The 41,858-nt window shown below is 72.8% G+C and carries 49 protein-coding genes (1 of these 49 running past the window's edge); 24 read left to right on the top strand and 25 right to left on the bottom strand.

Annotation, left to right across the window (positions count from 1 at the left end; genetic code table 11):
- Positions 1-744: 744 nt before the first annotated feature.
- The 7 genes from NX801_RS16435 to NX801_RS16405 all read right to left on the bottom strand — a co-directional run bounded on the left by NX801_RS16435 (position 745) and on the right by NX801_RS16405 (position 8,593).
- The gene (locus NX801_RS16435) at positions 745-1,461 is read right to left on the bottom strand and encodes a hypothetical protein (RefSeq protein ID WP_258788457.1); all 717 of its coding nucleotides are present in this window, start codon (positions 1,459-1,461) and stop codon (positions 745-747) included.
- Positions 1,461-2,561, bottom strand: a complete 1,101-nt coding sequence (locus NX801_RS16430; protein WP_258788456.1) for a hypothetical protein — start codon at positions 2,559-2,561, stop codon at positions 1,461-1,463. The genes NX801_RS16435 and NX801_RS16430 overlap by 1 nt, the downstream gene beginning before the upstream one ends.
- Positions 2,562-2,841: 280 nt before the next feature.
- A complete protein-coding gene (locus tag NX801_RS16425; protein WP_258788455.1) occupies positions 2,842-4,029 on the bottom strand; it encodes a hypothetical protein in 1,188 nt (395 codons plus the stop codon).
- Between the two features lie 88 nt (positions 4,030-4,117).
- Positions 4,118-5,038, bottom strand: a complete 921-nt coding sequence (locus tag NX801_RS16420) for a phage tail family protein (RefSeq protein WP_258788454.1) — start codon at positions 5,036-5,038, stop codon at positions 4,118-4,120.
- Positions 5,039-5,225: 187 nt separating this feature from the next.
- Entirely contained in the window at positions 5,226-6,494 is a 1,269-nt protein-coding gene (locus NX801_RS16415) for a phage tail tape measure protein (RefSeq protein WP_258788453.1), read from the bottom strand.
- A complete protein-coding gene (locus NX801_RS16410) occupies positions 6,491-7,693 on the bottom strand; it encodes a phage tail protein (RefSeq protein WP_258788452.1) in 1,203 nt (400 codons plus the stop codon). The genes NX801_RS16415 and NX801_RS16410 overlap by 4 nt, the downstream gene beginning before the upstream one ends.
- A 30-nt stretch (positions 7,694-7,723) precedes the next feature.
- On the bottom strand, positions 7,724-8,593 hold the full coding sequence (locus NX801_RS16405; RefSeq protein WP_258788451.1) for a hypothetical protein: 870 nt from the start codon (positions 8,591-8,593) through the stop codon (positions 7,724-7,726).
- A gap of 103 nt (positions 8,594-8,696) precedes the next feature.
- On the opposite strand from NX801_RS16405, the gene NX801_RS16400 reads away from it, so the two are divergent.
- Both NX801_RS16400 and NX801_RS16395 read left to right on the top strand, forming a co-directional pair.
- Positions 8,697-9,119: a DUF3592 domain-containing protein gene (locus NX801_RS16400; protein ID WP_258788450.1), complete on the top strand. Its 423-nt coding sequence runs from the start codon at positions 8,697-8,699 to the stop codon at positions 9,117-9,119.
- A 237-nt stretch (positions 9,120-9,356) separates the two neighbouring features.
- Positions 9,357-9,533 (top strand): DUF3592 domain-containing protein, encoded by a 177-nt coding sequence (locus NX801_RS16395; RefSeq protein WP_258788449.1) that lies wholly within the window; start codon positions 9,357-9,359, stop codon positions 9,531-9,533.
- Between the two features lie 181 nt (positions 9,534-9,714).
- On the opposite strand, the gene NX801_RS16390 is transcribed toward NX801_RS16395, so the two are convergent.
- From NX801_RS16390 to NX801_RS30780, 7 genes are all read right to left on the bottom strand, one after another.
- Positions 9,715-9,909: a hypothetical protein gene (locus NX801_RS16390; protein WP_258788448.1), complete on the bottom strand. Its 195-nt coding sequence runs from the start codon at positions 9,907-9,909 to the stop codon at positions 9,715-9,717.
- 432 nt (positions 9,910-10,341) lie between these two features.
- Entirely contained in the window at positions 10,342-10,653 is a 312-nt protein-coding gene (locus NX801_RS16385; protein WP_258788447.1) for a hypothetical protein, read from the bottom strand.
- Positions 10,654-10,769: 116 nt separating this feature from the next.
- Positions 10,770-11,060 (bottom strand): hypothetical protein, encoded by a 291-nt coding sequence (locus NX801_RS16380; RefSeq protein WP_258788446.1) that lies wholly within the window; start codon positions 11,058-11,060, stop codon positions 10,770-10,772.
- 118 nt (positions 11,061-11,178) lie between these two features.
- Positions 11,179-11,784, bottom strand: a complete 606-nt coding sequence (locus NX801_RS16375; protein WP_258788445.1) for a phage tail tube protein — start codon at positions 11,782-11,784, stop codon at positions 11,179-11,181.
- Positions 11,785-12,048: 264 nt separating this feature from the next.
- Positions 12,049-12,456, bottom strand: a complete 408-nt coding sequence (locus NX801_RS16370; protein ID WP_258788444.1) for a hypothetical protein — start codon at positions 12,454-12,456, stop codon at positions 12,049-12,051.
- 451 nt (positions 12,457-12,907) lie between these two features.
- Positions 12,908-13,090 (bottom strand): helix-turn-helix domain-containing protein, encoded by a 183-nt coding sequence (locus NX801_RS16365; protein ID WP_258788477.1) that lies wholly within the window; start codon positions 13,088-13,090, stop codon positions 12,908-12,910.
- On the bottom strand, positions 13,090-14,214 hold the full coding sequence (locus NX801_RS30780; RefSeq protein WP_309505850.1) for a hypothetical protein: 1,125 nt from the start codon (positions 14,212-14,214) through the stop codon (positions 13,090-13,092). The genes NX801_RS16365 and NX801_RS30780 overlap by 1 nt, the downstream gene beginning before the upstream one ends.
- A 221-nt stretch (positions 14,215-14,435) precedes the next feature.
- On the opposite strand from NX801_RS30780, the gene NX801_RS16355 reads away from it, so the two are divergent.
- The 5 genes from NX801_RS16355 to tuf all read left to right on the top strand — a co-directional run bounded on the left by NX801_RS16355 (position 14,436) and on the right by tuf (position 19,629).
- The gene (locus NX801_RS16355) at positions 14,436-14,879 is read left to right on the top strand and encodes a helix-turn-helix transcriptional regulator (RefSeq protein WP_258788443.1); all 444 of its coding nucleotides are present in this window, start codon (positions 14,436-14,438) and stop codon (positions 14,877-14,879) included.
- Between the two features lie 398 nt (positions 14,880-15,277).
- Positions 15,278-15,649: a 30S ribosomal protein S12 gene (rpsL, locus tag NX801_RS16350; RefSeq protein WP_003948652.1), complete on the top strand. Its 372-nt coding sequence runs from the start codon at positions 15,278-15,280 to the stop codon at positions 15,647-15,649.
- 2 nt (positions 15,650-15,651) lie between these two features.
- Positions 15,652-16,122: a 30S ribosomal protein S7 gene (gene rpsG / locus NX801_RS16345; RefSeq protein WP_003956472.1), complete on the top strand. Its 471-nt coding sequence runs from the start codon at positions 15,652-15,654 to the stop codon at positions 16,120-16,122.
- A gap of 39 nt (positions 16,123-16,161) precedes the next feature.
- On the top strand, positions 16,162-18,288 hold the full coding sequence (gene fusA, locus NX801_RS16340) for an elongation factor G (RefSeq protein ID WP_258788442.1): 2,127 nt from the start codon (positions 16,162-16,164) through the stop codon (positions 18,286-18,288).
- Positions 18,289-18,435: 147 nt separating this feature from the next.
- Entirely contained in the window at positions 18,436-19,629 is a 1,194-nt protein-coding gene (gene tuf / locus NX801_RS16335) for an elongation factor Tu (protein ID WP_258788441.1), read from the top strand.
- A gap of 196 nt (positions 19,630-19,825) precedes the next feature.
- On the opposite strand, the gene NX801_RS16330 is transcribed toward tuf, so the two are convergent.
- From NX801_RS16330 to NX801_RS16310, 5 genes are all read right to left on the bottom strand, one after another.
- Positions 19,826-20,740 carry a hypothetical protein gene (locus NX801_RS16330; RefSeq protein WP_258788440.1) on the bottom strand — a complete coding sequence of 305 codons (915 nt, stop codon included), beginning with the start codon at positions 20,738-20,740 and terminating at the stop codon, positions 19,826-19,828.
- Between the two features lie 69 nt (positions 20,741-20,809).
- Positions 20,810-21,082, bottom strand: a complete 273-nt coding sequence (locus NX801_RS16325) for a hypothetical protein (RefSeq protein ID WP_258788439.1) — start codon at positions 21,080-21,082, stop codon at positions 20,810-20,812.
- Positions 21,058-21,240, bottom strand: a complete 183-nt coding sequence (locus NX801_RS16320) for a hypothetical protein (protein WP_258788438.1) — start codon at positions 21,238-21,240, stop codon at positions 21,058-21,060. Before NX801_RS16320 ends, NX801_RS16325 begins: the two co-directional genes overlap by 25 nt.
- A complete protein-coding gene (locus tag NX801_RS16315) occupies positions 21,221-22,297 on the bottom strand; it encodes a helix-turn-helix domain-containing protein (protein WP_428986158.1) in 1,077 nt (358 codons plus the stop codon). Before NX801_RS16315 ends, NX801_RS16320 begins: the two co-directional genes overlap by 20 nt.
- 232 nt (positions 22,298-22,529) lie before the next feature.
- Entirely contained in the window at positions 22,530-23,093 is a 564-nt protein-coding gene (locus tag NX801_RS16310; protein ID WP_258788436.1) for an ATP-binding protein, read from the bottom strand.
- 177 nt (positions 23,094-23,270) lie between these two features.
- Here NX801_RS16310 and NX801_RS16305 point away from each other — a divergent pair, with 177 nt between their 5' ends.
- Together NX801_RS16305 and NX801_RS16300 are read left to right on the top strand one after the other, a co-directional pair.
- Positions 23,271-24,161: a helix-turn-helix domain-containing protein gene (locus tag NX801_RS16305; RefSeq protein ID WP_258788435.1), complete on the top strand. Its 891-nt coding sequence runs from the start codon at positions 23,271-23,273 to the stop codon at positions 24,159-24,161.
- The gene (locus NX801_RS16300; protein WP_258788434.1) at positions 24,158-24,367 is read left to right on the top strand and encodes a DUF397 domain-containing protein; all 210 of its coding nucleotides are present in this window, start codon (positions 24,158-24,160) and stop codon (positions 24,365-24,367) included. Before NX801_RS16305 ends, NX801_RS16300 begins: the two co-directional genes overlap by 4 nt.
- Before the next feature lie 90 nt (positions 24,368-24,457).
- Here the strand turns inward: NX801_RS16300 and NX801_RS16295 are convergent, their stop codons facing one another.
- Positions 24,458-25,000 (bottom strand): hypothetical protein, encoded by a 543-nt coding sequence (locus tag NX801_RS16295; protein WP_258788433.1) that lies wholly within the window; start codon positions 24,998-25,000, stop codon positions 24,458-24,460.
- A 245-nt stretch (positions 25,001-25,245) separates the two neighbouring features.
- Between NX801_RS16295 and NX801_RS16290 the strand changes: the two genes are divergently transcribed.
- The 3 genes from NX801_RS16290 to NX801_RS16280 all read left to right on the top strand — a co-directional run bounded on the left by NX801_RS16290 (position 25,246) and on the right by NX801_RS16280 (position 27,612).
- On the top strand, positions 25,246-26,232 hold the full coding sequence (locus tag NX801_RS16290) for a hypothetical protein (RefSeq protein ID WP_258788432.1): 987 nt from the start codon (positions 25,246-25,248) through the stop codon (positions 26,230-26,232).
- A gap of 204 nt (positions 26,233-26,436) precedes the next feature.
- A complete protein-coding gene (locus NX801_RS16285; protein ID WP_258788431.1) occupies positions 26,437-27,036 on the top strand; it encodes an HAD family acid phosphatase in 600 nt (199 codons plus the stop codon).
- Positions 27,037-27,189: 153 nt separating this feature from the next.
- Entirely contained in the window at positions 27,190-27,612 is a 423-nt protein-coding gene (locus NX801_RS16280; RefSeq protein ID WP_258788430.1) for a hypothetical protein, read from the top strand.
- Here the strand turns inward: NX801_RS16280 and NX801_RS16275 are convergent.
- The 4 genes from NX801_RS16275 to NX801_RS16260 form a co-directional block, all read right to left on the bottom strand.
- Entirely contained in the window at positions 27,594-28,790 is a 1,197-nt protein-coding gene (locus tag NX801_RS16275; RefSeq protein ID WP_258788429.1) for a PP2C family protein-serine/threonine phosphatase, read from the bottom strand. The two genes, NX801_RS16280 and NX801_RS16275, sit on opposite strands and share 19 nt — an antisense overlap.
- Before the next feature lie 198 nt (positions 28,791-28,988).
- Positions 28,989-29,231 (bottom strand): hypothetical protein, encoded by a 243-nt coding sequence (locus NX801_RS16270; protein WP_258788428.1) that lies wholly within the window; start codon positions 29,229-29,231, stop codon positions 28,989-28,991.
- An 18-nt stretch (positions 29,232-29,249) separates the two neighbouring features.
- Positions 29,250-29,534 (bottom strand): hypothetical protein, encoded by a 285-nt coding sequence (locus NX801_RS16265; protein ID WP_258788427.1) that lies wholly within the window; start codon positions 29,532-29,534, stop codon positions 29,250-29,252.
- Positions 29,535-29,702: 168 nt separating this feature from the next.
- Complete coding sequence (locus tag NX801_RS16260; RefSeq protein WP_258788476.1) at positions 29,703-31,610, bottom strand: PIG-L family deacetylase; 1,908 nt, start codon at positions 31,608-31,610, stop codon at positions 29,703-29,705.
- A gap of 781 nt (positions 31,611-32,391) precedes the next feature.
- Between NX801_RS16260 and NX801_RS16255 the strand changes: the two genes are divergently transcribed.
- The 3 genes from NX801_RS16255 to NX801_RS16245 all read left to right on the top strand — a co-directional run bounded on the left by NX801_RS16255 (position 32,392) and on the right by NX801_RS16245 (position 35,066).
- Positions 32,392-33,243, top strand: coding sequence for a YhjD/YihY/BrkB family envelope integrity protein (locus tag NX801_RS16255; protein ID WP_258788426.1), 852 nt, complete (start codon positions 32,392-32,394; stop codon positions 33,241-33,243).
- A gap of 177 nt (positions 33,244-33,420) precedes the next feature.
- Entirely contained in the window at positions 33,421-34,047 is a 627-nt protein-coding gene (locus tag NX801_RS16250) for a TetR/AcrR family transcriptional regulator (protein ID WP_258788425.1), read from the top strand.
- A complete protein-coding gene (locus NX801_RS16245) occupies positions 34,044-35,066 on the top strand; it encodes an alpha/beta fold hydrolase (RefSeq protein WP_258788424.1) in 1,023 nt (340 codons plus the stop codon). The genes NX801_RS16250 and NX801_RS16245 overlap by 4 nt, the downstream gene beginning before the upstream one ends.
- A 171-nt stretch (positions 35,067-35,237) precedes the next feature.
- Here the strand turns inward: NX801_RS16245 and NX801_RS16240 are convergent, their stop codons facing one another.
- Entirely contained in the window at positions 35,238-36,341 is a 1,104-nt protein-coding gene (locus tag NX801_RS16240) for an FAD-dependent monooxygenase (RefSeq protein ID WP_258788423.1), read from the bottom strand.
- A 228-nt stretch (positions 36,342-36,569) separates the two neighbouring features.
- Between NX801_RS16240 and NX801_RS16235 the strand changes: the two genes are divergently transcribed.
- The 9 genes from NX801_RS16235 to rpsC form a co-directional block, all read left to right on the top strand.
- Positions 36,570-37,556, top strand: a complete 987-nt coding sequence (locus tag NX801_RS16235) for a TetR/AcrR family transcriptional regulator C-terminal domain-containing protein (RefSeq protein ID WP_258788422.1) — start codon at positions 36,570-36,572, stop codon at positions 37,554-37,556.
- Positions 37,557-38,077: 521 nt separating this feature from the next.
- Positions 38,078-38,386, top strand: coding sequence for a 30S ribosomal protein S10 (rpsJ, locus tag NX801_RS16230; RefSeq protein ID WP_003948644.1), 309 nt, complete (start codon positions 38,078-38,080; stop codon positions 38,384-38,386).
- A 13-nt stretch (positions 38,387-38,399) separates the two neighbouring features.
- Positions 38,400-39,044, top strand: coding sequence for a 50S ribosomal protein L3 (gene rplC / locus NX801_RS16225; protein WP_258788421.1), 645 nt, complete (start codon positions 38,400-38,402; stop codon positions 39,042-39,044).
- A gap of 8 nt (positions 39,045-39,052) precedes the next feature.
- A complete protein-coding gene (gene rplD / locus NX801_RS16220) occupies positions 39,053-39,703 on the top strand; it encodes a 50S ribosomal protein L4 (RefSeq protein ID WP_258788420.1) in 651 nt (216 codons plus the stop codon).
- The gene (gene rplW, locus NX801_RS16215; RefSeq protein ID WP_258788419.1) at positions 39,703-40,026 is read left to right on the top strand and encodes a 50S ribosomal protein L23; all 324 of its coding nucleotides are present in this window, start codon (positions 39,703-39,705) and stop codon (positions 40,024-40,026) included. The genes rplD and rplW overlap by 1 nt, the downstream gene beginning before the upstream one ends.
- A 41-nt stretch (positions 40,027-40,067) precedes the next feature.
- On the top strand, positions 40,068-40,904 hold the full coding sequence (gene rplB / locus NX801_RS16210) for a 50S ribosomal protein L2 (protein WP_258788418.1): 837 nt from the start codon (positions 40,068-40,070) through the stop codon (positions 40,902-40,904).
- Positions 40,905-40,916: 12 nt separating this feature from the next.
- Entirely contained in the window at positions 40,917-41,198 is a 282-nt protein-coding gene (rpsS, locus tag NX801_RS16205; RefSeq protein WP_007384069.1) for a 30S ribosomal protein S19, read from the top strand.
- A gap of 42 nt (positions 41,199-41,240) precedes the next feature.
- Complete coding sequence (gene rplV / locus NX801_RS16200; protein WP_009327087.1) at positions 41,241-41,588, top strand: 50S ribosomal protein L22; 348 nt, start codon at positions 41,241-41,243, stop codon at positions 41,586-41,588.
- Positions 41,588-41,858: the 5' portion of a 30S ribosomal protein S3 gene (gene rpsC, locus NX801_RS16195; RefSeq protein WP_258788417.1), read on the top strand. It continues 560 nt past the right edge of the window; 271 of the gene's 831 nt are visible here — the first part of the coding sequence; its start codon is at positions 41,588-41,590; its stop codon lies beyond the right edge, outside the window. The genes rplV and rpsC overlap by 1 nt, the downstream gene beginning before the upstream one ends.

The following is a 41,858-nucleotide window of genomic DNA, read 5'->3' as shown; positions in this document are numbered from 1 at the left end:
CCCCGCCCCCCCCGGCGGGGCGGGGGGGGGGCGGGGGGGGCGGCGGCGGCGCGGGGGGCGGGGGGCCGGCCGGCCCCGCGGGGGGGGGGGGGGGGGGGGGGGGGGGGGGGGGGGGGGGGGGGGGGCGGGGGGGGGGGGGGGGGGGGGGGGGGGGGGGGGGGTGGGGGGGGGGGGGGGCGGGGGGGGGGGGGGGGGCGGGGGGGGCGGGGGGGGGGGGGGGGGGGCCCGGGGGGGGGGGGGGGGGGCCGGGGGGCCCGGGGGGGGGCGGGGGGGGGGGCGGGGCGGGGCCGGGGGCAGAGGAGTGCAGGGGGGGGGCCAGGACCGGGGGGGGCCGGGGGGTCGGGGGGTGGGGGGGGGTTGCCAGGTGGCGCAGAGGGTGGCGTAGGCGGTGCGGCGGGACTCGAAGTCCGCGAGGGCGGCGGCGACCGCCCGCCCGACCGCGGTCGGGTCCGGCCGGACCGGGCCCTCGCCCTCGGCGGGCTGGAGCACCACGGTGCCGGTGCCGCGCAGGACGGCGCCCGACGCGCCCTCCTCGGCGAGTTGGGCGGTGACGAAGACCGACGGGTAGGCGCCGGTGGCCGGGTCCGGTTCGAGGCCGCCGCCGAGGGCGGTGTCGTAGACGCGGACGTCCACGGTGTGGCGGCCCTCGGTGAGCCGGGCGCGGCCCGCGTAGTCGATGGCCACGCCCCAGGGCTGGGCCGGATCGGTGGACATGGAGACTCCTCGGTCAGGGGGGCGGGACGGTCAGCTCTGGGTGCCGTACATCATCGCGGGCTGGGCGTAGACGGTGCCGGAGGCGCTGGTCAGCTGGACCTGGAGCTCCACCTTCAGCAGGCTGCCGAAGCGGCCGTTGAGGTCGTCGGTGACCTTGGCGGTGTGGTCGAAGGTGGTTCCGGCGGCGACGACCGGCCCCCACGCGGTGCCGTCGACCAGCACCCGCACCTGGCCGGTGGCCCCGCTGGACACCCTGCTGTACACGTAGAGCCGCAGCCGGGGCTGCCAGAGCGGATTGAACGACTGGGCGACGGTGGTCCAGGTGGTCGCGGACGTCTGGGGCCAGTGCGCCGAGTTCAGCGACTGCGGCGGCAGCATCGTCAGCCAGGGGCGGGCCAGCCCGCCGGCGGAAATGTCGTCGGAGAGCACCTCATGGCCCTGGATGTCGAACATCCGCAGCACCTGCGGGGCGGCGCCGGAGCCGTTGCCGTTGTAGAGCGCCAGCGCGTACTCGCCGGTCTGCCGGCGCAGTGCCATGCCGTACTCCTCGCCGCTCCACGAGCCGACGCGCAGCACGGCCGTCCCGCCGGGGGCCTTGACGGCCAGCGAACCGCCGTCGGTGATCTCGACCGAACCACCACTGATCCGGTTGAGTGCCGGACGGGTGTTGACGGCGGTGGAGAGCTGCTGGATACGGCGTTCCATGGCGATGAGCCGGTCGATGATGTCCTCGGGCAACTGGGGCATCAGGCAACCTCCAGGTAGAGCTCGGCGGTGTCGGGACGGCCGCGTTCCGCGGGCTGGACCTTGCAGCCGATGATCCGGTAGCGGACGTCCAGCCCCTCGGGGAACCACTCGTCGGTGATCCGCACGCGGGCGGTGCGGCCGAGCAGCGCGGGCGGCACGACGCCGTCCAGCCGGACGGTGATCTCCGGGATGACGACCGCCCCGCGGGCCTCGGCCAGCTCGGTGGCGGCGAGCGAGTCCAGGGCGGCCCGGTCGCCCACCTCGTTGTGGTCCGAGGAGAGGTCGACGCGCGGCCAGCCGGCGGCCAGCAGATCGCCGGCCACCTTCTCGGCCGAGTACAGCGGCCGGGACTCCTCGGCCTGGTTGTTGTTGACGGAGGCCCCCCGGGCCCGTGCGGTGGTGCCGCCCCGGGTGGCGTCGCGGGGGAAGGCGTACGAGAGGATCGCGCCCGGCCGGTCGAGCAGCAGATCGGTCGCCCCGGTACGGACACGGGGGCTCCCCAGCCGGAGCCGGCGGACCCGCTCGCCGGTGACCGGGTCCCGGTAGACGGCGATGTGGTGCTCGAACCCGTCGGTCGGCGCGGCGAGTTGTTCCAGCGCCTCGGAGTACGGGGTCTCGTCGCCGTCCCGCCAGGACGCCTTCCGGAGCACCCCGGAGGTCTCGGAGCCGTAGTCCACGCGGATGTCCCCGCCCGGCGCCGACTGGAGCTCCCGCCACAGTTCACGGGCCACCTCCAGCTGGTCGGTGGCGGGGTAGGAGAGATCCTTCCGGATCCGGCGCCGGGCGGCGTACGAGTCGAAGGTGGCGGCCTGGATGCCCAGGGTCAGCACGCCGCGCTCGCTGCTCGCCAGGGTGCTGGTCCAGATGATCCCGCCCCACCAGAGGTCGCCGCCGCGCTCCAGGTAGACGGCGGTGCGGCCCTCGGCCACCCGCCGCACCCGGGCGGCGATGGCGGCGTCCGGGATCGGCACCGTTCCGGAGAGGGAGCCCGGCTTGCCGATGAAGTCGTCGAGCGTCACGTCCCGCAGCGGGAGGATGTCGAGGGTCTGATCGGTGAGCAGGTCGCAGAAGATCGCCCGGTAGGGCGTGTCGAGTGTCATGGGTGGGCCTCACGGTCCGGTGGTCTCGGGGACTTCGGGCGGCAGCGTGCCGGCGGGAGCGGACGGCAGCGGTACGGATGGGGACGAACAGAGCAGCGGTGCCGACGGGGGCGGACGGCAGCGGTGCCGAGGGGAGGGCAGGCCACAGCAGCACCGACAGGGCGGGCCACAGCGGTACCGACGGGGCGGGCCGCAGCAGCACCGTCGGGGCGGGCCGCAGCAGCACCGACGGGGCGGGCGGCTCCCGGGCATGCCCGGGAGCACGCTGCCCGGCGCGCGGTCACGTGCTGGCGTCGACGCGGATGAAGGTGTTGGTGAACGTCGCCTTGACCTGGGTGGTGTTGGCCCCCGCCCGGTACATCCCGGTGATGGTGTGGGCGCCCGGGGTGAGGCCGTAGAGGCGGGTGGTGGTGGAGGCGGAAGCGGCGTTGAGGCCCGTGCTGGTCACCGCCGCCTGATCGTTCGCCTCCCACACCACGGTGGAACCCCTGGTGATCCGGAAGGTCATCCAGCCGGCGACGGAGGCGCTGGACGTCTGCATCCGGGCGCCAAGGGTGATGAGCACGACGCCGGACGGGGGAACGGTGAAGGTGAGGCTGTTCGCCGCGTTGGCGGCCCGGTCCGTCAGCGTGGCCGTGTAGGTGGTCGAGGTCGTGTAGCCGTCGTCGAAGGTGCCGGCGAGGGTCGGCACCGGGACGACCGGTGTCCAGGCGGTGCCGTTCCAGCGCTGGAGGGCGCCGCCGGCGTCCCGGTACTGGCCGGTGTAGCTCGCCGTGCTGACCGCGCCGGACGGGGCGATGCCGCCGAGGGCGTACGGGTACGGGACCCACGCCGAGCCGTCCCAGCGCTGGAGGGCGCCGCCGGCGTCCTGGTACTGCCCCGGGTAGGCGCCCGGCGGGTTGGCGCTGCCCTCGGCCGGCAGGATGCCACCGAGTCCGACGACCACCGAACGCAGGTCGGTCACCGCGGAGTTCCAGTTGATGCCGCCGTTGCCGGCACCGGCTCCGGCCGGCACCGAGACCGTGTAGAGCGGCAGGCTCAGCGGCGGTACCGCCGGGGCCGCGGGGGTCGCCGCCGGGGTGCCCGGGACGATCTCCACCACGGCCTCGTGGCGGTTGGAGGAGTCGTAGAGGCTGTCGTAGACGCGGACGACGACCAGGTCGACCCGGCCGTACTGGCCGTCCCCGGCGTCGAAGGTGAGCGCCTCCGGGGTGGTCAGGGTCACCGGGTAGACGCCCTGGCCGCTCTGGCCCTGGATCACCCCCCGGCCCTCCGCGACGGTGGCGGACATCGCGGAGGTGCCCTCCAGCCGGAAGCCGGTGAGCCGGGAGCGGCCGTCGGACGAGCCGGGCAGGACTCCGGTACGCGCCTCCAGCGCGGTGCGCGGGGTCGTCGCGCCGACCTGGGTCAGTCGGGTGTCCTCGCGGGTCTGGCCGGTCTCGGCCACCCAGCTGCTACGCAGGTTCATGGCAAAACTCCGTTCAAGGGCGGGGGCGGGGGTGAGGCGGGGCGAAGGGGGCCGGCGGACGGGAGCCGGGCGCCGGGAGAGGGGCGGGTCACCACTCCGCGTCGCGCCAGCGGACGGTCATCTGCGCCTCGTCGCCGGCTCGTTCGGGGCGGAAGGACAGTTCCGAGACCCCTGGTTCGAGGGCGAACAGTTCCTCGGGGCCGGAGTCGGCCGCCGCGGTGTGCCGGCGGGCCGCCGAGCCGTTCAGGGTGACCGTGCCGGCGGCGGTGTCCACCGTCAGCTCGTCGTTGGCGGCCAGGTCGATGGCGTACCGGAGCCTGCGCCGGGTCGCCCGGTCGGTGACGGTCGGGGTGGAGCAGGGTCCCCGGAAGACGATCACCGGGTGGGCCGGGGCGGAGCCGGTGTTGTCGGCCAGGGTGTCCCCGGTGCTCCTGGCCCGGCCCCAGTCGAGCGGCCAGGTCAGCGGCCAGGCCAGGCCGGGCTCCGGCTCGGGTGCGCCGGTGACGGCCGTCCGCTCGGCGACCGCGTACCGGCGCGGGTCGGCGGCCAGCCACTGGACGGCGGCCTTGCCCGTGCCCTGGGTGGCGAACAGCCGGTCGGCGGGAAGCACCCGCTGGCTGACCCGGGCGCGTACGGCCAGGGTCTCGCCGTGCAGCCGGACGGCGAGCCAGCGCTCCCGGTCGGTGAGCGCGAGGGCCTGGCGGAGCGCTCGTACGGCGTCCGGGACGGCACCGTCCCCGGGCAGCAGCCAGACGGTGCCGGCCACCTTGCGCGGCTTGGCGTACCGGGCGCCCGGCCAGGCGCCGTGCGAGGTGGGGCGGTCGGCGTCGGAGGAGTCGTATTCGGGGAGGTCCTCCCAGCCGGTCAGGCCGGACCGGTCGACGGCGAACGGGGTGCCGGGGCCGATGAGGAGGCCGGCCCACTGCACCTGCCCGTCCTGGGTGATGAGGGAGCCGGGCGGAAGGTCGGCGGTGTGGTCGGTGGTGAAGTCGGCGGTGGTCTCGGCCATGGGGCCGTCACCTCACTCTCGTGGGTACTCGAAAGGCCGTGGGGGCGGTTCGCGGGACGGCCGGCCCCGGCGTGCCCGGGCCGGGAGTCCCGGGCGCGCGGGTCCGGTCGGGGCGCGCGATCAGGGATTCCGCAGCCCGGGGCGTCCTGCGGCTTCGGGCGTCCCGCGGCTTCGGGAACGCCTCGCCTCAGGAACCCGGCAGCGCGGTCGCGGTCGCGGTGGCCAGGAAGAGCAGGTCCTCGGCGGTCGAGCGGGGGCCCGCGCCCGCTTCCTCGCGGAACTCCGCCAGCCGGGCCGGCGGCGCCGGAGCGGCCGGGGCGAGCACCCGGCGGTGGTCCAGCTCGGAGAGCGGCAGGATCCGTGGCGCCCGGTCCGGGGCGCCGGGGAGGACGACACCGCCCTCGGCGAGCATCGGGAGCTTGTCGAAGTGGACGCCGAACTTCTTGCCCAGCACGGAGAAGCTCAGCTCGTTGAGCCCGTCGATGAGCCAGTTGGCGAAGGCGATCAGCGCGTTGACCGGCCCCTTGACGACACCCAGCACGATCTGGAGGCCGCTTTCGACGAAGCGCCCGATCGCGCCGAGCGTCCCGGACACCGCGGTCCGCACCCGGCTGAAGAAGCCGGGCACGGACGAGGTGATCCAGCGGACGACCGGGCGCACCGCGTCGCGCAGCCCGGTCCAGACGCGGGCGGTGATCCCGCGCAGCGCGTCGCCGGCGGCGGAGACGGTGGAGCGGATCCGCGTCAGCCCGCCGACGGCGGCGCCGATCCCCCGGAGCACGCCGGTGATCACGGTCCGCCAGCCCCCGGCGGACGCGGCGACGGTGCTCCCCAGGGCCCGCAGGACCGGTCCGAGGAAGGCGAGGACGGACCGGAAGCCCGCGAGGGCCTGGCTCATGACCTGGGCGATGATCCGCTGCCCGGTCCTGGAGTTGACGGCGAGCTCGACGAGGTACGCCGCCACCGGGACGAGGATCCCGATCAGGAAGCCGACCGGGTTGGCCCGCATGGCGGTGTTGATCCCGGTCATGGCGACGGAGCCGACGGTCAGGGCCGTACCGAACGGGCCTAGCAGCCCGGAGAGGAGCCCGCCGACGTCGATGAGCGGCGCGAACAGGGCGAGCAGTCCGCCGACGCCGGAGCCCAGCCGCGCCGCGGCGGTCCTGGCGCGGGCCGCCCCGGTCCCGGTCCCGCGCACCCCGGCGCCGGCGCCCGGTCCGCCGACCCGGGTCACCGCCCCGGCCGTGCCCGCCGCGGGGGCGGCGAGCCGCCGTACGGAGGTGGCCGAGGCCCGGATGCCGGCCGCGATCCGGTCGGCGGCGCCAGCGGCCCGGCGGATGGCGCCGGTGGCCGTACGGAAGGCCGCCGCCGAGCCGGTGGCGTGCTGCCGGGCGGTGCGCAGCACCGGGGTGCCCCGGGCGAACGGGCCCCGGGGCAGGGCCGCGGCCGCGCTCATCCGCGTGCCTTCGCGAGGTACATCAACGCGTCGGCGGTGGCCTGGGGGTCACTGGAGCGGGCGGCGTGGTAGTGCTCGATGTGGAATCCGGCGCCGCCCGTGCCCAGGCGTTCCCGCTGCTGGAGCAGCCGGGCCCGCCGGGCGGTGAGCGCCAGCAGCCGGTCCAGCTTGGAGAGCGGCAGGACGGCCTCGGCCTCGCCCGCCTCGGCCAGGATCGCCGGTACGCCACCCCGGCGCGGCTGGACGACACCGCCGGCGGCGAGCTGGGGAATGGTCGGCAGGTTGACGCCGAAGGTCTTGCCACCGACCAGCGGGACCCAGCCGGGCACGCTCACCCGGATGCCGTTGAGCCGGCCGATCATCGAGTTGATGAGCCCGATGACGCCGTTGATGGGGGTCCGGACGGCGTTCTTGATGCCGTCGAAGGCGCGGGAGGCGATGCCCGAGAGCCCGTTCCAGATGCTCGCCATCTTGTCCTTGACGGCGCTGAAAGCCCTCGGGACAGCGGACTTGATCCAGTCGATCACCGGGGTGATGACGGCCTTGACGCCGCGCCAGACGGCGGAGACCACCGACTTGATGGCGTTCATCACCGTGGTGATGATCTGCTTCCAGACGTTGACATAGGTACGTACGACGGTGGCGACGGCCTTCACCACGGTGGAGATGGCGGTCCGGATGCCGTTCCAGACCGTCTTGATCAGCGAGCCGGCCTGCTTCATGATCGGGCCGATCGCCCGCATGACCGAACCGACCACCGAGCGGATGGCGTTGAACGCGGTCCGCATGACGTTCTGCAGGGTCTTCGAGCGGGTCGCCATCTCGACGACCTTCTCGATGAGCGGCATGAACAGTTCCAGCAGCCGGGCGAGGAAGTTGCCCTTCATCGACTTGTTGAGCCGGTCCTGCCCCTTGGCGGCCTTCTCGGCGCCGGACTGGAACTTTCCCAGCCGGGTCCCTGCCGTCTGGCCGGTCTTTCCCGCCCTGGTCAGCGAGCGTTCGACCTGGTCGGCGGCGGTCCGCAGGCTCTTGAGCCCGCCGCCGGCGCCCTGGGCGGATGTGCCGAGCGTACGCAGCCGGCCGGACGCCTGCCCGCCCGCGTCCCCGATCCGGTTCAGCGGGGCGGCAGCACCGGAGGCGGCCGTCCGGAGGCCGCCCAGCGCGGTGGAGGCCTTCTTCATCGAACTGACGAGACTCATCCCGCACCTCCTTTCTCACGTTCGGGACGGTCAGTTGGTGCCGACGGCCGAGGCGACCCCGCGCGCGGCGTCGGCGAGCTGCCGGAAGCCCTCCCGGAGACCGTCGGTGGCCCGGGTGAGGTTGCCCGCCGCCGACGCGGTGCTGTTCATGGCGGCGGCGTTCGGCAGTGCGTTCGGCCGGTACCGGTCGGAGGCGTTGTTGAGCCGGTTGACCGCCGCGGTGAGATTTCTGATGGGGGTCACCGAAGGAAGACCCGTCAACGCTCTCTTCAGCTTCTCGATGGCCGCGGCGGACTTGGATATCTGGCGGGCGGACGGCAGCGCGCGCACCGCGGTGTTGAATTCGGTCACCTCGGGCCGGAGGCCCTGGAGGGCCCGGTTCAAGGCGTCCAAGGACGCCGTGTCGGCGTTCGCGACGCTGACGAGCGGTGGGGTTTCCACCTCGGCCCGCGGCCGGAACGACGGGATACCCCGCTCGTTCAGCGTCAGAATCCGGCCCTGGCTCGTACTGTTCGGGTCCCGGCGCAGCGCGACGGCCTTCCACAGTTTCTCCAGGCCGAAGTTGAACAGCTTTCCCAGGTCAAGCAGCTTTCCCAGCAGCAGGGTGCCGACCGCCGCGATGGCCAGATACAGGGCGTTCTGCCACTGCGGCTCCTTCACTGCGGCGACCAGATCCTTCAGGCCGAGTGCTTCGAAGAAGGATTCCCAGGCGGACTTGTTCTCCTTGTCGGGGCCCTTCTTGATGGCCTCCAGGACCTTTTTCGTCTGTTCCGAGAGTTCGGCGTTGGTGACCGTATTATCGGCCTTTGCGTGCGTATTAAGCGTCGTTTTGACGGAAGCGACTTCCGTCTTTATCTCCGTAATCCTTCTCAGGACTTCTTCGTCGTTCTGTGCCATCATCGCCTCGCGCTATCGGGGGGTTGACGCTCTCTCTTTTGATCTGCTACTTTCTCTCGGTTCGGTCGGGCGGGTGGTTTTTGTCAAAAGGCCGGGGGTGGGGGCGGTGATTTTTCTGTTCTGGCTGGGTGTGGCCATGGCGGTGCTGGGAGCGGTTTTTCTGGTCGGCTGCACGGGCAACCTGCTGGAATTCCGCAGGCTGCGGCTGCTGGAGCGGCGAGGTGTCCAGGGGGAGGCGGTGGCCCGCTATCAGAACTGGATGAACGGCAAGTACCGGGTCTGCTACGAGGTCCGGTTGCCCGAAGGGCGGCGCCGGTCCCAGTTCTACGAGTTCTCGACCGCCCGGCCCGAGCCCATGGGCACGGTGGTGCCCGTCGTCTACGACGAGCGGAAGCCGAGCCGCGCCCGGACCGGAACGCTCGACGCGATCGACCCGTCCGGAGAGGGCCGGGTGGTGGCCGGCGCGGGCGGCTTCGGCGCGGTGGCGCTGGTCCTCGGCCTGGTGATCGCCATTGTCTTCGCGCCCTGAGCGCCCTGAGCGCCTTGAGCTCCCCGGGTGCCCTGAGCGCCATGGCGGGCCGGAGGTCCGGGCGGCCGGTCCCGGCCCGGGGCCGGCCGCGTCAGGGGGTGCCGTGTCCCGCCGCCCGTGCGATCGGCCCGCGACCGGGGTGCTGCCACGGCCCGCCGGCGCCGGGGCGAACCATCGGGAGCGGCGGCGTGACGAGCCGGACGGCGGCGAGGGTGTCCGCGCCAGTGCGGGACTCCGGTGGCCGTCGGCGAGATGTGCCCGGTGGTCTATGACCCGGAGAGGCCGAGCCGGGCGGTGATCGGCGTCATGGGGGAGAGCTTCGACTCCCGGGGCGCGCTCAAGGAGGTGGGGCGCCTGCTCGCGCTGGGACTGCCGGTCCTGGCCCTGGGGGTGCTGCTCATGGCGCTCGCGTGAGGGGGTGCGGCCGGCCGGTGGGGGTGGGCCGGTCCAGGCGGCCGGACCGGTGGGACGGACCGGTGGGACGGGCGAGCGGCGGGCCCCCGGGGCCCGGGGGCCGGGGCGGCGTCCGACGGCGGGGCGTCAGGAGCCTTGCGTCAAGGGCGTGTGCCGGGAGCCGGGCGTCAGGGCCCGAGTGTCAGGAACGGCGGCGCAGTTCGGCGAGTGCGTCGTTCCAGCCGGACCGGTAGGCCGCGTTCTCGCAGGCCGTGAACTCGTCCCGCAGCGCGGACAGCAGGGCGGGCCTGTCGAGCGGGGGGCGGGTGTCGAGCAGGGCGCTGATGCGGTCGTCGAGCGGGCCGCGCGGCTGGTTTCCCCCGTTTTGGAACGTCATGGTGCCCTGCCTTCCGATTGCTTGCCGGCCCGGCGGCAGGTGTGTCACACCTCCCGCACAACCGACTCTATCGAACAAACGTGCGATCAAGTGTCGGGCGATCATCTCGCGTTGTCGAGCGCGATACCCGCCATATGGGGTGTCACCTGGGGTTCCGCCGCGGAAGTGAGGCGTTGTCAGAGGGGCGCGGTACGGTCCGGCGGGCGGCTCATGCCGGTAATTCCGGGCGGACGGGCGGGGCGGACGGGCCGTACCGGGGTCACGCCGGAAGCCCGCCCGGCCCGCCGTACCCCTGGCTCCGGTGGTGGGCCGGGCCTCCGGAAGGGCGCGGGGGGCGCGATCGGGCCGGTACGTCATGGGGTGACGGTGGCTGAAACCGATCGCCCCGCGACGCCTTCCGGGCCGTGCCCCGGCAGGCCACGGCGGCCGGGCTCAGCCGAAGAACCTCGCGAGCGCCGCCGGGGACGGCCCGGACGCGTCGTCCGCCGTGCCCGGCGGGTGCTCCGTCTCGCCGGGCAGGTCCGCCTCATCGGGCCCGTCCGGGACGCCCGGGCGCGGCACCGGCTGCGGGGGCTCCGGCTGGTCGCCCTCGTCCCCGGTGTTGACGCAGGCGAACATCCAGTTCGCGGCGGCCAGATGGTCCACGGCCGCCGCGAGCAGATGATCGGTCACCGACCAGTCCGCGGCCTCCCCGTGCAGCTCCCGGTGGGTGGCGCTGTCCGCCGGCAGATGCTTGAGCAGCACCGCGAGCCGGCGGCTGGTGAGCCCGCCCCGGTGCCAGTCGAGCAGGTCGGTGCCGTAATAGCGGAGCAGGTCCGCCTCAAGGGCCTCGGCGTGTTCGTCGACGAACGCGGCGAGGCTCAGCCTTCCCCCAGGCCGAGCCCGGTCTCCTTGCCGTACGCCTCCAGGATGGCGGCGATGTCCTGCATGGTGATGTCGTGCTCCGCGAAGCGGCTGAACTGCTGCTCGCCCATCAGCAGGGCGAGCAGCCCGTCCACGTCGTTGTCGTCCAGGGTGCGCAGCGCCCTGGCGGTGGCGCGGCTCAGCTCGGTGGGCAGGGTGAAGCTCTCCCCGTCCAGTTCGAAGGACCAGGTGCGGCCGAGCGCCTCCAGGCGCTGGGCGCGGGCGGCGTTGACGTCGAAACGAGCCATGTGGCCAGTGCTCCTTGTGCTGCCGGACGATGCCGGCGGTCGGGGTGGGGGGACGGTTGCTGTTTCTGGGAGTGGAGGCCGGGGAGAGGAGGGGGCGTCCCTCCCCTCCCCGGGTCTCTCAGGCGGCGTAGGCGGTGTCCTTCATGACGAAGCTCGCCAGCGGCTTGCCCTCGCCCTTCGACATGGCGGTGAAGGTGATGCCGAGCTGGGCCGCGGACTTGCGGGCCAGCTTGATGTCGTCGGAGGCGGTGACCTGGCCGCGCGGGATGAAGAAGCGGTACTTCACCGCCGTGGTGCCGCCGGCCTTGATGTCGGTGAACTCCAGGCCGAGGGCGCGCACGTCCGCGTACGGGCGCTCGGCGATGTCGTACCGGTAGACATCGGTGGCCGGCGCGGCCTCCGCCTTCACCTCGCCGCCGCCCATGAAGAACGGCAGGGTGTCCTCGTTGAACTGGAGCAGCGAGAACTTCAGCGTCAGGTCCCGGTCCGAGTAGAGGAAGTGGACCGGGCTGACCGCCTGCCAGGAGTCGACCGGCTCCAGCTTGTCCTTCTTGGCGAAGGTGACGCCGTCGGCGGAGGTGAAGCCGAGGTCCTTCCAGCCGCCCTTCGTCCAGTCGCCGGCGGAGTCGTCGGTGAAGGCGGCCGGCGCGGCGGTGTCCGCCGCCGCGACATAGAGCCGGCCGGTGCCGGCGACGCGGATCTCGGACGAGTTGGTACCTGCCATGGTGGGTCTCTCCTTGATGAGGGGGACGGTGCCGATCCGGGCGGTACGGGGGTGAGCCCGGTCCCGGTACGGCGAAGGCCCCGCCGGGACGGCGGGGCCTCGATCGGTGGCCGGCGCGCGGGGCGCCGGGCGGGGCCATGCGCGGTGGGGCCGGGCAGGGCTCCGGTGAGGGTTCCGGTGGGGCTTGTGCCGAGCCGCTGCCGGCTCCGGCGGGGCGCCTGCCGGGCTCCGGCGGAGCTCCGGCGGGAGGGGGCCCGGCGCCCGTCAGAAGACGTCGAGCGAGAGCCGGATCACGCACACATAGCGGTTGGCGGCGCGGTAGAGGTAGTCGGGGAGCCAGCGGGGGCCGTCCTGCTCCTCGGCGTCGGCGACGAGGTTGGTGCCCCAGCGCGTGCCGATGGCGGCGAGCAGCGCCCGGCGGGCCGCGTTGGCCAGGGTGTGGGCGCCGGTCTTGTCCGGCCCGTACACCTCCAGCTCGATGAGCGGCATGTCGACGTGCAGGTCCCCGGTCCAGGCGCCGCCGCGCCGGTTCACCAGGACGGCCCGCTGGGTCCCGTCGAAGCCCGGCGGCGCGGCGGCGGCCACCGTGGCGCCGGCGAGGGCGGGCTCGGCCTTGAGGGCGTCGACGACCAGCGCCTCGACGTCGGGAAAGGCACTCGGCGGTGTGGTCATGACGGTTCACCTCGGTGGGTGGTGGTGGGTGGGCGCCGGCCGGACGGCCCCCGCGGGGAGGGGAACGGGGGCGCGGAGGCCGCCCGACGGCGAACGGCGGAGTGCGGCCCGTCGGTCACGCGGGCACAGCTCCGCCGCTGCGTTCACTGTGACAGCAATCGTGCGCGCACGCAACTAGCGTTTTCCCGAGAGGCGCTCCGCCCTGGCCGCCCCCGCCGCATCGCCCCGTCTCGCCCTGGTTCACCGGCCCCGCCCGCCCCTGCCGTCGCACCGGTGCGCACCGCCCGCCCGGGCGGCAGGCGACCGGGCGCCCGGGCGGCGGGTGACCGCGGTGCACGACGGGGGCGGGCGGGGTGGCGGGGACAGGCACGCGAAAGCGCCCCACGTCCAGGGCTGGACACGGGGCGCCGGGTGGCGGGGGCGGGAGAGGTGAAGGGGGGTGCCTGGGGTGTCAGGGGCGGCGCCGGGCCGCGCGCTCGGCCGCGAAGACGTCCTCCAGCCGGTAGAGGAGGGCGCGGCCCCGCCGCCCGGCCGGCCGCAGATGACCCAACTGCACCCACTTGCGGATGGTGGCGGGCACGACCCCGGTCTCGGCGGCGGCGAGTTCACCGGTGATCAACGTGTCCCCGGCGATCACCGGACCTCCCCCTCCGGAGTGTGCGCGGCCCCGGGGGCGGAGGCCCGCCCGGCCGCCGCGTCGTGCGCACCCCCGGCGGCCCGTGCGGTCTCCATCGGCTCCGTCGCCCGCGTGGTCTCCAGGGCCGTCGCGGCGTCGGGATCCGTCCGGCCGGCGCTGTGCCGGGCACCGTCCCGGCCCCGCCGCGACCCGCCGGTCCGTGCCCCGGCCGTCGCGTCGTGCGCACCGGCGGCGCGGACCGGGGTTCGTACGCCCCGGCCCCCGTCCGCCGGCCCGGTCTCGTCCATCGAGGCGTCGATCTCCGTCCGGTCGCCGCCCGACACCCGGGTCAACGCCGCCCACTCGGCCTCGGGCCAGACGTGCCGGTACGCCGGATCCGTACCGCAGTCGCAGCCGGCGTCCCCGCAGCGGCAGGCCGGGTTCACGCAGAGCACCGCCCGGCGGGCCGGGAAGGCGCGCAGCGACACCGAGTCGCACCACGGGCACCGACCGCCCAGCCGGACCATCGACTCCGTGTCGCCCAGCACCCGGCCGCAGCGGCGGGCCATCCGCCGGGCCTCGTCCCGGACGTGCGCGGCGAGCACCGGATGCCCGGCGATCTCGTCCAGCAGTCCGGCCAGCCGGGCCAGCCGCAGCGGTACCCGGGCGTGGCGCGGGCGGCCGAGGCCGAGCTTCTCGTGGACCGCCTCGTCCAGCTCGACCACCCCGTCGGTGATGTCCCGGATGGCGTCCGACACGTACAGCCGCAGCGGAGCGGTCGAGGGGCCGGGCACATCGAGGCCGTGCCGCTGCCGCATGAGCAACGCCTCCCGCCGTTCCGTCCGGACGCGCTCGTCGGCCTCCGGGGACGGCGCCCGGCGCTCGCCGGTACGGGAGGCGGGGGAGGGGCGGCCCGGCGCCAGCTCGGTCAGCAGCTCGGGGAACTGCCGGATCAGCGCCTCGATCCAGAGGGCGGCGTCCCGGACCAGACGCTCCGGAGCGGAGGCGGAGGCGGAGGCGGAGACGGGCGCCGGGGCCTGGGTCGGGGCCGGGACGGGCGGCGACACCGGTGCGCTCGGCGGGGGAGAGGGGATCGGGGTGCTCGGGGCGCTCGGAGTGCTCGGTGGGGTCTGGCCAGTCACGGTGCCTCCCGGCTGTTCAGTGGGTGGTACGGCTCCGGCGCCGGCCTCCGGGCCGGGGTCGTACGGCTCTGCACCCTGGCATGTTGCGATCGAGCGCGCAACTTACAAACCGGGATCCCCCTTGGCCCTTTGTGAAACTCGTACCGATCCGTCATGTGCGGGTAGGTAATTCCGTGCGCGCAAGCGCGCTAGAGTGGGACCGCTTTGGAGGGAGGCGCCCCATGACCGCCAGCGACCTGGACCGGTTCGCCGCCTGGATCGAGGACCTGATCCGTCGTCGCGGCTACGACATCGACAGCCCCCGGGGTGGAGGAAAGTCCCGGCTCGCCGACGAGGCGGGCGTCCACCGCGCCGCCATCACCCGGCTGCTTCAGCGGCAGAGCATGCCGGACCTGGAGACCACCCGGCGGCTCGCCCGGGTGCTGGGCGTGCCGGTGCGGGACATGCTCATCCGCTCCGGCCGGCTCACCGAGGAGGACCTGCCGCTGCCCCCGCTGCCGGGGGCCGCTCCGGCCGGACCGGGCGAACGACGGCTCACCCTGGAGGAGGCCGCCGACGCGCTCGGCGTCCCGGCCGACCGGCGCGAGATGTTCCTGCGGGTGGCCGGCCAGTTCCTCCCGCCCCCGGACGCCGGCCCCCGGGGCGGCGGGCCCGCCGGCGACTGACCCCGTGCCGAAGTCCTGCGCACCGGAGTTTCGCGTGCCGGTGCTCCGGGTGCCGTGGTCCCGGGTGCGGGAGCCCCGGTTCGCGCCCTCCCGTCACCCCTCCCGCCCCGCCCGTACCCGCTCCGCGGGGCGTTCTCCGAGGTCGGGCGGGGCGCCGGGGGTGCGGGCATTTGTTTTGACCGGAGTCGATGCGGTAGGTACGCTCAGACCTTGTGCCTGGGGTGTGCCTGGGCTCGTGTGCGTGTCCTCAACCGCATGGCGAGTCCGCCGACGGCCACCGTGATCTGCGCCCCTTCCCGCTTCCGGCGGAAGTCCGCAGCATTCGACACACCCGACCGCGTGGGTCGGTGACGTTCCAGGTTAGCTTCACTACACGGCACACAGAAACCGGAGAAGTAGTGCCTACGATCCAGCAGCTGGTCCGGAAGGGCCGGCAGGACAAGGTCGAGAAGAACAAGACGCCCGCACTCGAGGGTTCCCCTCAGCGCCGCGGCGTCTGCACGCGTGTGTTCACGACCACCCCGAAGAAGCCGAACTCGGCCCTGCGTAAGGTCGCGCGTGTGCGTCTGACCTCTGGCATCGAGGTCACGGCCTACATCCCGGGTGAGGGACACAACCTGCAGGAGCACTCGATCGTGCTCGTGCGTGGTGGCCGTGTGAAGGACCTGCCGGGTGTTCGCTACAAGATCATCCGCGGCTCGCTCGACACCCAGGGTGTCAAGAACCGCAAGCAGGCCCGCAGCCGCTACGGCGCCAAGAAGGAGAAGTAAGAATGCCTCGTAAGGGCCCCGCCCCGAAGCGCCCGGTCATCATCGACCCGGTCTACGGTTCTCCTCTTGTCACCTCGCTGATCAACAAGATCCTGCTCAACGGCAAGCGCTCCACCGCCGAGCGGATCGTGTACGGCGCCATGGAAGGCCTCCGCGAGAAGACCGGCAACGACCCGGTCATCACGCTGAAGCGCGCGCTTGAGAACGTCAAGCCCGCCCTCGAGGTCAAGTCCCGCCGTGTCGGTGGCGCCACCTACCAGGTGCCGATCGAGGTCAAGCCCGGTCGCGCCTCCACCCTCGCGCTGCGCTGGCTCGTGGGCTACTCCCGCGCCCGCCGTGAGAAGACCATGACCGAGCGCCTCATGAACGAGCTGCTGGACGCCTCGAACGGCCTCGGCGCCTCGGTCAAGAAGCGCGAGGACACGCACAAGATGGCCGAGTCCAACAAGGCCTTCGCGCACTACCGCTGGTAGTCGCACCCCACATCGAGACCGAGAGAAGACTGAAGCCTTATGGCTACCACTTCGCTTGACCTGGCCAAGGTCCGCAACATCGGGATCATGGCCCACATCGACGCGGGCAAGACGACCACCACCGAGCGGATCCTGTTCTACACCGGTGTCTCGTACAAGATCGGTGAAGTCCACGACGGCGCTGCCACCATGGACTGGATGGAGCAGGAGCAGGAGCGCGGCATCACGATCACGTCTGCCGCGACGACCTGCCACTGGCCGCTGGAAGACGTTGACCACACCATCAACATCATCGACACCCCGGGGCACGTCGACTTCACCGTCGAGGTGGAGCGTTCGCTCCGCGTGCTCGACGGTGCCGTGACGGTGTTCGACGGCGTCGCCGGTGTTGAGCCGCAGTCCGAGACCGTCTGGCGTCAGGCGGACCGCTACGGCGTTCCGCGTATCTGCTTCGTCAACAAGCTCGACCGCACCGGCGCCGAGTTCCACCGCTGCGTCGACATGATCGTGGACCGCCTGGGCGCGACCCCGATCGTCATGCAGCTGCCGATCGGTGCCGAGGCCGACTTCAAGGGCGTCATCGACCTCGTCCGCATGAAGGCCCTGGTGTGGTCCGCCGAGGCCACCAAGGGCGAGATGTACGACACCGTCGACATCCCGGCCACGCACACCGAGGCCGCCGACGAGTGGCGCGGCAAGCTGCTGGAGACGGTGGCGGAGAACGACGAAGAGATCATGGAGCTGTACCTCGAGGGCCAGGAGCCTTCCGAGGAGCAGCTGTACGCCGCGATCCGTCGTATCACCATCGCCTCCGGCAAGGGCGGCGAGACCACGGTCACCCCGGTGTTCTGCGGTACCGCGTTCAAGAACAAGGGCGTCCAGCCCCTGCTCGACGCGGTCGTGCGCTACCTCCCCTCCCCGCTCGACGTCGAGGCCATCGAGGGCCACGACGTCAAGGACGCGGAGCAGGTCGTCAAGCGCAAGCCGTCCGACACCGAGCCGCTGTCGGCCCTCGCGTTCAAGATCGCGAGCGACCCGCACCTCGGCAAGCTCACCTTCATCCGGGTCTACTCGGGTCGCCTGGACGCCGGCACCGCGGTGCTGAACTCCGTCAAGGGCAAGAAGGAGCGCATCGGCAAGATCTACCGCATGCACGCCAACAAGCGTGAGGAGATCGACTCGGTGGGCGCCGGCGACATCGTCGCCGTCATGGGCCTGAAGCAGACCACCACCGGTGAGACGCTGTGCGACGACAAGAACCCGGTCATCCTGGAGTCCATGGACTTCCCGGCGCCGGTGATCCAGGTCGCCATCGAGCCCAAGTCCAAGGGTGACCAGGAGAAGCTGGGTGTCGCCATCCAGCGTCTCGCGGAGGAGGACCCCTCCTTCCAGGTTCACTCGGACGAGGAGACCGGCCAGACCATCATCGGTGGTATGGGCGAGCTCCACCTCGACGTCCTCGTCGACCGCATGCGGCGCGAGTTCAAGGTCGAGGCGAACGTCGGCAAGCCGCAGGTCGCGTACCGCGAGACGATCCGCAAGGCCGTCGAGCGCGTGGACTACACCCACAAGAAGCAGACCGGTGGTACCGGTCAGTTCGCCAAGGTGCAGATCGCGATCGAGCCGATCGAGGGCGGCGACGCCTCGTACGAGTTCGTGAACAAGGTCACCGGTGGCCGCATCCCCAAGGAGTACATCCCCTCGGTGGACGCGGGTGCGCAGGAGGCCATGCAGTTCGGCATCCTGGCCGGCTACGAGATGACGGGCGTCCGCGTCACGCTTCTCGACGGTGCCTACCACGAGGTCGACTCCTCCGAGCTCGCCTTCAAGATCGCCGGTTCGCAGGCGTTCAAGGAGGCCGCGCGGAAGGCTTCGCCGGTCATCCTCGAGCCGATGATGTCGGTCGAGGTCACCACGCCCGAGGACTACATGGGCGAGGTCATCGGTGACATCAACTCCCGCCGTGGCCAGATCCAGGCCATGGAGGAGCGCAGCGGCGCCCGCGTCGTGAAGGGCCTCGTGCCGCTCTCGGAGATGTTCGGCTACGTCGGAGACCTCCGCAGCAAGACCTCGGGTCGCGCAAGCTACTCGATGCAGTTCGACTCCTACGCCGAGGTTCCGCGGAACGTCGCCGAGGAGATCATCGCGAAGGCCAAGGGCGAGTAACTCACCCGAGTTCACGCTTTAGGCTTGATACCAGCCGCCGGGGCCCGGCCCCACCCGAGGCAGGGGTCCCCGGCGGCTGGCACCCCAGCAAAGATCACCTGGCGCCGATGAGTAAGGCGTACAGAACCACTCCACAGGAGGACCCCAGTGGCGAAGGCGAAGTTCGAGCGGACTAAGCCGCACGTCAACATCGGCACCATCGGTCACATCGACCACGGTAAGACGACCCTCACGGCCGCCATTACCAAGGTGCTGCACGACGCGTACCCCGAGCTGAACGAGGCCTCGGCGTTCGACCAGATCGACAAGGCTCCCGAGGAGCGCCAGCGCGGTATCACCATCTCCATCGCGCACGTCGAGTACCAGACCGAGTCGCGTCACTACGCCCACGTCGACTGCCCCGGTCACGCGGACTACATCAAGAACATGATCACCGGTGCGGCGCAGATGGACGGCGCCATCCTGGTGGTCGCCGCCACCGACGGCCCGATGCCGCAGACCAAGGAGCACGTGCTCCTGGCCCGCCAGGTCGGCGTTCCGTACATCGTCGTCGCCCTGAACAAGGCCGACATGGTGGACGACGAGGAGATCCTGGAGCTCGTCGAGCTCGAGGTGCGCGAGCTCCTCACCGAGTACGAGTTCCCGGGCGACGACGTTCCGGTCGTCCAGGTCTCGGCGCTCAAGGCGCTCGAGGGCGACAAGGAGTGGGGCGAGAAGCTCCTCGGCCTCATGAAGGCCGTGGACGAGTCCATCCCGCAGCCCGAGCGTGACGTCGACAAGCCGTTCCTGATGCCGATCGAGGACGTCTTCACCATCACCGGTCGCGGTACGGTCGTCACCGGCCGTATCGAGCGTGGTGTCCTCAAGGTCAACGAGACCGTCGACATCATCGGCATCAAGACCGAGAAGACCACCACCACGGTCACCGGCATCGAGATGTTCCGCAAGCTGCTCGACGAGGGCCAGGCCGGTGAGAACGTCGGTCTGCTCCTCCGTGGCATCAAGCGCGAGGACGTCGAGCGCGGCCAGGTCATCATCAAGCCGGGCTCGGTCACCCCGCACACCGAGTTCGAGGCCCAGGCCTACATCCTGTCGAAGGACGAGGGTGGCCGTCACACCCCGTTCTTCAACAACTACCGCCCGCAGTTCTACTTCCGTACCACGGACGTGACCGGCGTCGTGACCCTCCCCGAGGGCACCGAGATGGTCATGCCGGGCGACAACACCACCATGTCGGTCCAGCTGATCCAGCCGGTCGCCATGGAGGAGGGCCTGAAGTTCGCCATCCGTGAGGGTGGCCGCACCGTCGGCGCCGGCCAGGTCACCAAGATCAACAAGTAAGCTTGTCGGTCTGACCTGGTAGCTCCCCGGAGCAACCCAAGAGCCCCCGCCCCCGGATTCGTCCGGGTGGCGGGGGCTCTTGCGTGTGCGGAGCGCGAGGCGCGCGGGACGGGCGCCCGGTGCGGGCCCCGGGCAGCGCGCGGGGTGGCCCCGGAGGTTCGGGGGCTCGCGCGCGGGACGGCGGGACCCGGTGGGCTCACTCCTCGCCGGCGAAGATCTCCTCGGCGGTGGTCGCGTTGGCCGCCCGCGCCAACCACTGCTGGAGAGTGTCGTGGTCGCGGCAGGCAATGACCCGCTCCCGGAGGGCCTCCGGGACGTCGATGCCGCGTGCCTTGAGGACGTTCAGGACGCTGAGCGCTACGCCTTGCTCGCGGCCCTCCGCAAGACCTTTCTCATGGCCTTCGTCACGGCCTTCGTCGCGGATCCCCTCCGCGAGGGGAGAGGTGTAGAAGGAAAGATCCACGGTCACCAGGTCCCTCCAATGCTGACCGGCCGGGCGGGTGCCCAGCCCCTGTGAAGTGAGTTCGATGAGCGGGTTGGCAATGTCTTCGGGGGTGTCCCGCAGAGCGGTGGACAGCGCTTTGAGTATGGCACCGAAGCCCTGGTCCTTCGCGTGGGCGATGGCCGCCAGCGAGGCGAGCACCGGGTCGGCCAGCGCCTCCTCCGGATCGGTGATCACCGGCAGGTTGTGCGGCCCGACCACCAGCGGGCGCAGGGTGAGCAGGTCCGGTTGCAGCAGCCCGACCGGCGTGGGGCAGTGCGCCGCCCACTCGGCCGTGGCCCGGTCCTGGCACACGACCAGGAAGATCAGCGGCAGCTCGTACTTCTCATAGAGATGGGTCACGTAGTTGGCCCAGCCGGTGGGCTTCCGCGGGTCCTTCTTGCCCTGGGCCTCGACGGCCAGCAGGAAGCTCCCGCCCGTCTCGGACTCGCAGCGCATCAGCGTGTCGATCCGGCGCTCAAGGGGGCGCAGCTCCGTCAGGTCCGTCGGCAGCGGGGTCGCGGAGGCCGTCCGGGGCGCCGGCAGCTGGAGCGCGCCGCACACGCCGTCCACCAGCTTGGGGAACTCCTGGAAGATCCGGTGCATCGCTTCATGGGGTGAGCCGACCATGCGGACTCCTTCGGGCGGGTCGGGTGGGGAGGCCGGCGGGTGCCGGGTTCCGTGGATGTGACCGGTCGCTCACTGGGGGGCGCCCGGGCCCTCGGGCGGGGCGGACGGCTCGGCGGGCGACGCTGGAGCGGGCGCGATCGCCCGGCTGGTGGAGGAGGGCCGAGGGCTGTGCGGCGGCTTTCCGGTCGCGAGGGCGGGTGCCTTCTCCTCTGCCGGGAAGACGACGGCGACCCTGAGCCACTTCTCCAGCTCTTCGGCGTCGCGGCAGGCGGAGATGTGCCGGAGGAGCGCGTCCGGCAGGACCACCTCACGTGCCTTCAGGACGATTTGGATCGATTCCACACACCCTCGGCGTAGGCCTCGACGCACCAGGCCGGGTAGTGATCGGCGCGGCCCTCCTTGTACGCCCGGACGAAGTCCTTGGCGATGTCCCTGACCAGTTGGCGCCCGAGGGGGCTGAGGGACGCGCGGGCGTCGGGTTCACGGGGTGAGCTGGTCATGCGGGCTCCTCGGTTCGGGCGGTTCGGGTGGTTCGGGGTGCTCGGGCGGGCAGGCGCGGCAGCGGCCGGGGGCCGGGGCGCGGAAGGCGCGGTCGCAGCCGTCGCAGGTCTGGATCGGGTCCGGCCGGGCGGCCGGGGGTGGCCGGAAGGCAGGCGCCGGGGGGAGCTGGGCGGTCAGCCGGTGGGCCAGCAGGGCGGCCGGGTAGCGCATCGCCCCGGGCAGTTCGGCCGTCAGGGCGTGCCGTACCGCCTCGGGCGCCACGTCCCGCTCCAGCCAGGCCGCCACCCCCGGGGCCAGCCGATCGGTGTCCCGCGCCGACAGCAACAGCCGGGGGTCCGCCCGGTGCAGCCCGGCCAGCAGTCCCGCCGCCGCCCGGAGCAGCTCGGGCGCCGGGAACCCGGGCCGGGGCACGGCGAGCGGAGCCACCGGTCGACGCGTCCGCCGGCCGGGCTTCGGCGGTACGGCTCCGAGGGGCGGCCCGCACTCCCACTCCGGCCCGGGCGGCGCGGGGTCGGCGCCACGCCCCGGCGGCGCGGGAACAGACCCCACCTCGGGCTCGGCCGGGTCGGTTCCCCGGGCCCCGGGCTCGGCCGGGACGGATGCCCGGGGCTCGGGCTCGGCCGGGGTGGACGCCCGAAGCTCGGGCTCGGCCCCCACCTCGGGCCAGGTCCCGGGCCCCGTCTCGGGCTCGGCCGGGGCGGAAGCTCGGCCCCCAGGCTCGGGAGCCGAAGCGGGCTCCGGCCCGGGGGTCCGGGGGAGCCGGGTGCCCGGCTGGTTGCAGGAGACCGTCCGGGTGACCACCCGGCCCCGGGCGTCCCGCACCCGCTCCCGGCGCAGGTAGCCGTGGGCCTCCAGCTCTCGGAGCCCGGCGGCGATCCGGTCGGTGCCCTCGGGGAAGCGTCCGGCCAGCGATCTGATGTCCACCGGCGTACCGGTCGGCAGCGACTGGATGTGCACCGACAGCCCGATGGCCAGCAGCGACAACCGGGCGTGCTGGGCCAGGTGGTTGCCGATGACGGTGAACCGGGTGGTGTGCCGGGTGTTCTGGTGCGTCACCCCGGAGGGCCGACGGCGGCGGTCCGTACGGCGCGAGTCACCGGCAACGCCGGACAACGCGCGCACGGGAGCGCTAAGGTGCTGAACATCCATCGGGAAGGTTTTGGCTTCCTGGGTGGTCAGGCCCTCGCAGTGGGATGGCAGTCCCCGCGAGGGCCGACGTATGTCTGGGGCACGCCGGGGGTGACGTGTCGCGGCGAGCGTAGGACACCCAACCCGGCGCCGCGCCAGCTCAGTTGCCCAAGTTCACTCGACGGAGTGAGCCCACCGTCCGGGCGGGAGGGGCGGGGCTGAGCTGGGTTTCTTCTCGCTCGTTCCTTTCCCCGGAGGGACCGCCGGGCCCGCCGCGACCCGGTTCACCGGAACCCGGAAACCCGGTCTCCGGTGCGAGATCCAGCTCGGCCCACACCGTCTTGCGCGGCACCGGCTCGGACGCCGCGCCCCACCGGCTCGCCAGCGCGTCCACCAGCAGCAGTCCGCGCCCGGACTCCGAGTCGAACACCGGCCGGCCGGGCCGGGTGCCCGGCAACCGTTCGGCACGGGTGTCGGTCACCTCGATCCGCAGCACCCGGCCGTCACCGGGCACCTTCAGCGCGAGCCGGAAGTCCCGTCCCGGCAGCCGTCCATGGGTGAAGGCGTTGGCGGCGAGCTCGGCCACGATCAGCGCCGCCGCCTCGACAGCGGCTTCCGGCACCTCCCAGGCGCCGAGCCGGGCGACGGCCAGCAGCCGGGCGGCCCGGGCGCCGTGCGGGGTGGGCGCGAGCTTTACATCGAAGTCGCGCTCTTCGGGGGGCATTTCAGAGGTGTTGTGGTTCACGTCACAAACTCTGAAGGCGTTGCACATTCGGCCGCCAGTGACTCCGGGGGTGCGTACGGTGACTGTCCGAGTTTTGTCCGACCCTGTCCGGGCTGTCGGGGGCCTCGGCGGGGGCAAGGTGGTTTCGGACTTGACGGCACGTCGGAGGTGGCGCGCGTGGCAGCGAACGAGGAACAGGACCCCAGCGGGTGGCAGCCCAACGAAGAGGCGGAGGACGGGTCTGGTTGGGAGGTAGACCCGAGCGATGAGAACGGTGCGGCTGTCGTCAGGGCGGTGGGCCGGCAGATCCGCTTGCACCGCAAGAGGGCGGGGATGAGCGGCGCCGAGCTGGGCCGCCGGACCGGGTACGGCGAGGCCATGATCTACAAGATGGAGACCGGCGTCCGCATCCCGCGTCCCGAGTTCCTCGATGCTGTGGACACGGTGCTGAACGCGGGTGGGCTCATCGCCGCCACCAAGGAGGACGTCGCGGAGGTCGGTTACCCGAAGGAAGTCCGCGAGCTGGCTCAGATGGAGAACAGGGCCGTCGACATCCTGACGTACGGCATCCACAACCTCCATGGGCTGCTCCAGATCGAGGAGTACATCCGGGAGCTGCTCAAGACCCGGCGCCCTGCCTATGTGGAGGAGCACCTGGAGCGGCGGGTGGCGGCTCGGCTGGCCCGGCAGAAGGTCTTCGAGCGCTCCCCGGCCCCCGAGATGAGCTTCATTCAGGAAGAGGTGACGCTCACCCGTCCGATCGGGGGCAGAATGGTGCTGCGGCGACAGCTCGAACATCTGCTGCATGTAGGGCGGTTGCCGCACGTGGAGATCCAGGTGATGCCGACCTCGTGCGGCGACCATCCGGGCACGGGCGGACGCATCGATATCCTGAAGTTCCCGGACGGGACGGGCGTTGGGCGGATGGACGACGAATTCGGCGGCCGTCCGGCCTCCGACCCTCGTCATCTGCGGCTGCTGGAGCTGCGCTATGGCATCATCCGGGGTCGGGCCCTGACTCCGGAGAAGTCCATGGCCTTCATCGAGCGACTGCTAGGAGAGAGATGATCCGCAAGACCTCTGCCGGGGTGTCCGACGGGCTCGTCTGGTTCAAGAGCAGCTACAGCAGCAGCAGCAACGGCGATTCCTGCGTCGAGGTCGCCTCCGCCCCCGCCGCCGTCCATGTCCGCGACTCCAAGGTCGCTCCGGGGCCCAGCCTCTCCGTCGCCCCCACCACCTGGGCGGACTTCGTCTCGTACGCCTCCACGCGCTGACCGGTTCCCGCTCCACTGGCGCCCTCCCTCGTCGCCCGAGGTGCGGGCGTCAGCGCCGTATGGGCGCGGAACACCGGCCGTACGACGGGGTCATTTGCTCCAGGTCCGGCGGCGCAGGACCTCGCGGGTGGCGCGGACCGGGACGGTGCCGGCGTGCCGGGCCAGGCCGTCGCGGAGGTCGGCCAGCGGGGGGTCGTCGCCGAGGGTGGGGGCCTGCCACTCGTGGCGCAGGTCGCTGTTGAGGTACACCCAGACCGCGCGGCGCTGGACGTGCCCGGACTTCCCGGGCTCCTCCGGGTTGAAGTGGTACGTCTCCAGGGTTCCGACGACGACCTCACGTATCTCCGTCCAGCCCGCCCGGAAGCGGCCGCAGCGCACCCCGGCCGGGTCCGCCCGCAGCACCGGCACGAAGAAGCCGCGCACCACGAGGAGCAGCCCCACCACGCCGAACGTCAGGCACAGCAGCGGCCAGGCCCAGAAGAAGATCACGCCGAACGGGTTCTCCATGTCCCACGGCGGCCACGCCCAGAACGACATGGTGCCCAGGCCCGCCGCCACCAGCCCGCCGAACAGCGCCGATCCCAGACTGTCGCCGTAGATCTCGTACGGGGCGCCCCGCGTTTCCTCTGCCATCGTTCCCCCTTGGCAGTCCCCCCGGTTCCAGCCCCATGTTGCCCGCCACCGCCCCCCGGGACACCGGCGGTTTCCGGCCGCCCGGTGGCCGGGGGGTCCGGTAGGCGGTGGATCCCCCGGAGCGGGTGCGGCGGCCGACGCCCGCCTTCACTCGCCCAGGCGTCCGGCCGCACCCCTGTGCCATACGCTGTCATGCCCATGGCGCCTTAGGGCATGGGCGCAGGGCACGGGACGCGGGAGATCCGATGGCGGGTACGACACCCCGGCGGGGCCCGGGGGCAGCCGGCGATCCGCTCGCGGAGGAACTGGCCCGGCTGCTGGAGCGGGGGCCGTTCGCGGACGCGCTGCGGACGGCCATCGCGGCCGGCGGGCTGAGCCTGGACCGGGTGCGGGACCGGCTGGCCCGGCGCGGCGCACCGCTGAGCGTCGCCACCCTGAGCTCCTGGCAGTCCGGGCGCCGCCGGCCCGAGCGCCCCGAATCCCTGCGGGCGCTGCGGCAGTTGGAAGCCGTACTCGGCCTGCCCGACAACGCCCTGCGCGCCCTGCTGGCCCCGGCCCGGCCGCGCGGGCGCCGCACCCTGGCCGACCGGATGCCGGCGACGGCCGATGTGTGGGCCACCCGGCCCGGGGCCGCCGCCCTGCTGGCACCCTTCGCCCCGTACTCGGACGCCGCGCTGCGCCGGCTGAGCGTGCACGACCGGATGATCGTCGGGCCCGACGGCCGCGCCCGCGAACTGCACGCCACGCTGGTGCTGCGCGCCGAGGAGGACGGGCCTGACCGGCTGGTCCTGCTGACCGACTGGGGCGACGGGCCGCGGCGGGGAGCCCCGGTCCCGGTGACCAACCCGCGCAACTGCCGCGTCGGCCGGGTCGTCCGGCACCCGGACTCCGGCCTGACCGCGGTGGAGCTGCTCTTCGAACGCGCCCTGCGCAGGGACGAGACCGTGCTCATCGCGTACGAGTCCGTCCGGCCGGACGCCCCGGACCGGACCTCCGCGCGCGGCGACCGGGTCTCCCGGTACTTCCGGGGCGTGGTGCGCGCCTATGTGCTGGAGGTCTGCTTCGATCCGGCCGCGCTCCCGGCCCGGTGCCGGCAGCTCACCACACGCATCGGTGAAGCGGAGCCGAAGGCTGTGCGAAATCTGGAGGCCGGCCCCTCCGGAACGGTGCACGCCATTGGTCTGGACTTCGGTCCCGGCAAATTCGGCATCTCCTGGCACATGGCGGAATAAAGCGGGTGCGCCGTGCCGTGCCGAACGCCGCTCTCCACCGGGCGCGCGTCAAATATGTGAACGGGTGCCGGGCGAACACTCCTCCAGGGGGCCGGATTTCGCTGCTAGCATCCAGACCGCAAACTCCATTGCAGCGCCCCGGAAATAGGGGCGCCCCCATCTGCTCTTTTCTCGGTTGCGAGAAAATGAATGGAGAGCGAACAAATGCATTCCCGTACGCGCCGGGCCGCCGCCGCGGTGGCCGGACTGCTCGCCCTCGGCCTGGCCGCCGCCCCCTCCGTCACCGCGGCTCCCCGCGCCACCGCGCCCACCCCTGGTGCCGCCGCCTCGCTGCCGAGCTACGAGACCTGGCAGCGGGACGTCCGCAAGGCCATGGACCCCGCGATCCCCTACCTCAAGGACCGGGTGGCGCAGGGCGGTTCGAAGCTGGCGATCGTCCTGGACATCGACAACACCTCGCTGGAGACCGAGTACCACCCGGGCGCTCCCAACAAGCCGGTGCTGGAGTTCGCCAAGGCGGCGGCCGGCAGCGGAGTCCCGATACTGATCGCCACCGCCCGCTCGGAGAGCGGCAAGTCGGCCGCGCTCTCCGCGCTGAAGAAGGCGGGCTATCCGGCGATCACCGAAATCTGCCTGAAGAAGAACGAAAGCCACGCGGTCGATGTGAAGATCCGCTGCCGCAAGCAGTTCGTCGCCGAGGGCTACACCCTCATCGCCAATGTCGGAAACCGGCCCGGCGACCTGGAGTACAAGAACTACGAGCGCGGATTCAAGCTCCCCGACTACGACGGCCAGCTTTCCTGACGCCGCCCTCAGTGGCGCGGTCACCCGCAGCGCTGTCGCCCGCCCCGGCCGGTCCTCCCCGACCGCCCGGGGCGGTCCCGGTCCCCGGCCCGCCGCCCGGGCAGGGAAGGCGCCGCCGGGAGGAACACCGCCACGGGCTGCGAGGCTTGGCCCATGCGGGTGGAGGTGCTGGAGGTGCTCCGGGGCACGGAGGACGAGAGCGGCGGCGGTGTCGGGGTCGTCTTCCGGAGCGCGGCCGGGCGGGCCTGGGCCCGGTGGTGCGGGGCGGAGGTGCCGGGGGCCGGGACAGTCGTCCATGGGGAGGTGGACGTCCCGGGGGAGGTGGCGGCCTGGAGGCCGGCGGAGGGGCCGGACCTTCTGGTGGCGGACGCGCCGGGGGCCGCCGTCCGGCTCCGGGGCACGGTGGACGGGGTGGGCGAGGACTCCGTGGTGGTGATCCGCCTCGGCGGCGCGATTCTGCTGGCGGAGTTCGCCGGGGGGACGGCGGGGGAGCGGGGCGACGAGGCGCTGCCCTCGGTGGGGGAGCGGGTGGAGTTCTCGGTGCCGGAGATCGGGCTCTATCCGGTCTCCGTCTGACCGGGCGCGTCGGCGGGGCGCGGGCCGTGCCAGTCGAGGCAGAGGGCGGTGGCGTCGTCCTCCAGGTGGTCCTGGGAGGCGTCGGACACGGCGGCGGTGAGGGTCCGTACCACCTCGCGAGGGTGCTCGGAGGCGGTGTCCCGGAGGAGGGCCGCCAGGTCGACCAGCTGGGCCCGGCGTTCCCGCATGCCGTCGGTGTAGAGGAGCAGCCGGTCGCCGGGGCACAGGTCGAGGTCCTGCACCTGGTACGGAGTCGGTCCGGGGACACCGAAGGGCAGGTTGACGGCGAGGCTCAACTCCTCCGTCCGGCCGTCCCGCATCAGCAGCGGCCAGGGGTGGCCCGCGTTGACCAGCTGGGCGCCGCTCCCGTCCAGGGCGATCCGGAGGAACTGGCCGGTGGCCAGGGCGTGGCCGCCGTGGTCCAGCAGGGCCTGGTGGACCTGGGTGGCCTGCTCGGCCAGGTCGCGGCCGGCGCGGCGGGCTCCCCGGGAGGCGTTGACCAGGAGGGTGGCCAGCAGGGCGGAGGCGGTGTCGTGGCCCATGGCGTCGGTGACGGACAGATGCAGGGTGTCGTGGTCCAGCGTGTAGTCGAAGGTGTCGCCACCGATGTCGTCGGCGGGCACCAGCGCGGCGGCCAGGGCGAATTCGGGTGCCTCGCAGCAGTGGGCCGAGGGCAGCAGGCCGCGCTGGATCTCGGCCCCCAGGCTCATGGAGGTGGTGCGCTGGCCCCAGTGGTAGAGGTCGGTGAAGCGGCCGTCGGTGACGAGGAGGTACGCCAGCGCGTGAGCGGTCTCCTGGACCTGCTCCAGGATCTCTTCGGTGACTTGGGGGAGGAAGAGCTCCAGGACGCCGATGGTGTCCCCCCGGTTGCTGACGGGTGCGATCACCCGCTGCCCGAGCCCGCCGTCCGGTGCCTGGACCAGCCGCTGGTGGCGGAGCACCTCGTCGTAGACGCTGCCGGCGAGGGGGATCTGATCGGCGCTGCGGCCCCGCTGGGACGCGACCTCCTCGCTCACCCGGACCATCCGCCGGCCGACGACGTCCGTGAACAGGAACGACACGACCTGCGCGCCGAACCGGTCCCGCAGATTGCGCGCGACCACGTCGAGGGAGGCCACCGGGGAAGCGGCCTCCGCCGCCGCGAGGACCTCGCCGAGCCCGAACCGTTCGTCCGCCATGCCGCCTCCTCCGCCGTGGCCTCACCGGTCCGGGTACTCCTTCCCTGGCACAGTCTTGCCGCCCCTCAGCCGGATCTGGATCGCCCGGATGGCTGAACCGGGTGCACCGGGGGCGCCGGGGGCGCGGATGTGCGGCGCTTACGCCCGGGCGCGGCCGGCCGGCGGCCCCGGGGGCAGGCAGCCGGGGCGCCGACGGTGCTACAGCGGATCGAGCGTGCGGATGTACACCCGTTCGAAGGGGAGAGCGATCACCAGCACGGTGATCACGGTGTGCTGGAGCACGAGCAGCCGTTTGACCGGGCCGTCCTCGGGGTGCTCCTCCGTGGTGCGGTACGGGTCCAGGCACACCTTGAGCAGCGCCTCGTCCAGCTCATGCCTCGCCTCGCCGGTGAGCGAGTCCCATACGGATTCGATCTGCGCGTCGTATCGGAGCTTGTACACACCGTGAGTGTGGCAGGGTCAGGCGGCCCCGCGGGCTCCGCCTTCGTTCATCCCGGGCGTGAGACGCCCGGTGCCGTCGATCCAGTCGCCGGGGGGCTCCTCGCCCCGCTGCGTGTGCTCGATGATCTCCCGGCTCCGCTCGTCGGCGTGCCGCATGTTCTTGGCGATGCGCTCCCAACGGGCGAAGACCGGCAGGATCTCGTGGGCCGGGACCCGGTTGATCTCACCGAGGAAGCGCTGGGCGAGGGTCGGGCTGCCGAGCGCGTCACAGATGCTTTCGATCGTCCACGGCGCGCTGCTCATGCCAGTCCTCCGACGGGAATCACGAATAGTGAATCCACGCTAACGCATCCGGAACCGCGCGGGCGGCGTGATTCAACGTCCCCCGTTGGTTTCCCTTCGCCGGCCGGGAAGCGCAGGCCCGGGCGGCCCGTCCGGGCCACCCCGGACGCTCCGGCCACCCCGGTCCGCTCAGCCCGCCACACCCCCGGCCGGGCGCCAGGTCCAGGGGTGGCCGTCGGCGCCGAGGCCGACGACGACGGCGCCGTCACGGGTGAGATGCAGCGCGGGGGCGCCGATCGGGACGGCGCCGTGGGCCCGGACGGCGGGGCGCTGGCCGGGCGCGGCCAGCACCACCCGGCCGCGCGGGTCCTGGCCCAGCACCAGCGGGCCCCGGGGCGTGCCGGTCGCGGTGAGGGCGCCGTACCCGTCGAGCGGGACCCGGGTCGGGGCGGCGCCGTCCAGCCGTACGGCGCGCAACTGCTTGCGGGCCGGCTCCCGGTAGAACAGCTCCAGGTCGCCGGAGGGGGTCGTGGTCACCGCCACCGGGTCGGCCGACAGCGGCAGGGCGGCGTCCGGCCGGTGGACCACCGGGCCGCCCGGTTCCGTCTGCGCCCAGTGGGCGATCGCCGTCCGGCCCGCCGCGAACAGCCGCACCCGGCCCAGCTTGTCGACGGCGGCCGTCAGCCCGTCCTGCACCTCGCCGCCGCCCAGGTCGGTCCAGTCGCCCCAGCTGCCGTCAGGCTCGCGGACCCGGGTGCTGACGGCCTTGTCGGCGTTGCGCACGAAGAGGTGCACCCGCCCGTCGCCGGCCGTCACCGCGACCGGCACACCCAGCCGCCGGCTCCGGTCGTCGCCGCGCTCCGGGCTGCCCAGGCCCTTCCAGACCGAGCCCTGGAGCACCACGATCTCCCGGTGGTTGGCGCCGCCGTGGCCGCCGAGTGCGGCGAACCGCAGCCCGAACAGCAGCCGGTCGCCGTCCTTCAGCACCGCCGAGCCCAGCGCCGGGGCCAGCGGGCCGCCGCCCAGGTCGGCCGGGTCGCCCCACTCGCCGCTGCCCGGCTTCGTCTCGGTCCACCGCACCGCGCGCAGCCCCAGCACCCCGTACGCGGTGAGCCGGCCGTCCGGCTCGGTGGCCACCACCGGGCGGGCACCCGGATGGCGGTAGTGGGTGGCGCGCACCCAGCCCTTCTTGTTGGTGAGCGGTCGCCGGCCGCCGACGCTGTAGTCGCCGCAGCCGCTCGGGTTGCCGCACTGCCAGTCCGGGGCGCCGCCGTACGGGACGAGCTGGGCGGCCTTCTCCCCGAGCACCTCCGGCGGGAGGTTCTTCGGCCAGTGGCGGTTGTAGTAGCCCCGGAACGCGGTGGCGGCGAAGCCGGGTATCGCGCCGCCACCCGCGCTGGCGTGCGCCACCCAGCGGGTCATCGCCGCCCAGCTGAACGAGGCCACGGCGGTGTGGTCGCCGTGGTCGGAGTAGCCGCGCTGCTCGGAGTCCTTCTTGCGGGTCTGCTCGTCGCTGTGCTGGATGTCCGGGTCCGGGTCCAGCGTGTGGACGACGGTCGGCCGGTACTGCTCCATCAGCCCGACCAGGACGTCGATCAGCTGGTCGTAGTCGTAGTCGTCCGCCCGGCGCACCGGCGAGTCGGCCGCGACGACGGTACGCAGCCCCAGCTGGCGGTCCTGCCAGAGACTGGGCACCGCCATATAGCGGCGGGGCATGTGCATGGCCAGGTTGAGGAAGATCAGCTCGACCCGGCGGCCGCCGTTGACCAGCGTGTTGATCTCGGCCCGGCGGTCCCCGCGCAGCGTCAGCACGCCCTTCTGCCACGCGGTGAACCGGTCGAGCCCCAGCATCTCCGCGTACGCCTGGCGCAGCCCCTGGTGCCGGGCGGAGGAGTACGCCGCCGGGTCGGCCTTCTCGTCGTCCCGGCCGGGTACGTGATTGCGGCCGTCGTGCTCGCCGGCGGTGACGTACACGGAGACCAGCGGGACCCCGGCGTCCAGCATCCGCCGGCCGTCCGGGTTCATGAAGTAGAGGTCGTCGTCGGGGTGGGCGGCGATCTGCATCAGCTGCGCCCGGCGGCTGCTGGTGATCGGCATCCCGGGCGCCGGGTCCGCGACCGGACCGGTGCGGCGCGGGGTCGGCACGGTGCAGCCGGTGAGCACCGCCGCGACGGCCGCCGCCAGCGCCCCGGCGGAGGCCAGCACCCCCCGCCGGCGCGGTCCGGAACCGGGCCCCCGGCGCTCCCCGGGACCGCTCCCGCCGCCCGGCGCGGTGCGCGGCCCGGGGAGCCCGGGTCCGCCGGCCGCTTCCCGGCGGGGCCCGGGCCCGGCGGCGGTGGCGGTGGCGGTGGCGGCCGGGCGCGGCTGGGCCGGGTGTCGCTGGTTCACTTGTTCCGCTCCGTCCGCATGCCGTGGCCCCGTGGTTCCCCCGCAGCGGACGACCCCGACTGCGTACCGACTCCGACTCCGACCCCCGCACCGAGGTGCGCTGAGGTGCGCTGAGGTGCGCGGACGGCATGGTCAGGGCCGCCCGCGATCTGACAGACGGATTATCGACAGTGCGGGTTGCCTGGCCGTCGCCCGGGGTTGCCCGGCCCGCCGCCGGGGGTTCACCCGACCGCGGCGTCCGGCGTACGCCAGGCCGTGAGGCAGGCGTACGGCAGACGCGCGACAGGCTCACGACAGGCCGTGCGCCCGGCGTACGACAGGCGGTGAGGCGGGCCGAGCGGCAGACGCACGGCAGGCCTACGACAGGCCGTGCGCCCGGCGTACGACAGGGGGTGAGGCGGGCCGTGCGGCACATCGCGCGGCAGGCCATTCGGGGGCTCCCCGGCGCTGCGCCACCGGGGAGCGGGCGGTGTCGGGTAAGCGAATACGCATGCCCGCGACACGGTGGTTCGGACGGCTGCACGCCGCTTTTCAGGGATCGGCCGCCGGGCGGGGGCTGCGGCGGGGCAACGAGATGGAGCTGATGCACCGGTCGATGGGGTTCGCCGCGCTCGGGCTGCTCACCCTCGTGCCGCTGCTCATCGTCGTCGCGGCGGCCGACCCGGGGAACGGCCAGGGGTTCGCCGCCTGGCTCACCGACGGACTCGGGGTCGAGAAGAGCTCGCAGGACGAGGTGGAACGGCTGTTCGCCCCACCGAACAAGGCGCTGGAGACCACCACCGGCTTCGGTATCGCCGCCGTCGCGATCTTCGGGTTGCCGTTCGGCGGGGTGGTGCAGACGGGGTACGAGAAGATCTGGGAGGTGCCGGCCGCCCGCTGGCACACCATGTGGCGCCACCTCGTCTGGCTGGCCGCCCTCATCGGCTATCTGCTGCTCTCCGCGCACATCGCCACCCGGCCGGTCAGCACCGGCGACCTGGCCTGGCGGGCGGCCGCCGCCGCGATCACCGCCGTCCTCTTCTTCTGGGGCTCCCAGTGGCTGCTGCTGGGCGGCCGGCTGCCCTGGTCGGCGCTGCTGCCGGGGGCGGTGGCGACGGTGATCGGACTGGCCGGGCTGCGCGGCTTCTCCCGGCTGGTGTTCTCGCCGCTGATCGCCTCCAACGCGGTGTCGTACGGCGCCGTCGGCACCTTTCTGGTGGTGCAGTCCTGGCTGGTCGGCGTGGGCTTCGTGGTCTTCGGCGGGGCGCTGGTGGGGCGGCTGCTCTACGAGGAGCGCTGGCACCTGGCCCGTGGCGCCGCCCGTCTCCGCCGCGCCGCGAGCCGCCGGCTGCGGAGGCGCTGAAGTGCTCGGGGAAGCGCCGAAGCCCCTTGCCGGCCCGGGCAACCGCTGAACGGGTAATTCGGTGGACGGCTTTCCCTAGGGGCTCTAGGTTTCTGCCTGGGGAAGTGAGGAACGAACTCCCGCGCCGGGGTGGCCGACCGCCCCTCCCCGGCCCCCACCCACCATCCGGAGGTACGCATGGCGCGCGCGGGCATCACCGTCGACCGGCTCACCCGGGCCGCCGCCGAACTGGCCGACCGGGAGGGTCTGGAGGCGGTCACGCTCTCCGCGCTCGCCCGGGGGTTCGGGGTCCGGGACGCCAGCCTGTACGCCCATGTGCGCAGCCTCCGCGAGCTGCGGGTCCGGGTGGCGCTGCTGGGCGCGGACGAGATGACCGACCGCATCGGTGTGGCGGTGGCGGGGCGCGCCGGACGGGACGCGCTGGTCGCGTTCGCGGACGCCTACCGGGCGTACGCCCTCGACCACCCCGGCCGGTACGCCGCCACCCAACTGCGGCTGGAGCCGGAGGAGGCCGAGGAGCTCGCGGACGCGCCCGGCTTCCGGCGGAGCGTCGAGCTGACGTACGGGATGCTGCGCGGCTACGGCCTCGCCGAACCCGATCTGACCGACGCCGGGCGGCTGCTGCGGAGCACCTTCCACGGCTACGTGGATCTGGAGCTCCGGGGCGCCTTCGGCCATCCCCGCGCGGTCGCGGACTCCTGGGCCCGGTCGCTCGGTGCCCTCCATCTGCTCCTGGAGAACTGGCCGCGGGCCCCGTCCGGGGAGCCCGCGCACCGGCCACCGCACGAACGGAAGAACCCATGACCACCACCCCCACGCCCCGCACCGGAACGCTCCGGGTGTCCGGCGCCACGCTGCACTACGAGTGGCGCGGCAGCGGTCCGGTGCTGCTGCTGATACCGGGCGGCGCCGCCGACGCCGGGGTCTACGACGCCATGGCGGACGCGCTCGCCACCCGGTACACGGTCGTCTCCTACGACCCGCGCCCGCTGTCCCGCAGCCGGCTGGACGGCCCGCTCACCGACCAGCGGGTGGCGGAGTGGAGCGACGACGTGCACCGGCTGCTCGCCCTGGTCTCGCCGGACGAGCCCGCGTACGTCTTCGGCAGCAGCTCGGGCGCGATCGTGGCGCTCGACCTGCTGGCCCGGCACCCGGACCGGCTGCGGCGGGTGGTCGCCCACGAGCCGCCGCTGGTGGAGGCGCTGGCCGACCCCGCGCCGTACCGCGCGCTCTTCGCCGAGGTCCGGGAGGTCTTCCGGGCCCGGGGCGCCGCCGCCGCGATGGCCCGATTCGCCGAGGCCACCGAGCCCGCGGCGGCAGCGGAAGCCCCGGAGGAGCCGGTGGCCACGGCGGAGCCGACGGCACCCGCCCCCGCCCGTGCGGCCGCTCCGGAACCGGCCGCCGCGACCGCCCCGGCACCCGCCCGTACGGCCGCCCCGGCACCGGCCCCCGCGACCGCCCCGGCACCCGCCCGTACGGCCGCCCTGGCCGAACTGCCGCCCGCCGTCCGCGCGATGGCCGAACGGATGCACGCCAACATGCCCGTGTTCCTGGACCGGATGCTGGTTCCGTTCACCTCGGTGGTCCCGGACACCGGGGCGCTGCGCCGGGCCGCCGGCCGGCTGGTCCTGGCGGTGGGCCGGGACTCCCGGGCGCAGGTGCCGCTGGCCGGTCCCGCACTGCGGCTGGCGGAGCTGCTGGGCGCCGGGCTCGTGGAGTTCCCGGGCGGCCATGTGGGCGCCGCTGAACACCCGGAGGCGTTCGCGGACCGGCTGCTCGCGGTCCTGGCCGACCCCGCCCCGGCCGCCCCGCACCCCGCCTGACCGGCCACCCACCGACCCCCGGCGGCCCCGGCCGGCCGGCGCCCGGCCCGACCGCCCGCATACCCGGGCCCCCGGTCCCGCCCACGGCCCCCGCCGCGCCCCCGGTCGTACGGCTCCGCCGCCCGGCCGCCCCGGAGCCTCCCGCCCCGGGGGCCGCCGCCCCGGGGGCCGTCACCCGTCCAGGGAGATCCCGGCCTTGGCCCGGGCCATCGACGCCTCGGCGGGCGGGCCGCCCGGGTTCTCGGTGGCCAGCGCCTGGTTGAGCGCGACGAACGGCCGCATCCGGGCCTCGTACCGGGCGAAGGCGGCCGCGTGGTCGCCGTCGGCCCCGGCGAGGGCCTCGGCCAGCAGATGGGCGCCGACCAGGGCCAGGCTGGTGCCCTGTCCGGAGAGCGGGGTCGGGCAGTACCCGGCGTCGCCCAGCAGCACCGCGCGCCCGTGCGACCAGTGGTCCATCCGCACCTGGGCGATGGCGTCGCAGTGGAAGTCCGGCGCCTCCCGGGCGGCCTTCGCCAGCCGGTCGCCCTCCCAGGGCACGGCGGCCAGCCGCCCGCTGATCACCGCGCGCAGGTCGGTGTCCCGGGGCAGCGGCCCGGAGTCGAACCCGGCGGCGACCCGCAGCTCGGTGTTGCCGCGCACCGGCATGATGCCGAAGCCGGTGCCCTCGTTCCGGTACCAGACCTGCCAGTCCTCCAGGCCCAGGAAGTTCTCCGCGCCGAAGACGGCGACATAGCTGCCGAGGTGGTGGGTGAACTCCTCGGCCGGTCCGAAGACCAGGTGCCGCACCGCCGAGCGGAGCCCGTCGGCGCCCACCACCAGGTCGAAGACCCGGGACGGGCCGTGCCGGAAGTCGGCCCGGACGCCGCCCGGCTCCTCGGTGAGCGCGGTGAGGCCGTCCCCGAAGACGTACTCCGTGCCGCCCCGCTCGCGGGTGGCCGCCAGGAGCAGCTCCACCAGGTCCTCGCGGAGCAGCTCGATGTCCGGACCGTCCAGCCGGCCGCTGCTGTAGGTGAACTCGGTGGAGCGCTCGACCTCGTGACCCTCGGCGTCCAGCACCGACATCCCGCGCATCCGGGTGCGCGCCTCCCGGGCCCGCTCCAGCAGTCCCGCCCGCTCCAGCACCTCCAGGGCGACGCCCCGTACGTCCACCGCCTGGCCGCCGGTGCGCGGCGCCGGCGCCCGTTCCACCACCGTGGGCGCGAAGCCCCGCTCCGACAGCAGCAGCGCCAGCGCACAGCCGGCGATGCCCCCGCCCGAGATCAGTACGTTCCGCATGGTCGGTCGACCTCCTCGCTATGACCCCCGTGGCCAGCGTAGACAGTGCGAATACGCCGTACGCCTCTGAATGTACGGCGTACGCGCAGGGTGTTCAATGGGGTGCAAACCGCTTCTGTACTAGGTCAGTCGGCGGTTGCCGCACTGTCGGGCCGGAGGTGCCCAGGTGGTCTCTGTGCTAGAACAGAGGCACAGCTGAGCGAAATATTTTTCGAGAAGGAGGCCGGTGTGGCCGAGCGGACCGACCCTCCCTACCTCCGGATCGCCGCCGATCTCCGGCGACGGATCGCCGCCGGCGAGCTGGCGCCCGGCGACCGGGTGCCGTCCACCCGGCGGCTCGCCGCCGACTGGGGGGTGGCGCTCGCCACCGCGACCAAGGCGCTCACCGCGCTCCGGCTGGAGGGCACCGTGGAGGCCCGCCCGCGCGTCGGCACCGTCGTCGCCCCCCGGCCCGGCCCGGCCCGTCCCCCGGGCGCCGGGGCGGCGGCCGCCCCGCCCGCCGGCCCTCGCGCCGCGGGACCGGCCGCCGGCGGCGCGGGGCCCGCCCCGGACGACCTCAGCCGGGACCGGATCGTCCGGGCCGCCATCGCCATCGCGGACGCCGAGGGGCTGGCGGCGCTCACCATGCGGGGGGTGGCGGCCCGGCTCGGGGTGGCCGCCATGTCCCCGTACCGGTACGTCGGCGGCCGGGAGGAGCTGGTGCTGCTGATGGCCGACGCGGCCTTCGGGGAGCTGTCCTGTCCCGAGCCGCCGGCCGGCGGGTGGCGGGAGCGGCTGGAGACGAGCGCCCGGATCCGCTGGGCGCTCTACCGCCGCCACCCGTGGCTCGCCCAGTTGGGGCCGCTCACCCGCCCCCAGTTGATCCCGAACCTGCTGGCGCACGGCGAGTGGACGCTCGCCGCGCTGGACGGCCGGGGGCTGGCCCCGGGCCGGATGCTGGACATCAGCGTGCTGCTGCACGGCCACATCGAGGGGCTCGCGGTGCACCTGGAGCGGGAGGCGCAGGCCCGGGCGGCGACCGGCCTCGACGACGAGGAGTGGATGGAGACGCAGCTCACCGGGGTGGAGGCGGTGACACTGTCCGGGCGGTTCCCGGTGTTCGGCCGGCTCGTCCGGGAGCTCGGCCCGGACGGCTACGACCTCGACTTCGACCACCTCTTCGAGACCGGCCTGCGCGCCTTCCTGGACGGCCTCGCCCGCCTGGTGGAGGGGTGAGCCCGTCGGCGGGGCGCCGCCCGGCCGGGCCCGGTGCGGGCCTGCGGAGAGTGCACGGAGAGCCCGCGGAGGGGTGACGCGTATCTCGTCGTCCGGTGGGGTAATCTCTTCAGCTCGATTGGCGCCGGGCTTTCCCCGTATGGCAGACTGTCGGGGTTGCTCGGTTGAGTGCCGATGCTGCGCGCCTCCCGCCGGGGGGACCGGAAGCGAGTCCCACAGTACTCGTCGTCCCATGCAGTGCGCCGAAAGGCGCAGGGGCGGACGTACGGGAATCTTCCGGGAAGTGTCAGCGGGGCGCCGACCAGGCACCCGGTGGGTGTTCTCCGCCCCGCCTCGCGGTCCTCGGGCCCGCACCCCCTTGGTTGGGAAATCCTTCGGGAGATCTGCGTAGAGGGGTTGCGACACGCCCGACCGCGTGGGTCGGAGGAGAACAGCACGCCGACGGACGGCCGAGAGGCCGCCGGCGGGGCGCGGCCCATCAGGTTCCAGAGCGTTACGAGAGACAGGACTACTGAGTAGCCATGGCGGGACAGAAGATCCGCATCCGGCTCAAGGCCTACGACCACGAGGTCATCGACTCCTCGGCGAAGAAGATCGTCGAGACGGTGACCCGCACGGGTGCGTCGGTCGCGGGCCCGGTGCCGCTGCCCACTGAGAAGAACGTGTACTGCGTCATCAAGTCGCCGCACAAGTACAAGGACTCGCGCGAGCACTTCGAGATGCGCACGCACAAGCGCCTCATCGACATCCTCGACCCCACGCCGAAGACGGTCGACTCGCTCATGCGTCTCGACCTGCCGGCGGGCGTCGACATCGAGATCAAGCTCTGAGGTGACGCGCGAGATGGCTAAGAACATTAAGGGCGTTCTGGGCGAGAAGCTCGGCATGACCCAGGTCTGGGACGAGAACAACCGGGTGGTCCCGGTCACCGTCGTCAAGGCCGGGCCGTGCATCGTCACCCAGATCCGCACCAACGACAGCGACGGCTACGAGTCGGTCCAGATCGCCTTCGGCGAGATCGACCCCCGCAAGGTGAACAAGCCCCTCAAGGGCCACTTCGCCAAGGCCGACGTCACCCCGCGCCGCCACCTGGTGGAGATCCGTACCGCCGACGCCGGCGAGTACACCCTCGGCCAGGAGATCACCGCCTCCGTGTTCGAGTCGGGCGTCAAGGTCGACGTCACCGGCAAGAGCAAGGGCAAGGGCTTCGCCGGTGTCATGAAGCGTCACAACTTCAGGGGCCTCGGCGCCGGTCACGGCACCCAGCGCAAGCACCGCTCGCCCGGTTCCATCGGTGGCTGCGCCACCCCGGGCCGTGTGTTCAAGGGCCTCCGCATGGCGGGCCGTATGGGCAACGAGCGGGTCACCACCCAGAACCTGACCGTCCACGCCGTTGACGCGGAGAAGGGTCTGCTGCTCATCAAGGGCGCGGTCCCCGGTCCGAACGGCGGCCTCGTCCTGGTCCGTACCGCGGCCAAGGGGGCCTGAGGTAACCGATGAGCACCATTGACATCCTTTCGCCGGCGGGCGACAAGGCCGGGACCGTCGAGCTCCCCGCGGAGATCTTCGACGCCAAGACCAGCGTTCCGCTGATCCACCAGGTCGTCGTCGCGCAGCTGGCCGCTGCCCGTCAGGGCACGCACAAGACCAAGACCCGTGGCGAAGTCCGCGGTGGTGGCAAGAAGCCGTACCGCCAGAAGGGCACCGGCCGCGCCCGTCAGGGTTCGACCCGCGCCCCGCAGTTCGCCGGCGGTGGCGTGGTCCACGGCCCCGTGCCGCGTGACTACTCGCAGCGGACCCCGAAGAAGATGAAGGCCGCCGCCCTGCGCGGTGCCCTCTCGGACCGGGCGCGCCACTCCCGCATCCACGTCGTCACCGGCGTGGTCGACGGCGACATCTCCACCAAGGCCGCCAAGACGCTGTTCGGCAAGATCTCGGAGCGGAAGAACCTGCTCCTGGTCGTCGAGCGCTCCGACGAGGCCGCGTGGCTGTCCGCCCGCAACCTGCCCCAGGTTCACATCCTGGAGCCGGGCCAGCTGAACACGTACGACGTGATCGTCTCCGACGACGTGGTCTTCACCAAGGCCGCCTTCGAGTCCTTCGTGTCTGGCCCCCAGACCGCTGAGACCGAAGGGAGCGACGCCTGATGACCGAGGCCGTCGTCACCAGCAAGACCTTCTCGGACCCGCGCGACATTCTCGTCAAGCCGGTCGTCTCCGAGAAGAGCTACGCCCTGCTGGACGAGAACAAGTACACGTTCGTCGTGGACCCCCGCGCCAACAAGACCCAGATCCGGCAGGCCGTCGAGGCCGTCTTCTCGGTCAAGGTCGTGGGCGTGAACACGATCAACCGTCAGGGCAAGCGCAAGCGCACCCGCACCGGTTTCGGTAAGCGCGCCAACACCAAGCGCGCCATCGTCACCCTTGCTGAGGGCAGCCGTATCGACATCTTCGGCGGTCCGACCGCCTAAGGGCGGTCCGGATCGTCCGAATATCGGACGAGGACTGAGAAATGGGTATCCGCAAGTACAAGCCGACGACTCCGGGCCGTCGTGGGTCCAGCGTCGCCGACTTTGTCGAGATCACGCGGTCCACGCCGGAGAAGTCGCTGGTCCGCCCCCTGCACAGCAAGGGCGGCCGTAACAACGCCGGTCGTGTGACCGTCCGCCACCAGGGCGGTGGCCACAAGCGCGCCTACCGCGTGATCGACTTCCGTCGTCACGACAAGGACGGCGTGCCGGCCAAGGTCGCTCACATCGAGTACGACCCGAACCGCACCGCGCGCATCGCGCTGCTCCACTACGTGGACGGCGAGAAGCGCTACATCATCGCCCCGCGCGGCCTCTCCCAGGGCGACCGGGTCGAGAACGGCCCCGGCGCCGACATCAAGCCGGGCAACAACCTGGCCCTCCGCAACATCCCGGTCGGTACCACGATCCACGCGATCGAGCTCCGTCCCGGCGGTGGCGCCAAGTTCGCCCGCTCCGCGGGTGCCTCCGTGCAGCTGCTCGCGAAGGAGGGCCAGATGGCCCACCTGCGCATGCCGTCCGGTGAGATCCGGCTGGTCGACGTGCGCTGCCGCGCCACGATCGGCGAGGTCGGCAACGCCGAGCAGTCGAACATCAACTGGGGCAAGGCCGGCCGCAAGCGCTGGCTGGGCGTCCGCCCGACCGTCCGCGGTGTGGCGATGAACCCGGTTGACCACCCGCACGGTGGTGGTGAGGGCAAGACCTCCGGTGGTCGCCACCCGGTCTCCCCGTGGGGTCAGAAGGAGGGTCGTACTCGTTCTCCCAAGAAGGCGAGCAACAAGTACATCGTCCGCCGCCGCAAGACGAACAAGAAGCGCTAGGAGCGGGTTTAGATGCCGCGCAGTCTCAAGAAGGGGCCCTTCGTCGACGACCACCTGATCAAGAAGGTGGACGCCCAGAACGAAGCCGGTTCCAAGAACGTCATCAAGACCTGGTCCCGTCGCTCGATGATCGTCCCGGCCATGCTCGGCCACACGATCGCGGTGCACAACGGCAAGACCCACATCCCGGTGTTCGTCACCGAGTCGATGGTCGGCCACAAGCTCGGCGAGTTCTCGCCGACTCGCACCTTCCGCGGCCACGTCAAGGACGACCGGAAGTCGAAGCGCCGCTAACGCGGAGTGGAACGACTCATGACTTACACCGAAGGGACAACCATGGAAGCCAGGGCCCAGGCGCGGTACATCCGCGTCACGCCCATGAAGGCCCGCCGCGTGGTGGACCTCATCCGTGGCATGGACGCCACGGAGGCTCAGGCGGTCCTGCGATTCGCTCCGCAGGCCGCGAGCGTGCCGGTCGGCAAGGTGCTGGACAGCGCCATCGCCAACGCCGCGCACAACTACGACCACACCGACGCCTCGTCGCTGTTCATCAGCGAGGCGTACGTGGACGAGGGTCCGACCCTGAAGCGGTTCCGGCCGCGCGCCCAGGGCCGTGCCTACCGGATCCGTAAGCGGACCAGCCACATCACCGTGGTCGTCAGCAGCAAGGAAGGAACCCGGTAATGGGCCAGAAGGTAAACCCGCACGGGTTCCGGCTCGGCATCACCACCGACTTCAAGTCGCGGTGGTACGCCGACAAGCTGTACAAGGACTACGTCAAGGAAGACGTCGCCATCCGCCGGATGATGACGTCCGGCATGGAGCGCGCCGGCATCTCCAAGGTCGAGATCGAGCGCACCCGTGACCGCGTGCGGGTGGACATCCACACCGCGCGTCCGGGCATCGTCATCGGCCGCCGCGGCGCCGAGGCCGACCGCATCCGCGGCGACCTGG

It is taken from the genome of Streptomyces pyxinae (genome assembly GCF_024756275.1).
Classification (GTDB): domain Bacteria; phylum Actinomycetota; class Actinomycetes; order Streptomycetales; family Streptomycetaceae; genus Streptomyces; species Streptomyces pyxinae.
This window is presented reverse-complemented; position numbering and strand designations above follow the sequence as displayed.

Excerpts from the sequence above, each read along its gene's own strand:
- NX801_RS16435 (WP_258788457.1), bottom strand. The coding sequence starts at position 1,461 with ATGCCCCAGTTGCCCGAGGACATCATCGACCGGCTCATCGCCATGGAA.
- NX801_RS16430 (WP_258788456.1), bottom strand. The coding sequence starts at position 2,561 with ATGACACTCGACACGCCCTACCGGGCGATCTTCTGCGACCTGCTCACC.
- NX801_RS16425 (WP_258788455.1), bottom strand. The coding sequence starts at position 4,029 with ATGAACCTGCGTAGCAGCTGGGTGGCCGAGACCGGCCAGACCCGCGAG.
- NX801_RS16420 (WP_258788454.1), bottom strand. The coding sequence starts at position 5,038 with ATGGCCGAGACCACCGCCGACTTCACCACCGACCACACCGCCGACCTT.
- NX801_RS16415 (WP_258788453.1), bottom strand. The coding sequence starts at position 6,494 with ATGAGCGCGGCCGCGGCCCTGCCCCGGGGCCCGTTCGCCCGGGGCACC.
- NX801_RS16410 (WP_258788452.1), bottom strand. The coding sequence starts at position 7,693 with ATGAGTCTCGTCAGTTCGATGAAGAAGGCCTCCACCGCGCTGGGCGGC.
- NX801_RS16405 (WP_258788451.1), bottom strand. The coding sequence starts at position 8,593 with ATGATGGCACAGAACGACGAAGAAGTCCTGAGAAGGATTACGGAGATA.
- NX801_RS16390 (WP_258788448.1), bottom strand. The coding sequence starts at position 9,909 with ATGACGTTCCAAAACGGGGGAAACCAGCCGCGCGGCCCGCTCGACGAC.
- NX801_RS16380 (WP_258788446.1), bottom strand. The coding sequence starts at position 11,060 with ATGGCTCGTTTCGACGTCAACGCCGCCCGCGCCCAGCGCCTGGAGGCG.
- NX801_RS16375 (WP_258788445.1), bottom strand. The coding sequence starts at position 11,784 with ATGGCAGGTACCAACTCGTCCGAGATCCGCGTCGCCGGCACCGGCCGG.
- NX801_RS16370 (WP_258788444.1), bottom strand. The coding sequence starts at position 12,456 with ATGACCACACCGCCGAGTGCCTTTCCCGACGTCGAGGCGCTGGTCGTC.
- NX801_RS16355 (WP_258788443.1), top strand. The coding sequence starts at position 14,436 with ATGACCGCCAGCGACCTGGACCGGTTCGCCGCCTGGATCGAGGACCTG.
- rpsG (WP_003956472.1), top strand. The coding sequence starts at position 15,652 with ATGCCTCGTAAGGGCCCCGCCCCGAAGCGCCCGGTCATCATCGACCCG.
- fusA (WP_258788442.1), top strand. The coding sequence starts at position 16,162 with ATGGCTACCACTTCGCTTGACCTGGCCAAGGTCCGCAACATCGGGATC.
- NX801_RS16330 (WP_258788440.1), bottom strand. The coding sequence starts at position 20,740 with ATGGTCGGCTCACCCCATGAAGCGATGCACCGGATCTTCCAGGAGTTC.
- NX801_RS16320 (WP_258788438.1), bottom strand. The coding sequence starts at position 21,240 with ATGACCAGCTCACCCCGTGAACCCGACGCCCGCGCGTCCCTCAGCCCC.
- NX801_RS16310 (WP_258788436.1), bottom strand. The coding sequence starts at position 23,093 with ATGCCCCCCGAAGAGCGCGACTTCGATGTAAAGCTCGCGCCCACCCCG.
- NX801_RS16300 (WP_258788434.1), top strand. The coding sequence starts at position 24,158 with ATGATCCGCAAGACCTCTGCCGGGGTGTCCGACGGGCTCGTCTGGTTC.
- NX801_RS16295 (WP_258788433.1), bottom strand. The coding sequence starts at position 25,000 with ATGGCAGAGGAAACGCGGGGCGCCCCGTACGAGATCTACGGCGACAGT.
- NX801_RS16290 (WP_258788432.1), top strand. The coding sequence starts at position 25,246 with ATGGCGGGTACGACACCCCGGCGGGGCCCGGGGGCAGCCGGCGATCCG.
- NX801_RS16285 (WP_258788431.1), top strand. The coding sequence starts at position 26,437 with ATGCATTCCCGTACGCGCCGGGCCGCCGCCGCGGTGGCCGGACTGCTC.
- NX801_RS16280 (WP_258788430.1), top strand. The coding sequence starts at position 27,190 with ATGCGGGTGGAGGTGCTGGAGGTGCTCCGGGGCACGGAGGACGAGAGC.
- NX801_RS16275 (WP_258788429.1), bottom strand. The coding sequence starts at position 28,790 with ATGGCGGACGAACGGTTCGGGCTCGGCGAGGTCCTCGCGGCGGCGGAG.
- NX801_RS16265 (WP_258788427.1), bottom strand. The coding sequence starts at position 29,534 with ATGAGCAGCGCGCCGTGGACGATCGAAAGCATCTGTGACGCGCTCGGC.
- NX801_RS16260 (WP_258788476.1), bottom strand. The coding sequence starts at position 31,610 with ATGCCGATCACCAGCAGCCGCCGGGCGCAGCTGATGCAGATCGCCGCC.
- NX801_RS16255 (WP_258788426.1), top strand. The coding sequence starts at position 32,392 with ATGCCCGCGACACGGTGGTTCGGACGGCTGCACGCCGCTTTTCAGGGA.
- NX801_RS16250 (WP_258788425.1), top strand. The coding sequence starts at position 33,421 with ATGGCGCGCGCGGGCATCACCGTCGACCGGCTCACCCGGGCCGCCGCC.
- NX801_RS16245 (WP_258788424.1), top strand. The coding sequence starts at position 34,044 with ATGACCACCACCCCCACGCCCCGCACCGGAACGCTCCGGGTGTCCGGC.
- NX801_RS16240 (WP_258788423.1), bottom strand. The coding sequence starts at position 36,341 with ATGCGGAACGTACTGATCTCGGGCGGGGGCATCGCCGGCTGTGCGCTG.
- rpsJ (WP_003948644.1), top strand. The coding sequence starts at position 38,078 with ATGGCGGGACAGAAGATCCGCATCCGGCTCAAGGCCTACGACCACGAG.
- rplC (WP_258788421.1), top strand. The coding sequence starts at position 38,400 with ATGGCTAAGAACATTAAGGGCGTTCTGGGCGAGAAGCTCGGCATGACC.
- rplD (WP_258788420.1), top strand. The coding sequence starts at position 39,053 with ATGAGCACCATTGACATCCTTTCGCCGGCGGGCGACAAGGCCGGGACC.
- rplW (WP_258788419.1), top strand. The coding sequence starts at position 39,703 with ATGACCGAGGCCGTCGTCACCAGCAAGACCTTCTCGGACCCGCGCGAC.
- rplB (WP_258788418.1), top strand. The coding sequence starts at position 40,068 with ATGGGTATCCGCAAGTACAAGCCGACGACTCCGGGCCGTCGTGGGTCC.
- rpsS (WP_007384069.1), top strand. The coding sequence starts at position 40,917 with ATGCCGCGCAGTCTCAAGAAGGGGCCCTTCGTCGACGACCACCTGATC.
- rplV (WP_009327087.1), top strand. The coding sequence starts at position 41,241 with ATGGAAGCCAGGGCCCAGGCGCGGTACATCCGCGTCACGCCCATGAAG.